The sequence below is a fragment of the Streptomyces sp. NPDC048590 genome (assembly GCF_043199535.1).
GTDB lineage: Bacteria > Actinomycetota > Actinomycetes > Streptomycetales > Streptomycetaceae > Streptomyces.
On the sequence record NZ_JBICWC010000010.1, the window covers coordinates 57,317 to 113,779 of the forward strand.

The window sequence follows — 56,463 nt, forward strand, 5'->3', positions numbered from 1 at the left end:
CGGCGTACTCGGCGGGAGAGTGCGAGATTCCGGTGGGGTTCCGTACGAACAGCATGGCGGTCGGCACGGACGCGGACAGGATGCCCGCGTCGTGTCCCGCGCCCGTGCCGAGCACGGGCACCGTGCGCCCGCGGCCGTCCGGGCCCCCGGCGTCCAGTGTCCGGCGGATCTCGTCCCGCAGCGCGTGCTGGAAGTCCACCACCGGTGTGAACGACTCCCGTACGACGTCGAGATCGACACCGGCACGCTCGGCGTGTTCCCGGGCGGCCTTCTCCACCCCGTTCACCACGGCGTCGAGAGTGGCCTGGTCGGCGGCGCGCGAGTCCAGCCAGCCCCGCACCAGGGAGGGGATGGCGTTGACGCCGTTCGGCTCCACGGCGATCTTGCCGAAGGTGGCGAGGCCGCCGGCGAGCTCCGCCTCGCGCCGGGCAGCGAGCACCGTCTCGGCGTAGGGCAGCATCGGGTCCCGCCGGTCGGCGAGCCGGGTGGTGCCCGCGTGGTTGGCCTCTCCGCGGAAGTCGAACCGCCAGCGGCCGTGCGGCCAGATGGCCGAGGCGACGCCCACCGCGTCCCCGCTCACGTCGAGTGCGCGGCCCTGCTCCACGTGGAGCTCGACGAACGCGCCGATCCGGGCCAGGCGTTCGGGGTCGGGCCCGATGGCGTCGGGGTCGTGTCCGGCCGCCTCCATGGCCTGGGGCAGCGAGACGCCGTCGCCGTCGCGGAGCCGGTGCGCGTCCTCGACGCTCAGCTGCCCGGCGGCGAGCCGGGACCCGACACAGGCGAGCCCGAAGCGGGCACCCTCCTCGTCCCCGAAGTTGACGACGGCGAAGGGCTTGGTGAACACCGCTCCCCTGCGGCGGAGTTCGTCCAGCGCGGCGAAGGACGAGACCACGCCGAGCGGGCCGTCGAAGGCGCCGCCGTCGGGTACGGAGTCGAGGTGCGACCCGGTGACCACGGCGTCCCCCGCGAGGGGGTCGCCGAGCCAGGCCCACTGGTTGCCGTTGCGGTCCGTCTCGGTGACGAGGCCGCGCGCCTCGGCCTGGGCCCGGAACCACAGGCGGCACTCGGCGTCCGCCCCGGTCCAGGCGAAACGTCGGTAGCCGCCGGAGGCGTCGCTGCGGCCGATGGGCAGCAGCGAACGCCACATGGCGTGGAAGGTGGCGCTCACGCGGTGCCTTCCTCCCGCATCGGGATGCGCACGCCGCGCTCCTGGGCCACCGACTCCGCGATGTCGTAGCCCGCGTCCACGTGCCGGATCACGCCCATGCCGGGGTCGTTGGTGAGGACGCGGCGGATCTTCTCGCCGGCCAGCGCCGTGCCGTCGGCGACCGAGACCTGCCCGGCGTGGAGCGAGCGGCCCATTCCGACGCCGCCCCCGTGGTGGATGGAGACCCAGGAGGCGCCCGAGGCGACGTTCACCATGGCGTTCAGCAGCGGCCAGTCGGCGATGGCGTCGGATCCGTCGAGCATGGCCTCCGTCTCACGGTAGGGGGAGGCCACCGAACCGCAGTCCAGGTGGTCGCGGCCGATCGCGAGCGGCGCGGCGAGGGTGCCGTTGCCGACCATGTCGTTGAACATGTCGCCCGCCTTGTCCCGCTCGCCCTGGCCGAGCCAGCAGATCCGGGCGGGGAGACCCTGGAAGTGGACGCGCTCCCCGGCCATCCTGATCCAGCGGTGCAGGGACTCGTTCTCCGGGAAGAGCTCCAGCAGTGCCTTGTCCGTCTTGTGGATGTCCGAGGCCTCCCCGGACAGCGCGGCCCACCTGAAGGGCCCCTTGCCCTCGCAGAACAGCGGCCTGATGTACGCGGGTACGAATCCGGGGAAGTCGAACGCGCGCCCGTATCCGGCGAGTTGTGCCTCGCCGCGGATGGAGTTGCCGTAGTCGAAGACCTCGGCCCCCGCGTCCATGAAGCCGACCATCGCCTCGACGTGGGCGGCCATCGACTCCCGGGCGCGCCGGGTGAAGTCGGCGGGCTTCTCGGCCGCGTAGGAGGCCATGTCGTCGAAGTCGACGCCGACCGGCAGATAGGCGAGCGGGTCGTGCGCGCTGGTCTGGTCGGTGACGATGTCGACGGGAGCGCCCTCGGCGAGCATCCGGGGCAGCAGTTCCGCCGCGTTGCCGAGCAGGCCGATGGAGAGCGGGCGCCGGGCGTCGCGGGCCTCGACCGCCAGCTGGAGCGCGTGCTCCAGGGAGTCGGCCCGCACGTCCAGGTACTTGTGCTCGATGCGGCGGTCGATGGCACGCGGGTCGACGTCGATACAGATCGCGACGCCGTCGTTCATGGTGACCGCGAGCGGCTGGGCGCCGCCCATGCCGCCGAGGCCGGCGGTGAGGGTGATGGTCCCCGCCAGGGTGCCGCCGAACCGCTTGGCGGCGACGGCGGCGAAGGTCTCGTACGTGCCCTGGAGGATGCCCTGGGTGCCGATGTAGATCCAGGACCCGGCGGTCATCTGGCCGTACATGGTCAGGCCGAGGGCCTCGAGACGGCGGAACTCCTCCCAGTTGGCCCAGTCGCCGACCAGGTTGGAGTTGGCGATCAGGACGCGCGGCGCCCACTCGTGGGTCTGCATCACACCGACGGGCCGCCCGGACTGGACGAGCATCGTCTCGTCCTGCTTGAGCGTCCGCAGCGTGCGGACCATGGCGTCGAAGGAGCGCCAGTCGCGGGCGGCCTTGCCGGTGCCGCCGTAGACGACGAGCTTGTCGGGGTGTTCGGCGACCTCGGGGTCGAGGTTGTTCTGCAGCATGCGCAGGGCGGCTTCCTGCTGCCAGCCCAGGGTGCTCAGCTGCGTGCCGCGCGGTGCCCGTACGGGCCGGGGTCCTGACATGGGGATGCCTCCTCGCGAATGTGACTCAACTATTCACATCCTGGCCATCTGAATAGATCTAGTCAACAGGTGAGGTTCGCGTCTCTCCGGGAAGGCCACAAGGCACCACATCCCCGGGGAGGCCACATGTCCGCACCGCAACCGGCGACCTCGTCCGGCGAGCCCGCCCTCAAACGGGCCATCGGACCCAAGCTCCTCATCCTGTTCGTCATCGGCGACATCCTCGGCACCGGCATCTACGCCACGACCGGCAAGGTCGCGGGCAAGGTGGGCGGCGCCCTCTGGCTGCCGTTCCTCATCGGGTTCCTGGTCGCGATCCTCACGGCGGCCTCGTACGTCGAACTCGTCGGCAAGTACCCGAAGGCCGCCGGGGCTGCGCTCTACACCCAGAAGGCGTTCAAGGTCCCGTTCCTGACCTTCGTCGTCGCCTTCATGGTCATGTGCTCCGGACTGTCCTCCGCCAGCGCGGCGGCCCGCGCCTTCGGCGGCGACTACCTCGGCGAGTTCACGCACGCCCTGCCGCCCACCCTGGTGGCGATCCTGTTCATCCTCGCCCTCGCCGCGATCAATCTGCGGGGCGTCGCGGAGTCGGTGAAGGCCAACGTCGTCCTGACCCTCGTCGAGCTCAGCGGACTGGTGGTGATCCTCTCCATCGGCGCGTACGCCGTGCTGTCCGGGGACGGCGAACCCTCCCGGCTCACCGAGCTGGAGACGGGCGGCACGGGCTACGCGCTGCTCACCGGCGTGCTCGGGGCGACGGCGCTCGGCTTCTTCGCCTTCGTCGGCTTCGAGGACTCGGTGAACATGGCGGAGGAGACCCACGATCCGGCCCGCACCTTCCCGCGCGCCATCTTCGTCGGCGTCGCGGTGACCGGCACCATCTACGTCCTGGTCGCCCTGGTCTCCTCCCTGCTGGTGGACTCCCGGACCCTGGAGGGGTCGAGCGGCCCGCTGCTGGAGGTGGTGAAGGCGGGCGGCGTCGACTTCCCGCCCAAGCTCTTCGCGCTGATCGCCCTCTTCGCGGTCACCAACTCCGCCCTGATCAACATCATGATGGCCTCGCGCCTCTGCTACGGCATGGCCAACGAGCGGATCCTGCCCCGCGCGATGGGAAGCGTCCTCGCCAAGCGGCGCACCCCGTGGGTGGGGATCGTCTTCGTGACCGTCCTCGCCGTCGGACTCGTCTCGACCGGGGAGATCGAGGGCCTCGGCGACACCACCTCGTTCCTGCTCCTGTGCGTGTTCGCCGTCGTCAACATCGCCGTACTGGTGCTGCGCAAGGACCGGGTGGAGCACCGCCACTTCCGGGCGCCGACGGCGCTCCCCGTACTGGGGGCGATCACCTCCCTGATCCTGGCCAGCCCCCTGGCCGACCGGGCGGCGGACGTGTACATCCGCGCCGGGATCCTCCTGCTGATCGGAATCGGCCTCTGGGTGGTCAACAAGGTGGTGATGACCGCCCGCGAAGAGGCCTGACGACGGATATCCGCGGTCGGATTCCGGTCGGATTCCGCACCGCGACGAACAGCCGGTCGGACGAGTTCCGACCGGCTGTCGCGCGTCCACCTGGGCTCCTTTACACCGCCGTTCGCATGTACCAATGGAAAATGCCAGAACTCCCACAGGGCGCACACACGTTGCGTAGCCTCTCCATCACACCCGTACACCACGTCGGGAGGGGAGTTCGCGTTGCCCGGAATCGACGAGTGCCTGATCGAAGTCATGAGACTGCCCGGTGCCCGTGGTGCCGCGGTCGTCGACTGGACCAGTGGTCTGGCGCTCGGCACGATCGGTGAGTCGCCCAACGGCGACCACGAGGCCACGGCCGCCGAGACGGCCGAGGTGGCCAGGATGGCCGCGGAGCAACCGGTGTTCGCTCAGGCCGCCCTGTCCGCCGGGCCGCCGGCACCCGCGGTCGAGGACGTCATCGTCACCACGGCACCCGGCTATCACATCCTCCGTTTCGTCGAGACGGCCTTCGACAGCAGCGTCTTCCTCCACCTGTGGCTGGACCGCGCCGAGGGCAACCTCGCCCTGGCCCGCATACGGCTCGGCGAGATCGTCGACCGGCTGGTCCTGGCATGAGTCCTACCGCCACCGCCGGCCCCGGCACCTCCGAACTGTCCGCACCCTCCCCGATGCTGCAGCGGCTCGCGGCGGAGCGCGCAACCGGCGCACTGATGCGCGACCGCGGGACCCTGTATCTCGCCGACGGCCAGGTCGTCCACGCGGAGAGCCCGGCGACACCCGGAATCGACGTCCTGCTCACCACCGGCGGAGCCCTGCGTTCCGAAGGCTGGTGGGACGCGGTCGCCCAGGCGGGCGCGGGGCAGCGGGTCGGCCGCTACCTGGTGGACAGCGGGCGGATCCCCGGCGGGGCGCTCGAACTCTGCCACCTGGGCGCGCTGTACGACGCGGCCTTCTTCGCCCTGGCCCCCACCAACAGCCCGGCCCGCTTCCGTTACGGCGTCTCCCACTGGATCGGCCCGGTCCGCCCCGTGCCCGTGCACGCCGTGCAGCGCGAGACGCTCCGGCGCCGGGAACTGCTGGACCGCATCTGGCCGGACGCGCTCACCGACAGCGCCCCCCTCGCCCTCACCGCACACCACGTGGACGCGTCCGTCCCACCACGCCAGCGCCGAGTCCTGGCCCTGGTGGACGGCGAGCGCACGGCCACCGACATCGCCCGGGAACTGGGCCGGTCGGCTTTCCACATCCTGGTCGATCTGCGCCGGCTCGCGGCCGCCGGACTGGTCGAGGCCGTCCGTCCGGCCCTGCCCGCATCCGCCGCCGAGCCCGGCCGCCCCACGCTGCCCGAGGTGACGACAGACCCCGACGTCGCCCTGCTGCGCCGCCTCAGAGACGCATTGGAGGCCCTGTGATACGCGCGCTCAGACAGCGTGCCGGGAGGAGACAGCTGATGGTGCCCGAGGCCGAAGTGAAGGATGTCCTCGACGAGCTCCAGCGGTTACGCGCCCGGGTCCCGCTCCTGACGGGCGGGCTGGCCGCCAGCACCGACGGCCTGATCGTCGCCCATGACACCCCGGGGATCGAGGCGGAGGGAGTAGCCGCACTGACCGCAGCCGCTCTCGGGGTCTCGATCCGGATGGCCGACGCCACCGGCCGCGGCGGGTTCCGAGAGCTCCTGATCCGCGGCACCAGCGGCTACATCGCCACATACGCGGCGGGCTCCTCCGCCGTGCTGACGCTGCTGGCAGACGACCGCATCAACGTGGGGCGGCTCCATCTGGAGGGCCGCAGGGCGGGCGCGCGGATCGGCGAAGTGGTGGACGCGGCACAGGAGCGCGCCGACGCCCCCGTACCGCCCCCGCGTCCGGCGCAGCGGACCCTGCCGCGCCGCACCACCACGCCCGACCCCACATGACACCCGGACACGCTCACACGCAGACACGCACACCGAGTCGACGGACCGGCCGCCCGGCCGGCCATTGAAAGGAAACGGACATCATGGCCAACACCGAAACGGCACTGAAGGAAGCGATGGCGTCGATCGAGGGGGCCACCGGCGTCGCTCTCGTCGACCACACCAGCGGCATGGCGCTGGGCACCCTGGGCGGCGGCAAGGACTTCAATCTCGACGTGGCCGCCGCGGGGAACACCGACGTGGTCCGGGCCAAGCTGCGGACCATGGAGCACCTCGGGATCAAGGACGAGATCGAGGACATCCTGATCACCCTGGGCACCCAGTACCACCTGATCCGGCTGCTCAAGGCGCGCGGAGGCAACGGCCTCTTCCTCTACCTGGTGCTGGACGGCAGCCGGGCCAACCTGGCGATGGCCCGGCACCAGCTGCGGCAGATCGAGTCGACGCTGGAGGTCTGAACCGGTCCTCTCACCGGCGGTGACGCCGCGCCCCACCGGGTGCGGCGTCCCCCGCCATGGGTCCTGTCGTCCGGTAGCCCTCGACCTGCCGGCCCGCGGGCCGTCCGCGCTCCACCCGGTCGGCGCGCACCCAGTACAGGACGTCCTCGCTCCGCTCGCGCCGCCCGATCCTGGCGGCCTTCAGCCACAGGCCCGCACCCGCACCGGCCAGCAGCAGCCCACCCGCGCCCGGCAGTACGTACGCACCGGCGACCGCGGCCAGGAACGCGCCCAGCAGCCACCAGCGGTGGGTGCGCCGCCAGTTCCGCACGGTCACGTCCCGGTCCTGGAGGAAGTCGCCCCGCCCCGCCCGCGTCGCTCCCCGGGCGAGCTCCGCGTAGCGCCCGTTCCGGGTGAACGCCACGAGGGCCAGGGCGATCAGGAAGAGCGCGGCGCCGGCCGTCAGCCCGATCCGCCGCCCGGCGAGTCCGGGGACGAACGCCCCGACGGCCGCCGCGAGCAGGCCCGGCCACCACAGCGGCGCGGCCCCGGCCCGTACGATCACGGCCACCCTCGCCAACGACTGCGCTCCCCGTCCCACGTCCGCACCTCATTCCCGCGGCTCCCTGCGAGCCTTCCGGTGGCGGAGGTTAACGGGCGCGGATGAGCGGTGTCTGAGAACGGCAGGGGCCCTCCCGGCGGGACGGCTTCAGTCGAGGAACAGCCCCCGCGCGGCGGCCCTCGTGTCGAACTCCTCCAGCCGGGCCTGCGCCTCGGGCAGCCCGTCGCACATGGCCTCCAGGAGCGCCCGGCCCAGCAGCATCGGGGCACAGGCGGTGTCGAAGGCGAGCCCGGTCCCCACGGCCGCCGGGATCAGCAGATCGCTGTGGGCGGCGACCGGGGCGAACGCCGAGTCGGCGACGGTCACCGTGGTCAGCCCCTGCTCCCGGGCGTACGCGAGGGCGTCGACCACCTCCCGCGGGTGCCTCGGCAGCGCGAAGCAGATCAGCGCGCTCGCGCCCGCGCGCCTGGCGGCGTCGACGCGGTCGTACAGCATGCTCCCGCCGTCGTCGAGGACCCGTACATCGGGGTGGACCTTCGCGGCGAAGTACCCGAACCCACGGGCCTGCGAGGAAGCGGCCCGCAGACCGAGCACCGGCAGCGGCCTGGACGCGGCGAGCAGCCGCCCCGCCCGCTCCACCGGGGCCGGGTCGGCGAGCAGCTCGGACAGCTGCCGCAGATTCTCGATCTCGGCCAGCACCGCCTGCTGGTACTCGTTGAGGGTCTCCTCGGTGTCCTCCTCGGCCGCTTCCCCGTTCGGGGCGACCTCCCTGAGGTGTCTGCGCAGGGCGGGGTACCCGTCGAAGCCGAGCGCGACGGCGAAGCGGGTGACGGAGGGCTGGCTGACCCCGGCCAGCTCGGCCAGCTCCACGCTGGACAGGAAGGGCGCGTCGGCGGCCCTGCGCACCATGGAGTGCGCGATGCGCCGCTGGGTGGGAGTGAGCCGCTGCCCCTCGAAGAGCCGCTGCAACCGGGCGGCCGGGCTGCTCCCGCTCATGGTGTCCCCTCCAGATCTCCACCGCACCGCTCCGGCGCCGGGGAATCCATTCAGCCAGCAAGCGGTCTGAATGTCCATATACAGTCGCGGGTCCGGACCCGCCCACGCATCCCCGTCCGTCCGGCCGCTCGCATTGCGGGACCGGCCCGCCCTGCGGAACCTGGGGTCATGATCCCAGCCAACACCAGAGGGCCCGGCGGCACCGTCGTCCGCTACGGGGACTCCGACGCCGCCCGTGTGCTGAGCGTCTACGCCGATCTGCGCTGCCCGTTCTGCAAACGCATGGAACTGGGCCTGGGGGCCGTGATGGAGCGGGCCGCGGACGAGGGGAGCTTCGCGATCGACCACCATTTCGGCACCTTCATCGACGCCTCGGCCGGGGGCAGCGGTTCCCTGGAAGCGCTGGCCGTGCTGGGAGCCGCGGCGGACGAGGGCCAGAAGCCCTTCCTGCACCTCCTGCGGGCGCTGTACGCCGATCAGCCCAGCGAGGAGGTGGACGCCTTCTCGGACCGCGCCAACCTGCTGAGGCTGGCCGACGAGGTCGAGGCGCTGCACACCGACGCCTTCCGGCAGAAGGTCTCGGAGCGCACCTATCTGCCGTGGGCGGCGCAGGTGTCGGCCGCCTTCGAGGAGAGCGGCGTCCGTTCCACCCCGACGGTCCTGCTGGACGGTGCGCCGGTCACCGTCATCAACCCCATGGGGTACGCGGTCACGCCCGAGGCCTTCCTCGCCGAGGTCGGCTCCCGGTGAGCGACCGCACCCGCCCCGCCGCTCCCATGACCGGTCCGGCGGGGCGTCAGAACACCACCCGTGCCGCGGTCAGTGCGTCCCGTGCGGCGGGTTCGCCCTCGATCTCCAGGCTGCCGCGAACCGGCCTCCCGGAGAGGTGGCGGGCGAAGTCCAGCGCGCCGGCGTGAAGGGTGGCGGCCGGGTCCCCTATGCCCAGCAGGTGCCGGCCTCCCAGCGGGCCGTGCAGGTCGATCTCCACGGCGGGGCCCGTCCAGGTCAGCGCCAGGTCGAGGACCACCTGTTCGACGATCTCCCGGTCGTGCCCGTCGAGTACCGGGGCGGTGCCGGTGGCGTCGGCCAGGTCGACCCGGTGCATCCAGGTGTCACGCGCGACGAGGACATTGCCGAGGTAGTCCAGGGAGTCGTCGGGCAGGGCCTTCGCCTCCGGATAGAGGATGCTCGGCCGGATCCTGCGCCGGGCGGCGCCCGGCACCCGGCGCAGCGCGATGAGGGCCTGGGGCGCGTAATGGGCGAGAGCGCCGATCAGCTCGCGGCCCGGTACGGCGCGCCGGTCCTCGATCTGCATCTCGTTGTGTCCGTCCAGCCTGCCGAGGTGCGGATGGGAGCGCGCCGCCCGCCGGATGCGGCGTACGGCGACCCAGGGCCGCGGCAGTTCCTCGTACTGGCCGACGGTGTGCGCCAGCATGTTGCGTACCGTCCAGCCCGTGCAGGGCGTGGGGCGCTGCCAGTCCGCGTCCGGGAGCTCTCGGAAGGTGGAGAGCGTGGCCCTCAGCTCCGCCTCGTTGACCAGCCGGGCCCGTACGCCGGAGGTACGGGGTATGGCACGGGCGGACGGTGTGATGGTGGCCATGAGCGCGCCTCCCTCTCCCGGCATCCACGCTACGCCGACGGGCGGCCACCCGCTCCCGGCCGTCCGGCCACGGAACCGGGGGGTTAGCACCACTGTCCCCGGCCGCCGGGATTCGTACGGTGGTCGCATGGACGCCCGTGACCCGGAGCTCAGGCGAGAGCTCGACGCCACCCTGCAGGCCCGCCGTGAGCTGGGGCCCGACTACGACTCCGCCCTGATCGACTCGTTCCTGGAGCGTGTCGAGGAACGGCTGGCCGTCCCGCACGAGCAGCGGACGCGGCGGGCCGCGGCCGAGCGGCGGACGGCGGAGGCGCGGGGCGAGACGCGGCCGTCGGGTCCGGGCTTCGGGGAGCGGTTCGGTTTCGGCGCCGTCTCCCTGGTCCTGGCGATCCCGCTGTCCGCGATCGGCGTCGCGAACGCGGGGATCGAGGGACTGGTCGTGGCCTGGCTGGGCATCGTCGGCGTGAACGCCGTGCACGCCGCGCGCGGATGGCCGCGGGGCCGTGAGAAGCGGCGCCGCACCGCCTCCGACTGGGAGGTCTGAGGGCGCTCCAGCGGCAACGGTGCGGGGCGCACGAGTAGTCGCGGGGACCGCCGCACCCCCGTTGCCGGGGGGCGGGACGACGGCGGTCCCCGCGAGGGACGCGGTCCCGGGTCAGGGCCGGGTGTCGCGTCCGGGCGACGGTGGAGGTCCGGGAGCCGCTCCGTAGTCCGTGTCGCCGTCTCGGGTGCCGGCGGGTTTCCCTGCCGACACCCATCACTCTGCCGGAGCCGTGTTAAGCCGGTGCTGCGGCGACGTGTCGCGCTCGTACCTTTTTCGCGACGCGCGGAAGCGCGCGGGCCGGACCGGTTCCTGAAGGACCGGCCGGACGGCATGGGCGACTCGCCCGGCTCGGCCTCCGGCCCCACCCGGCCGAGTCGTCCAAGCCGTCCGCGCCATCAGTCCCAGTCCCGCAGCTGCTGGAGCAGCCCGGCGTCACCCTCCGTCCGCACCGCGTCGGCCGGGAGGCGCATGTACATCAGCAGGGCGATCTCGCTCGCCGTGCCGTGGACGGCGGCGGTGGGCTTGCCGTCGGCGGCCTCCGCCGGGGTGAGGCGGGTGAAGCGGGAGCCGGCGGCGTCCAGCGTCTGGCGCCAGGAACGGCCCTCGGCCGTGTGGTAGTCCATGGTGGAGGGCTCCCCCGGCCACGGAGTCGTGACGGTGCAGACGGTGGCGAGGAACTCCTCGGCGGCGTCGAGCGCCTCGGTCGTCGGCAACTCCTGCGCGGCTCCGGAGGCCAGCTGGGCGTCGTAGGCGTGAATCATCGACTCCGGGAGGCGGCGGCGGGCCGCGGCGGCCACCGTGTGCGGCGAGGCCGACGGCTCCCACCAGGCCCAGCACGCCCGGTCCGGGCCGGCCTCGCGCAGGGCGGCCAGCAGCTGCTCCGTCGAGCGGGCCAGCCAGGCCACCAGGGCCTCGCGCTCCCTGGGCGCCGCCAGCCCGTCCTTGCCCGGCCGCTCGTCGCCCGGCGCGGTGTTCCGCACGATGTGTGCCCAGAAGCGGTCCCCCTCGCTGAGGTGGTTCGCGAGGTCGTACAGCTTCCACCCCGGGCAGGACGGGACGTCGGCGTCGAGGCTCGGGGCGGCGGTGACCGCCGCGCGGAACGCGGCGGACCGCTCGTCGATCATCCGCAGCAGGGTGGGGAAGTCGAGATTCTCAGTCACGCGGGATCTTGTATCACCGGGCCGGATGCTCACGCACCCGATTAAGCCGCGGCCCTGGTGCCCTGCCCCGAGTCCTTGATCCGACGGCACCGGCTCGGCCGGCCCGGCACGGGACGTCCCACGCGTCGGTCGACGGCGGATCAAGGACTCGGAAGCGGCTACAGCTTCGGGGCGGCGTCCTTCGCCAGGAAGGCCAGCAGGTCCTGCCTGCTCACGACGCCCTTCGGCTTGCCCTCGACCAGGACGATCGCCGCGTCGGCGCCCTCCGGACCGCTGAGCACCGCCATCAGGTCCTCGACCGGCTCCCCCGAGCCGACCTGCGGCAGCGGGGCCGACATGTGCTTCTCCAGGGAGTCCGAGAGTGTCGCCCGCTGGGTGAACAGGGCGTCCAGGAGCTGCCGCTCCACCACGGAACCGATGACCTCGGCGGCCATGACGTCCGGGTGGCCCGCGCCCGGCTTCACGATCGGCATCTGCGAGACGCCGTACTCCCGGAGGACGTCGATGGCCTCACCGACCGTCTCCTCGGGGTGCATGTGGACGAGTGAGGGCAGCGGGCCGTCCTTGAAGTCGAGCACCGCGCCGACCCGGGCCGACGGGCCGCTGTCCTCCAGGAAGCCGTAGTCGGCCATCCACTCGTCGTTGAAGATCTTGCTCATGTATCCGCGGCCGCTGTCGGGCAGCAGGACGACCACCACGTCGTCGGGGCCGAGGCGGGAGGCGACCTCCAGGGCCGCGACGACCGCCATGCCGCAGGAGCCGCCGACGAGCAGGCCCTCCTCCTTGGCGAGACGTCGGGTCATCTGGAAGGAGTCCTTGTCGGAGACCGCGACGATCTCGTCCGTGACCGTGCGGTCGTAGGCGCTCGGCCAGAAGTCCTCGCCGACCCCCTCCACGAGGTAGGGACGCCCCGAGCCCCCGGAGTAGACGGAGCCCTCCGGGTCGGCGCCGACGACCCGCACCCGGTTCTCGCTGATCTCCTTGAGATAGCGGCCGGTTCCGGTGATCGTGCCGCCCGTGCCGACGCCCGCGACGAAGTGGGTGATCCGCCCCTCCGTCTGCTCCCAGAGCTCGGGGCCCGTGGTCTCGTAGTGGGAGCGCGGGTTGTTGGGGTTGGAGTACTGGTCCGGCTTCCAGGCCCCCGGGGTCTCACGGACCAGGCGGTCGGAGACGTTGTAGTACGAGTCCGGGTGCTCCGGGTCGACGGCCGTGGGGCAGACGACGACCTCCGCGCCGTACGCCCGCAGGACGTTGATCTTGTCCGTGGACACCTTGTCCGGGCACACGAAGACGCACTTGTAGCCCTTCTGCTGGGCGACGATCGCGAGACCCACACCGGTGTTGCCGCTGGTGGGCTCGACGATCGTGCCGCCGGGCTTCAGCTCGCCGCTCTGTTCGGCCGCCTCGATCATGCGCAGCGCGATGCGGTCCTTCACCGAACCGCCGGGGTTGAAGTACTCGACCTTGGCCAGGACCGTCGCCTGGATGCCTGCCGACACATTGCGCAGCCTGACCAGCGGGGTGTTGCCGACAAGACCGATCATCGAATCGTGGAATCGCACCGTGTACTCCGGGATCTCCGTAATGGTCCGCCAAGAGTATGCGTACGGGCAGGAGATCGGACGAAGCGATTGAGCTACTCCCTCCACGGGGCAGGTAGTGCTGTGAACGGCTGTACGGCACGGAGGAGGTGGACCGGACTGTGTCGAGGGCGAGGGTGGCACGGCGGATCGCAGCGGGTGCGGCCTATGGCGGCGGCAGCGTCGGACTGATCGGCGCCGCGACGGTGGGCCTGGTACTGGCCGAGGTGCAGCTGGCGAAGCGGCTGGTGGGCGGGGGCAAGGCCCCCGTCCCGCCGAGCGCGGACGGACGGTACGGGGTGGCCTTCGCCGGCCCCGCGGACCCGTTGCGCTTCGTCCTGCTGGGCGACTCGACGGCCGCCGGCCAGGGAGTGCGCAGGGCCGGACAGACGCCCGGGGCGCTGCTGGCGTCCGGGCTGGCGGCGGTGGCGGAACGCCCGGTGGATTTCAGGAACGTGGCATTGCCGGGGGCCCGGTCGGACGACCTGGAACGCCAGGTGTCCCTGGTGCTGGCGGACCCGTCCGGTACGCCGGACCTCTGCGCGATCATGATCGGCGCCAACGACGTGACGCACCGGATGCCGGCGACCCAGTCGGTGCGCTGCCTGAGCACGGCCGTACGCAGACTCCGTACGGCGGGGGCCGAGGTCGTCGTGGGCACCTGTCCGGACCTGGGCACGATCGAGCCCGTCTACCAGCCCCTGCGGTGGCTGGCCCGACGGGTGAGCCGGCAGCTGGCCGCCGCGCAGACGATCGGCGCGGTGGAGCAGGGCGGGCGGACGGTCTCGCTGGGCGACCTGCTCGGACCGGAGTTCGAGGCGAACCCCCGGGAGCTCTTCGGCCCCGACAACTACCACCCCTCGGCGGAGGGTTACGCGACCGCCGCGATGGCGATGCTGCCGACCCTGTGCGCCTCCCTGGGCCTGTGGCCGGAGTCCGACCATCTGGACGGCTCCCGCCGCGAGGGCATGCTGCCGGTCGCCAAGGCCGCGTCCCGCGCAGCGCGGGAGGCGGGTACAGAGGTGACGGGCGCGCGCGCCCCCTGGGCCCTGCTCAAGCACCGCAGGCGCAGGCGTCTTCCCGCCCACACGGAGCCGGTGCCGCACGACGACACGGGGACGGATTCCGGCCAGGGGCGGGTGCAGGGGCACGGCTCGGGCGCGACCTGGCGGCGCGCCTGAGGGCGGTCCACCAGCACGGAGCGGGGACCGTTCTCCGGAAGGAGGGGAACAAGGCGGGCGACTGAGCGGTTGCTTAGAAAAGAGGTCCGCATCACATCACCTGTTGGGTGACCTCAGCTATACGTCCGGGTAACTTCCAAGGCAGCCCAGCCTTTCCTGCCTTCCAGCCCTCATGGAGCCGCGTGATGCCCGAAGCCGTGATCGTCTCTGCTGCCCGTTCGCCGATCGGCCGGGCCTTCAAGGGGTCCCTCAAGGACCTGCGCGCGGACGACCTGACCGCGACCATCATCCAGACCGCGCTGGCCAAGGTCCCCGAGCTCGACCCGCGGGACATCGACGACCTGATGCTCGGCTGCGGCCTTCCCGGCGGCGAGCAGGGCAACAACCTGGGCCGCATCATCGCCGTACAGATGGGGATGGACCACCTTCCCGGCTGCACGGTCACCCGCTACTGCTCGTCCTCGCTGCAGACCAGCCGCATGGCACTGCACGCCATCAAGGCCGGCGAGGGCGACGTGTTCATCTCGGCCGGCGTCGAGACGGTGTCCCGCTTCGTGAAGGGCAACTCCGACAGCCTGCCCGACACCCACAACCCGCTCTTCGCCGAGGCGGAGGCCCGTACGGCCGCGCGCGCCGAGCAGGAGGGCACGAGCTGGACCGACCCGCGCGAGGAGGGCCTCGTCCCGGACGCGTACATCGCGATGGGGCAGACCGCCGAGAACCTGGCCCGGATCAAGGGCGTCACCCGCCAGGACATGGACGAGTTCGGCGTCCGCTCGCAGAACCTCGCCGAGGAAGCCATCAAGAACGGCTTCTGGGAGCGCGAGATCACCCCCGTGACCACGCCGGACGGCACGGTCGTCTCGAAGGACGACGGCCCCCGCGCGGGCGTCACCCTGGAGGGCGTACAGGGCCTGAAGCCCGTGTTCCGCCCCGACGGACTCGTCACCGCCGCCAACTGCTGCCCGCTCAACGACGGCGCCGCCGCCCTCGTGATCATGTCGGACACCAAGGCGCGCGAGCTGGGCCTGACCCCGCTGGCCCGCATCGTGTCGACCGGCGTCTCGGGCCTCTCCCCCGAGATCATGGGATACGGCCCGGTCGAGGCCAGCAAGCAGGCGCTCAAGCGCGCCGGCCTGACCATCGACGACATCGACCTGGCCGAGATCAACGAGGCCTTCGCCGCCCAGGTCATCCCCTCCTACCGGGACCTCGGCCTGCCGCTGGACAAGGTCAACGTGAACGGCGGCGCCATCGCCGTCGGCCACCCCTTCGGCATGACCGGCGCCCGCATCACCGGCACGCTGATCAACAGCCTGCAGTTCCACGACAAGCAGTTCGGCCTGGAGACCATGTGCGTCGGCGGCGGCCAGGGCATGGCCATGGTCATCGAGCGGCTGAGCTGAGCCGTAGCGGAGGGTAGAGCCGTCCGACGCAGGAGGGCGGGTCTGCCCGCAGCGGAGGCGAAGCTCAGCGCGACCACGAGCGGTGTGCGGCTGAGCTGAGCCGCAGCGGAGGGTTGGGGTCGCCCGACGCAGGAGGGCGGCACCAGCCCGCAGCGGAGGCGAAGCTCAGCGCGACCACGAGCGGTGTGCGGCTGAGCTGAGCCGTAGCGGAGGGTTGGGGTCGCCCGACGCAGGAGGGCGGGTCCGCCCGCAGCGGAGGCGAAGCTCAGCGCGACCACGAGCGGTGTGCGGCTGAGCTGAGCCGCTGCTCAGTCGGCTTCCGAACCGGCCTGAGCTCTGATCGTGACCGAATCTCCCCCAGGATGTGATCTGCGTCCCGGGGGAGATTCGTTTTTGCAGGTCACACCGGAAACAGGACCGAACACCGGGCACAAAGACCTGTCCATTTCGTGACGTAATGCACTGACAGCAGGCATCAGTACAGGACAAGCTGATGTAGGAAGTCGGGGGTGTCGATTGAAACCGGGAGTATGTCAGTGAGCGCCATGCCGTTTGCCCTGTTGCTGACCACCGCCGCTGCCACGGCCGTCGGCGCCGCCGCTCTGCACGCTGCTCACGGGCTGCGCAAGCAGGTCACCGCCCTGCGCACGGAGCTGGCCGAGGGGCGTCGACTGAACGCGTTGGTCCCCCCGCAGCAGAACCGGAGCGCCGTCACACCCGCCGAGGAGATACGCGCGGCCGTCGCCGAGGCGCTGGCCGAGGAGCGGGAGCGCGAGCTCGCCGAGGCGCGGGCCTTCTGGGCGGCACAGGAAGCACGCGACGCCGCCGATGCTCCGTCCCTGCTGGGCGGCCTCGGCGAGGACGTCCCGTTCTTCATGCCCAGGCAGAGCGACTTCGCCGGTCTCGAGGCGATGGACCTGGAAGCCGGTGACGCCCTGGACGAGCTCGTGGAGCTGGCCGGGCTCGGCGACCGGCCGGAGGCCGAGGTCGCGGAGTTCGCCGAGTACGCGGAGGACTCCCCCGAGCTGGCGGCGGCCCGTCGCCGCCACCCCTCGCACCCGGACTTCGTCCCCGTGCAGACGCCCGTCGTCACCGACCACGAGCGCACCGTGAACCGGCTGGAGCGGCTCGCCGACACGGCCACGGAGCTGACCGACGTCCGCCCCGGGCCGCTCGGCACGCTCGACGTGTACGTCTTCGCCGACGGCACCACTCTCTGCATGACCCCCGGCCACCGGGAGACGGCGGAGCGGCTCGCCGACTCCCTGCGCTCCGGAGAGCAGCCGGTGCTGCTGGGCGGCTCAGGGGTCTCCGGCGCCTACGCGCTGACCTTCGCCTGCGGCAAGGAGAACGTCTACATCCTGGCCGACCGCGTCATCGCCTCGTTCTGACCCGCGGCACCAAGGCCCCGCGGCCTTAACGCCCCGCGGGCTCGAAGGCCCGCGCAGCCGCCTCCTCGACATACCGCACGGCCTCGTCCAGCTCCCGGGACGAGGCCGTTTCCAGTGCCACCGCCAGATCCCGGCCCGCGACCGCGACCTGGTCGCCCACGGCGAACATTCCGGCGTCGGGCATCACCCTCGGCGGCAGGTCCGGCGCCTCGGCCCGCTGGGCCATGGCGGACAGTTCCCTGGCAGCGGCGAGCGCCTCGGCGGCCACACCCTGCTGGAGCCGGCTCTGCGGGGTGCTCCGCAGCCGGTCGGCGAATCGGTCCACGGCGGTGATCAAGCCAGTCGTATCGAGCACGCCGCGACCCTACGCGCCCCCGCACGACGGTTGCCAAACGAGCCGGCGCTCCGGCACCGTGTCGGGAAGGACCAGAAACGCGCACTGCGTCGGAGGCGCCGATGACTCAAGTCTTCTCCGAAGAAACCCATCGCAACCTGCTCTCCCGGATCCCTCATTGCACCGGTCGCGAGATCGCCGACTGGCTCCGCACCGTCGACGAAGGCCCCTCACTCGTCCGCTTCGAGGAGAAGGTGAGCTGGCTGCGGGGCGAGCACGACCTCACCTACGGCCATGCCAAGGCGATCATCCACGAGCACGACCTGAGGCGGGCCGCGAGAAAGCTCGGCTGAGCTCCACGCCCTCCCCGAACGACGGAACGGCCCGCAGGCGGTGCCTGCGGGCCGTTCCGTCGTAGGGCTACGAGGTCAGTCGTCGCCGTTGAGGATGGAGAGCAGACGCAGCATCTCCAGGTAGATCCACACCAGGGTCAGCGTGAGGCCGAAGGCCGCCAGCCAGGACTCCTCGCGCGGCGCACCGTAGGCGATGCCGTCCTCGACCTGCTTGAAGTCCAGGGCCAGGAAGCACGCACCGAGGATGATGCCGATGACGCCGAAGAGGATGCCGAGGCCACCGCTGCGGAAGCCGAGGCCGTCACCGCCCCCGAAGACGCTGAACAGCAGGTTGACCATCATCAGGAGCACGAAGCCCATGGCCGCGGCCATCACGAAGCCGTAGAAGCGGCGGGTGACGCGGATCCAGCGCATCTTGTACGCGATGAGGACACCGGCGAAGACACACATGGTGCCCATGACCGCCTGCATCACCGTGCCGGGGCTGATGTAGGTGCTGACCGCGCTGGAGATCACTCCGAGGAAGACACCCTCGAAGGCCGCGTAGGCCAGGATCAGCGCGGGCGAGGCCTTGCGCTTGAAGGACTGGATGATCGCGAAGACGAACGCCACCAGGGCGGCGCCGATGGCGATGCCGTAGGACTTGCCGAGATTGGCCTCGTCGACCGGCAGCAGGGCCCAGGAGAGCGCGGCGGTGAGCACCACGGTGCCCAGCGTCATCGCCGTACGCGTGACGACGTCGTCGATCGTCATCGCGCCGGAGCGCGCGGGCGCCTGCGGAGCGCCGTACTGGGTGTCCTGCTGGGCGTAGGGGTTCGTGGCGTACGGGTTGGCGGCGGTGCCCTGCGCGTACGGGTTGGCACCCGCTGCGGGGGCCCCGGCCTGCGGCGCCGCGTTGAAGCCCGCGTAGCCGTTGTCGCGGCTGAACCCCCGTCGCGAGAAGACCGGGTTGCTGCTCCTCATTTCACTCCTCCATGGCCACCGTGCGTGGCCTTGCGTCAAGAGTAATGGGTAGGCAAAAGAATCACCCTAGTGCCAGAGGAGGATCTTTGAGGGATCTCGCCCGGGCAGCTTCCTCCTGCCCCCGCGCGACCAGCCGGAATCAGGAAATCCGGCACACGGACCTGCCCCGGACGGGGCGCGGCCGATCAGGTCGCCCTCCGGTGCGGTCCGGGCGCGGACGGGGCGGGCGCGGAATCAGCGGCTCCCGCGCGGTACGCGGCACGGGCGGACGGTGTGTGCCGCACCGCGAGCCACCGGGCGCCCGCCGAGGCCCGTGATGCCCGCGAAGGGCCCCGGCCTCGTTCGGCCGGGGCCCTTCGCCGCCTTACGCATCGCGATGTACGCCGTGAGGCGAGGGATGGGAATCCGCGCGGTGCACCCGGCACCTGGACGAGGGATCCGCGAGATCGGCCGCCCCTCCGGCTCGGCCCCGACGCCCCGGTGGTGAGTGCCCGGAGCCGGACTCGAACCGGCACGCCCCCGAGGAGGCAGCGAGGTTTAAGCTCGCCGTGTCTGCATTCCACCACCCGGGCGTGGGCGCGCGGCTCCGCGTCTGGCACAAGACCCTATCGGGGGGCATCCCTCGAACAGCGGAACATTCGCTCGATGTTGTCTTATTTTATTGATCTCGTGATGGTCCGTCAGACATTCGCCGCCGCATCAGCACACGCCCGTACCGGGCGGCGGGCACGAACCCGGCAAACGGGAATGACGGAAACTCGCCGCACCCGTACGGCCCCGTACGCCACGGGGTGCGCCACCGTCCGCCAGGGGCCGCGCCACCTCACCCGCCTGCAAGGTCGTTGACGCACCGGAGAACCGGCCGCCGGCCGAGTGCATCCGGGTCCGCCAGGACCGCTCCGGTGACGTGGAAGACCGCGCTCTCGCCGGGCAGCAGGGTCACCAGCATGTCGTCCACCTCGGCCGCGGGATCGAGGCGGTCGGGGAAGAGCGCGAGGTCACGGAGCAAGGTCCCCGCCGTCACCGTGACCCGGTACCCGATGCCGGATGCGTCACCCTGCGCGACGGTCACCTCGTACCGCGAGGGCTCCAGCGCGACCTCGGTGTCCTCCGCGTAGAACTCGATCCGCCGCAGATCGCCCAGCTCCGCCACCAGCACCTCGCGGGCGGGGTCGTCCGGCACGGCGACCGACGGGGGCAGCGGCACCCGGGTGACGTCGCGGGGGCCGGTGCCGACCACCACGCTCCCCTCTGCCAGGACTTCGCCCTCCAGGGTCCGCCTGGTCAGCCGGAGCGTGCCCTCCCAGAGGCCCGGGGAGTCGTTGACCAGGTGCAGTACCCCGTCGCGTACGGCCATCAGCCGGTCCGCGTACACCGAGCGCAGCGCGTACCAGAGGGGCTTGCGGCGGCCGTCGCCGTCCACGGCCGCCCAGGACACCACGGGCCAGCAGTCGTTCAGCTGCCACACGATCGCGCCCATGCAGTAGGGCGTGTGCGAGCGGAAGTGCCGGATGCCGAAGGCGACCGCGCGGGCCTGGTTCAGCTGGGTGAGCCAGTGCCAGTCGTCGAAGGACCCGGGCTGCGGGAGGTGGTCGCCGAGCCCCCGCAGCAGCTTCGCGTCGCCGTCCTCGGCCTTCTGGTGGTGGGCGAGCAGGGGGCTGCCCGTCTCCAGGGGGCCGCTCACCGCCCGGCGCAGGGTGGCGTGGGCGGGCGGGCCCTGGAAGCCGAACTCCGCGACGAAGCGGTGGGCGGTGTCGGCGTAGTGGCGGTAGTCGACCCGGTTCCACACGTCCCAGAGGTGCACCGTGCCACGCTCGGGGTCCTGCGGGGGAAGCTCCGGGGAGCCGGAGTAGGGGGAGCCCGGCCAGTAGGGGCGGGAGGGGTCGATCTCCGCGCAGAGGGCGGGCAGCAGCTCGTGGTAGTAGCCGGCGCCCCAGGAACGGCCGTCCAGTTTCTCCTGCCAGCCCCAGTCCGCGTGGCCCTCGAGGTTCTCGTTGTTGCCGCACCACAGGACCAGCGAGGGGTGCGGGGAGAGCCGGACGAGGTTCTCGCGGACCTCGGCCGCCACCTCGTCGTACAGCGGCTGCTCCTCCGGGTAGGCGGCGCAGGCGAACGGGAAGTCCTGCCAGACCAGCAGCCCCTTCTCGTCGCAGAGTTCGTAGAAGTCGTCGCTCTCGTAGAGCCCGCCGCCCCAGACCCGGATCAGGTTGACGTTCGCGGCGACTGCCTGGTCGAGGCGGTCGGAGATCCGCTGCCGCGTCAGGCGGGAGGGGAAGCAGTCGTCGGGGATCCAGTTCACCCCGCGCACGAAGACCGGCTCGTCGTTGACGACGACCCGGAACGCCTCGCGCTCCAGGCCGACGCCGCGGAAGCCCGTCCTGCCGGTCCACGCCTCCTCGCCGAGCCGGACGGTGACGTCGTACAGCGGCTGTTCCCCGTGGCTGTGCGGCCACCAGCGCGCGGCACCCGGCACGGCGAGGGTGGTCTCGGCGTGGTCCTCCCCCTCCGGGACGGTGAGGAGGGCCCGCGCCCCGGCCACCTCCACGGACGCCTCCAGCGGGCCGCCCCCGCCGCCCTCCACCGAGAGGCTGAGCGAGAGCCGTGGCACCCCGTCGGAGTCGAGGTCCCCGAGCACCTTCACCCCGGCGATGCGCGGTCCGGTCCAGGACTCCAGTGCGACCGGCCGCCAGATGCCGGAGGTGACCAGGGTCGGCCCCCAGTCCCAGCCGAAGTTGCAGGCCATCTTGCGGATGAAGGCGTACGGCTCGGTGTAGGCGCCGGGCCGGTCGCCGAGCTTGTCGCGCAGCGCCTCGGCATAGGTGTACGGCGCGGTGAAGCGGACGGCGAGGGTGTTGGACCCCTCGCGCAGCAGGTGCCGGACGGGGAAGCGGTAGCCGCGGTGCTGGTTGGCGGTGGAGCCCGCCTCGGTGCCGTTCAGCAGGACGGTGGCGACGGTGTCGAGGCCGTCGAAGCACAGGTCGGTGAACTCGTGTCCGTCAGGCGCCCACTCGAAGGTGGTGCGGTACGTCCAGTCCGTGCGGCCGATCCAGCCGAGGCGCTCCTCGTTGTCGTCCAGGTACGGGTCGTCGATCAGCCCGGCGGCCAGCAGGTCGGTGTGGACGCAGCCGGGGACGGCCGCCGGGAGGCCGGCCCGCGGGAGTCCTACTGGTACGGGCCCTTCGGCGGTGAGCGTCCAGCCGTCGTGCAGGGGCAGGTGGCGAGAGGTCACGCGGGGGTCCTTCCGCAGTCGGGGAGTCCGGCACAGGCGACGAAGTGGTCCGGCTCGGTCTCGTGGAGGCCGGTCCCGGGGGCGCCGTCACGGTGGTAGGCGCACTCGTCCACCGGCTCGGCGGCCGTCCAGGGCTGGTTCAGCCGGGGGACCGCGGCCAGCAGGGTGCGGGTGTAGGGGTGGAGGGGGTTGCCGAAGACCTTCTGGGTGTCGCCCCGTTCGACCACACGGCCGTCGCGCAGGACGACCGTCCTCTCCGCGAGGTAGGTGCCGAGGGAGAGGTCGTGGGTGATGTAGAGGACCCCGAGCCCGCGTTCCTTGAGTCCGGCGAGGAGGTTGAGCACATCGATGCGGGTGGACGCGTCGAGCATGCTGGTGATCTCGTCGGCGACCAGGAAGCGTAGGTCGAGGAGGAGCGCGCGGGCGATGAGCAGCCGCTGGAGCTGGCCGCCGCTGAGCTGGTGCGGGTAGCGGCCGAGCACCTGTCCGGGGTCCAGGCGTACGTCCCGTACCGCCTTCTCCACACGGTCGTCCCACTCCTTGTCGGGGACGCCGGGGTGGTAGGCGCGGCGTACGAGGGCGAAGACCCGGTCGGCCTTGAAGACGGGGTTGTAGCAGCTGAACGGGTCCTGGAACACGCCCTGCACCCGGCGGTAGAAGTCCTTGCCCGGCCGCACCTGTTCGCCGTCGAGGGTGAGGCTGCCGGAGGTGACGCCGGTGAGGCCGAGGACCATCCGGCCGATGGTGGACTTGCCGCTCCCGGACTCGCCTATGAGCGAGACCAGTTCGCCGGGTGCGGCGTCGAAGGACACCCGGTCCACGGCGGTGACGGATCCGCCGCCGAAGGCGCCGGCCCGGAAGGTCTTGGTGACACGGTCGAGCGTCAGCATCAGGCCGCCTTCCAGCATGCGACGGTGTGGCGGGGGGTGATCTCGACGACCGGGGGCTCCTCTTCGCACCGGCTGTCGGCGATCGGACAGCGTGCGCGGAAGCGGCAGCCGGCCGGGGGGTCGAGCAGGGAGGGCGGGGAGCCCTCGATGCCGCTGAGCGGCTTGTCCTTCCAGCGGGCGCCGACCTGGGGCAGCGAGCCGATCAGCATCTTCGTGTACGGGTGGCGGGGCCCGGTGGTCAGCGCCTTCGTGGGGGCCTTCTCGGCGAGCCTGCCCGCGTACATCACCATGATCGAGTCGGCGATGTGCGAGGTCAGGCCGAGGTCGTGGGTCACGAAGATCATGCTGTTGACGAGCCCCTTGTCGCGCAGCCCGGTGAGGGCGCCCACGACGGCCTGCTGGTTGGAGACGTCCAGCGCCGAGGTGACCTCGTCGGCGACGAGTACGGAGGGGTCGAGCAGGGTGGAGATCACCATCACGGCGCGCTGCTTCATCCCGCCGGACAGCTCGATGGGGTAGCGGTCCAGGACCCCCGGCTCCAGGCCCACCAGGGCGAGCCGACGGTGGAGTTCACCGGTGTCGACGGTGACCCCGCGTGAGGCGAGGAGCTCGCGGATCATCCGGCCGATGCGCCGGGTCGGGTTGAGGGCGCTCATCGAGTACTGCGGGACGAGCGAGATCCTGTGGAAGCGGTAGGCGTTCATCGCCCGGTCGTCGGAGAGCGGGAGTTCGTCGCCGTCCAGCGTCACCGAACCGCCCACGTGCCTCATCCGGCCGTCCAGCCGGATGAGCGACTTGCCCAGGGTGGTCTTGCCGCAGCCGGACTCGCCGGCCAGGCCGAGGATCTCGCCGTCCGCCAGGCCGAAGCCGACGCCGTCCAGCGCACGGACCTCGCCGCGCAGTGTGCGGTAGTGGACCCGCAGGTCGTTGACGGTCAGCGTCATGGGGTCAGGACTCCCTCAGCTTGGGGTTGAAGACCTCGTCGAGGCCGACGTTGGCGACGTAGAGCGCGCCGACGATCGCGGTGATCCCGGCACCGGGCGGGAGGAACCACCACCACATGCCGAGTTGGAGCGCGCTCCACTGCTGGGCGCTCTGCAGCATCAGCCCCAGCGAGACGCCCTCGGTCGGGCCGAGCCCGATGAAGTCCAGCGAGGAGGCGATGAGGATCGACCCGCCGAAGAGCAGGATGAACGTCATGAAGAGGTAGGAGCTCATGTTGGGCGCGATCTCGCGGAAGACGATCCGCCAGGTACCGCTCCCGCTGAGCCGTGCGAGGTCGACGAACTCCCGGGTGCGCAGCGAGAACGTCTGCGCCCGGATGGCGCGGGCGGCCCAGGGCCAGGAGGTCAGTCCGATGAACAGCCCCTGCACGGCGACGCTCCGCACCCCCATGTAGGCGTTGATGATCAGCAGGACCGCGAGGGCGGGGATGACCAGGACGACGTTGGTGAGCATGTTCAGCACCTCGTCGACGACTCCGCCCCGGTACCCGGCGAGGAAGCCGACGAGCATGGCGATGACGGCGGCGATGGCGCCCCCGACAACCCCCACCAGGAAGGTGGCGCGCAGCCCGTGCACGAACTGCGCGTACACGTCCTGGCCGAAGGTGGTGGTGCCCATCCAGTAGGTGCCGTCGGGCGCGGAGGCCTGCGGGCCCACGTATTCGTTGGGGTTGCCGTTCTCCAGCAGCATCGGGCCGAAGACGCCCACGGCGAGCAGGACGGCGACCACGCTCACACCGATGATCAGCTTGGGGTTGCGCACCGCGTAGTGCAGCGACTCCTTGCCGGGCTTGGCGACGGGAATCTCGGCCGAGGGGGCTTCGGGAGCCGGGTCGGGCAGTGTGCTCATGACGTTCCTCCTGCCATGCCCGTACGGGTGCGGGGGTCGACGACGACGTACACGATGTCGATGAGGAAGTTGGCGACGAGTACGCCGATGACGATGAACAGGAACGCTCCCTGGAGCAGGAAGAAGTCCTGGTTCTGGATCGCCGCCAGGATGAGTGAGCCGAGCCCCGGGTAGGCGAAGACGATCTCCGTGACCAGGGCTCCGGCGACGAGTACGCCCAGCTGGAGGGCGAGACCCGTCACCTGGGGCAGCACGGCGTTGCGGAAGGCGTAGCGGCGGATCAGCCGCTGGGGTGCGCCGAGGGCCGAGAGGTAGGAGGAGTAGTCGGACTCCAGCTCGTAGATGATCATGTTGCGCATGCCGATGGCCCAGCCGCCCAGCGCGACGAGGAACAGCGAGAGGAACGGCAGCACCCAGTGGTGCAGCGCGTCCAGCGCGAAGCCGGCGTTCATACCGGGCTGGGTGTCGAGGCTGTAGCCCCCGGATATGGGGAACCAGCCGGCCTTGGCGCCGAGCGCCCAGGCGAGGATCACCGCGATCCACATGTAGGGCATCGCGGTCAGCAGGTATCCGGCCGGGAGCACGGTGTTGTCGAGGACCTTGCGGCGGGCGGACAGCGCGCCGATCCAGTTGCCGGCGAACCAGCTCAGCAGGATGGCGGGGATCATCAGGCCGAGGGTGTACGGCAGGGCGTCCAGCAGGACGTCGCCGACGGGCGTGGGGAAGACGAAGACGGAGATCCCGAAGTCGCCCTGGAGCAGCGCGCCCCAGAAGTGGAGGTACTGCTGCCACAGCGGCTCGTCGAAGCCGAAGAGGTTGTTGTAGTACGTGCGCATCGCCTCGGCGGCCTCCGGCTGGGAGACGCGGGCGCGGGCGACCATGGCGGAGACCGGGTCGCCCGGCATGAAGCGCGGGATCATCCAGTTGACGGTGACCGCGACGACGAACGTCAGCGCGTAGATGAGCAGTTTGCGGGCGAAGTAGCGGCGCAAGAGGGCTCCCCTGGTGGAGAGCCCCGCCGTGCGCGCGCGGTCAGGTGGGCGCGCACGGCGGGGCGGTCATGGAGTCGGTGACGTCACCTGGCGGGCTTCAGCTGGGTGAGCGTCTCGAAACCGCCCATCTCCAGCCAGTTGCGCCAGAGGGCGGGTGCGGACTTGGGGGCTCCGGCGGCGTCCGACGGCCAGTTCTTCCAGGTCCCGGTGGTGGACTGCGACCAGAGGCCGTTGTACCAGAGCGGGATGATCGGCATCTCGGTCAGCTGGATGTCCTGGATCTTCGAGATCGCCGCCTTCATGCCGGCCGTGTCGTCGGTCTTCACCCCGCCGAGCTCCTGGACCAGCTTCCAGGCATCCTCGTTCTCGTACCGCCCGAAGTTGACGGTGTTCTGCTGCTTCTGGACCGGCATCTGGAAGATGTAGTCGTAGTACGTCCAGGGGGTGTTGGACAGCTGGCGCTCGTTGTTGATGACGAGGTCGAAGTCGCCCTTGCCTCGCTGCTCGTTGAGCGCGTTCTGGTCGGGGAACTCGGTGCTGACCTTGATGCCCGCGTCCTTGGCCCCGGCGGCGATGACCTTCGCCGCCTCCATCCAGTCGGTCCAGCCGGAGGGCACCGCCAGCTTCAGGCTGAGGGCCGAGCCGTCCTTGTTCTCGACGAAGCCGTCGCCGTCCCTGTCCTGGTAACCGGCGTCGGCGAGCTCCTTCTTCGCCGCGGCGGCGTCGTGGGTGAAGCCCTTCTCGGCGATCAGCGCCTTGTCGTCGAACTGCTCCCACTGCGGAAGCAGTCCGGTCGGAGAGGCGGGCTTGACCAGGTCCCCGTAGACCCCCTTGACGATCTTCCCGGTGTCCACGGAGGCGGCGAGCGCCCTGCGGAAGGCCGCGTCGTCCATCGGCTTCTTCGTGGTGTTGGGCACCAGCCAGGCGGTGTTGGCCGAGAGCATGTAGGGGGCCTTGTCGTAGTACGACACGACCTTCTTGCTCTTCACGAGGGAGGAGGCCCCCGGCAGGAAGTTGTTGCTGAGGTCCAGCTGGCCCTGGCCCAGCTGGCCGATGACCACCTCGTTGCTCGGGTTGGAGACGTCGACGATGTAGCGCGGGGCCGGCGTCATGCCGAGCGCCTTCGTGCCCCACCAGTCGTCGCGCCGCTCCCACACCACACGGTCCTGGGACTTGCTCTTCAGCTTGTACGCCCCGGTGCCGACCGGCTTGTCGTTGACACCGTTGAGGATGTCCTCGTCGCTGCGCGAGCCCCACACGTGCTCGGGGACGACCGGCTGGCCGTAGAGGGTGTAGTCCCACTCCTGGTAGCGGGCCTCCTTGAAGGTGAAGCGCACGGTGGTGTCGTCCACGGCCTTCGCGTCGGAGAGCCAGCTCCACAGCGAGTGGAAGGAGGAGGCCTCGATCTTGCCGAGCCCGTAGGAGTACGCCACGTCCTTCGCGGTGAGCGGCTTGCCGTCGGCCCAGGTGATCCCCTGGCGCAGCTTCACCTCGTACGTCTTGTCGCCGGTCCAGCCGCCCGACTCGGCAAGCCAGGGCGTCAGCTTGCCCTCGTTCGGGTCGAAGTGGAACAGCGTCTCGTAGACGAGCCCCTTGGTGCCCGTCGCGTGGTCCCAGTTGCGCAGCGGGTTGTAGTTGGCCGGCGGGCCCCACTGGGTGCCGGTGGTGTAGAGCGTCTCGTTGCGCGGCAGCGAGCCGCCCTTGCCGACCGGACCGCCCGTGCCGCCCGCGCCCGTGCCGCCGCCCCCCGTGCAGGCGGTGGCGGCGAGCGTGAACACGGCGAGCGCGGTGGTGACACGCAGCCGGGTACGCGTACCCATAACCCCTCCTTCTCCCCCGCCGTCCCTGCGAGCGGAGTTACTGAACCGGGTAAGTGCGGCGAAGGTATGGGCCCCCCTGGGCGCTGTCAAGGGTGCGGGAGCGCTCCCAATCGAGTTTCTCCAAGGCACAGTTGAAGAGGTCTGGACCGCCCGGGGGAAGGCGGAGGTCAGGGTCCTGTGGTTAGGATGCGCGATGAAGAGGAACCGGTTAAGCGAGGTCGTATGCCCAAACAGCGCCCCACCATCGCCGACATCGCGCGCCGCGCGGGGGTGTCGAAGGTCGCGGTGTCGTACGCCCTGAACGACCGGCCGGGCGTCTCGTCCGCGACCCGCGCCTCGATCAAGGCCATCGCACAGGAGATCGGCTGGCGCCCCAACAGCGCGGCCCGCGCCCTGACCCGTGCCCGGGCCGACACGGTGGGACTCGCGCTGTCCCGGCCGGCCAGGATGCTCGGCACCGAGCCGTTCTTCATGGAGCTGATCAGCGGCATCGAGACCGAGCTGTCCGCCAGCGGCCGCGCCCTGCTCCTCCAGGTCGTCGCCGACCCCGCGGAGGAGCTGGAGGTGTACCGGCGCTGGTGGGGCGAGGGCCGGGTGGACGGGGTGTTCCTCGCCGATGTCCGCTCCCCCGACCCGCGTATCGAGGGCGTCGCCGAGCTCGGGCTGCCGGCGGTCGTCATCGGTCATCCCTCGGCCGCCGGATCGCTCACCCCCGTCTGGTCGGACGACTCGGCGGCGCTGCGCGACACCCTGACCTATCTGAGCGCCCTCGGCCATCGCTCGGTGGCCCGGGTCGCCGGGCTGCCCGATCTCGTCCACACCCGGCTCCGGGACCGCGCGCAGCGTGAGATCAGCGCGGAACTCGGCCTGGACGAGCCCGTGGTGGTGCACACCGACTACTCCGGCGACGAGGGCGCGCACGCCACCCGGCGGCTGATCACCTCTCCCGCCCGGCCCACGGCCGTCCTCTACGACAACGACATCATGGCCGTGGCGGGCCTCTCCGTGGCCCAGGAGATGGGGCTGGACGTACCGGGCGACCTCTCGCTCGTCGCCTGGGACGACTCCCAGCTCTCCCGCGTCGTCCGGCCCCCGCTGACGGCGCTGAGCAGGGACATCCCCGCGTACGGCTCCCACGCGGCCCGTACCCTGATCGCGAGGGTGACCGACGGGGCGGCCCCCGGGTTCGAGGACGCCGCGGCGCGTCTGGTGCCCCGCGGTTCCACAGCCCCGCCCCGCGCGAGGCAGCTCACCGGGACTCAGGGTCCGTCTCCTACCTCAGGACTACGGACGCGCCCCGCGGATGCGACTCAAGAGGGCCCCGGAAACGGTCACGGGGGGTGACGTCCGGGCGCCGCGCGGGGGTGACGATGGGGAGGTCCCCGAACGCACCGCCCGAACCAGGAGCACCCCTGTGACCACCACCACCGCCCACCGCACCACCGCGGTCGCCGCCCGTGCGACGGAGCTGTCGAAGGTCTACGGCCAGGGGGAGACCCAGGTGGTCGCGCTGGACCGGGTGTCCGTGGACTTCCCGCAGGGCGAGTTCACCGCGATCATGGGCCCGTCCGGCTCGGGCAAGTCGACCCTGATGCACTGCGTCGCCGGTCTCGACAGCTTCAGCAGCGGTTCCGTACGGATCGGGGAGACCGAGCTGGGGTCGCTGAAGGACAAGCAGCTGACCCAGCTCCGCCGGGACAAGATCGGCTTCATCTTCCAGGCGTTCAACCTGCTGCCGACACTGACCGCGCTGGAGAACATCACCCTGCCGATGGACATCGCCGGCCGGAAGCCCGACAGGGCCTGGCTCCAGAAGGTCATCGACATGGTCGGCCTCTCCGAGCGGCTCAAGCACCGTCCCACCGAGCTCTCCGGCGGCCAGCAGCAGCGTGTGGCCGTCGCCCGCGCCCTGGCCTCGCAGCCGGAGATCATCTTCGGTGACGAGCCGACCGGGAACCTCGACTCCCGCTCCGGCGCCGAGGTCCTCGGCTTCCTGCGCAACTCCGTGCGCGAACTCGGCCAGACCGTGGTGATGGTGACCCACGATCCGGTCGCCGCCTCCTACGCGGACCGGGTGGTCTTCCTCGCGGACGGCGCCGTCGTCGACCAGATGCCGAACCCGACCGCCGACGGTGTCCTCGACCGGATGAAGGCGTTCGACGCCAAGGGCCGCACCAGCTGAGCGGGCGGCCACACCGCCCCCGCCCCGCCCTCGTTCCTCCGCTTCCATCCCCAGGACACACAGACATGTTCCGTACCGCCCTGCGCAATGTGCTCGCGCACAAGGCCAGGCTGCTGATGACCGTGCTCGCCGTCACGCTCGGCGTCGCCTTCGTCTCCGGCACCCTGGTCTTCACCGACACCCTCGGCAACGCCTTCCGCAAGCAGTCCGCGAAGAGCTACGACGACGTCGCCGTCGCCGTCTCGACCAGCGCCGGCGACCAGGACGGCAAGGCCCCCGGCATCGACGACGCCACCCTGGACAGGATCCGCGCGCTGGAAGGCGTCGCCTCCGCCACCGGCCGGGTCTCCGGCTTCGCCGGTGTCGCCGACCCGGACGGCAAGCTGATCGGCAACGGCTGGTCCAACACCGGCGCCAACTACGCCCCCGGCAAGGGCGGTCAGGACGCCCGGTACGCCTTCACCGACGGCTCCGGTCCGGACCGCGGCGGCGAGATCTCCCTCGACCGTGACACCGCCTCCAAGGGCGGGTACCACGTCGGCGATCCGGTGCGGGTCGCCACCAACGGGCCGGTGAAGGAGTACAAGCTCTCCGGCGTCTTCACCACCGAGGACGGCGCGGTCAACGCCGGCGGCAGCCTCGTGCTGTTCGACACCCCGACCGCGCAGGGGCTCTACCTGAAGCCCGGCGTCTTCAAGGACGTCACCGTGACCGCCGCGCCCGGCGCCTCCGACGGGAAGCTGCTGGACGAGATCGAGCCGCTGCTCCCCGAGGGCGCGACCGCCCAGACCGGCCGGGCCCTGGCGGACGAACAGGCGGAGCAGATCGAGAACGAGCTCACCAACCTCAACACCATGCTGCTGGCCTTCGCGGGGATCGCGCTGTTCGTCGGCGTCTTCCTCATCGCCAACACCTTCACGATGCTGGTCGCCCAGCGGACCCGTGAACTGGCCCTGATGCGGGCCATCGGCGCGTCCCGCCGCCAGGTCAAGCGGTCGGTGCTGATCGAAGCGGGCGTCGTCGGCGCGCTGGCCTCCGTCATCGGCTTCGGCCTGGGTGTCGCGCTGGCCACCGGACTGCGCTCCGCGATGGGGGTGATCGGCGGCAAGATCCCCGCGGGTCCGCTCGTCGTCTCGCCGGTCGCGATCGGATCGGCCCTGGCCGTCGGTGTCCTGATCACCGTGGTCGCCGCATGGCTGCCCGCCCGCAGGGCCGCGAAGATCGCCCCGGTGGCCGCCATGAGCAGCGTGCACGCCACGGCGAGCACCAGGTCCCTGGTCGTCAGGAACTCGATCGGCGGCGTGATCGCCCTGATCGGAGCGGCGGGGATCGTCGGCGGTGCGGCCACCGGCGGCACGGACGGCCGCTACCTCGTCGCGGCCGGCGCGTTCTTCGCCCTGATCGGCGTGATCGTGCTGATCCCGCTGCTGTCCCGGCCGGCCGTCGCCCTCGTATGGCCCGCCCTGAGGAAGCTGTTCGGTGTCTCCGGGAAGCTGGCCTCGCAGAACGCCGTCCGCAATCCGCGGCGCACCGGAGCCACCGCCTCCGCGCTGGCCATCGGGCTGACCCTGGTCACCGGCATCTCGGTGCTGGGCGTGACCCTCGGCCAGGCCGTCGACAGGATGACCACGGACAACATCAAGGCCGACTACATGGTCTCGATGGCCGGCGGCGGGTCGCTCGACCCGTCCGCGCTCACCGCCCTGGAGAAGGCCGACGGCGTCAGCGCCGTCTCCCCGCAGCAGGCGGCCTGGTTCGAGGTGGACGGGAAGTACCACTCGGCCTCCGGCGTCACCCCCGGCGACGTGGAGAAGGTCTTCTCGCTGAAGACCGTCTCCGGCTCGCTCGGCTCCCTGAAGGACGGCAGTGTCGCGGTCGGCTCGAAGACCGCGAAGTCGAACGGCTGGAAGACCGGCGACACCCTCCCGGTGACGTTCGACGACCGGAAGAAGGGCGAGCTGAAGGTCGGTGCCGTCTACGAGGAGAACGAGTTCCTCTCGCCCTTCCTCGTCCCGAAGGCCCTGGCGGACGCGCACAGCACCACCGCCCGACCCGACATCCGCGAGGTCTGGATCAAGACGGACGGCGGCGCGAGCAAGGCCGGTGAGCAGGCGATCGTGGACGCGCTCGGGGACAACCCGGCGATGAGCGTCATGGACCGGCAGGACATCCGTGACATGTTCGGCGGCTTCGTGAACACCGCGCTGAACATCATGTACGGACTGCTCGCCATGGCCCTGCTGATCGCGGTCCTCGGAGTGGTCAACACCCTGGCGATGTCGGTGTTCGAGCGGCAGCAGGAGATCGGCATGCTCCGCGCGATCGGTCTCGACCGGCGCCGGGTCAAGCGGATGATCCGCCTGGAGGCCGTCGTCATCTCGGTCTTCGGCGCGGTGATCGGGGTCGGCCTCGGGGTCTTCCTCGGCTGGGCGATCGGCCGGACCCTCGCCGAGAGCATCCCCGGCTACGCCCTGGTCGTCCCGTGGGACCGGCTCGCCGTCTTCCTCGCCCTCGCCGCGCTGGTGGGTGTCCTGGCCTCGCTCTGGCCGGCCCGCAGCGGAGCGAAGCTGAACATGCTGACGGCGATCAAGACCGAGTAACACCGTCCTGACGCGAAAGGGGGCGGCACCCGCACACACGGGTGCCGCCCCCTTCGCACGAGCCGGGTCAGTCCTTCCGCGAGGCCGTCCAGTCGCGGGCCCGAAGCGGCATGCCGCTGGGCCCTCCCTCCCGCGGGCGCACCGCGAGGATCTGGTTGACCCCGATCTTGTTGTGCTCGAAGGAGAGGGCGGAGGCCGCCATGTAGAGCCGCCAGACGCGCGCCCGTCCGGGCGAGGTGGCCCGCACGGCCTCCTTCCAGTGGTCCTCCAGGTTGGCCACCCAACGGCGCAGGGTCAGCGCGTAGTGCTCGCGGATCGCCTCGACGTCGCGGGCCTCGAATCCGGCCTCCTCCAGAACGGCCACGGTGCGGCCGACCGGGGCGAGTTCGCCGTCGGGGAAGACATAGGCGTCGATGAACTCGTCGATGCGGTAGGCCGACTCGTCCTTCTCCGGGCGGCGCGCGATCTGGTGGTTGAGGAGACGCCCGCCGGGCTTCAGGAGCGCGTACAGGTCGTCGGCGTACTCACGGAAACGTTCCGTGCCGACGTGCTCGGCCATGCCGATGGAGGAGATCGCGTCGTAGGGGCCGTCCTTGACGTCCCGGTAGTCCTGGACGCGGATCTCGATCCGGTCGGTGAGGCCCTCCTCGGCGATGCGCTTGCGGGCGAAGGCGGCCTGCTCGGTGGAGAGGGTCACCCCGGTGACTCTCGCTCCGTACTCGCGGGCGGCGTGGACGGCCATGGCACCCCATCCGCAGCCGACGTCGAGGAGGCGGTCCCCCTCCTCCAGGGCGAGCTTGCGGCAGACCAGGTCGAGCTTGTCGCGCTGGGCCTCCTCCAGCGTGGCGCCCTCCTGCCAGTAGGCGCAGGAGTAGACCATGGAGGGGCCGAGGACCAGGGCGTAGAAGTCGTTGCCCACGTCGTAGTGGTGGCTGATCGCCTCCTTGTCACGGCGCCTGGTGTGCAGCGGGCCGGTGCGGCGGCGTACTTCCTCGGCCGGCGGAGGCGGGGGCGGCCAGGGGCCGGCGAGTTCGAGCAGGCCGCGGGCGAAGGCGCGGACCTTGGGGTCACGGACGGGGTGGACGGTGTCCTTGGCATCGGCCCCGCGCTCCCAGAGCAGCGAGGCCACGGCGTCCAGTGCCGCGTAGAGATCGCCGTCCACGTCGATCTCACCGGCCACCCAGGCGCGGGCCAGGCCCAGTTCGCCCGGCTTCCAGAGCAGCCGGCGCAGGGCGCGGCGGTGGCGGAGGACGAGGGTGGGGGCACCCGGCGGACCGGATTCACTGCCGTCCCAGGCCCGGATCCGGACCGGCAGGGGTTCTCCGAGCAACTCTTCGGCAAGAGCGGTCAGCCGCGATGCGGCGTCGGCCATGGTGCACACCTCCGTGGTGGTGTTTCCGAACGTGCCTGAATCTCGCATATGCGCACCCGCACCGGAGCCACGACACCTCGGGCCCACGGCGAGGTACACGGGTGTCAACGCCGCGTGACGCCGGTACCATCCCGCCCCCGGGCAACGGAACGGCAAAATACTTTCACTGGCCACGTATCTTCGGGCGAGCACGGCCGGACGCGCCCGCGAAGGGCCGGGGCACGCCGAAGGGGTCGTCCGCACCACGGATGGCGGACGACCCCTTCGGTGACGTACGAGCGCTAGGAGGCCTTGGCCTTCTCGCCGTCGGCCTTGGCCGCGACCGGAGCCGGGCTCGGCTTGGCAGCCTCGTAGAACTCCTCGCGCGGAGTCTCCATGGCGCCGAGCGAGACGACCTCGCGCTTGAGGAACATCGCCAGCGTCCAGTCGGCGAAGATCCGGATCTTGCGGTTCCAGGTCGGCATGGCCATGCCGTGGTAGCCGCGGTGCATGTACCAGGCGAGACGGCCCTTGAGCTTGATCTTCACCTTGCCCATGACGATCATCGCGACGCCCTTGTGCAGGCCGAGTCCGGCGACCGCACCCTTGTTGGCGTGGCTGTACTCCTTCTGCGGGAAGCCCCGCATGCCGGAGATGACGTTGTCACCGAGGATCTTCGCCTGCCGCAGCGCGTGCTGGGCGTTCGGCGGGCACCAGGCGTTCGGGTTGCCGGCGCGGCGGCCGACCATGTCCGGCACCTGGGCGTTGTCGCCCGCGGCCCAGATGTAGTCGGTGCCCTGCACCTGGAGCTTCTCCGAGGTGTCCACGTGACCACGCGGGCCGAGCGGCAGGCCGAAGCGGGCCAGCGCCGGGTTCGGCTTCACGCCGGCCGTCCACACGATCGTGCTGGAGTCGACCTCGAGGCCGTTCTTCAGCACCACGTGACCGTCGACGCAGGAGTCCATGGAGGTCGAGAGGTAGACCTCGACACCACGGCTCTCCAGGTGCTCCTTGCCGTAGGCGCCCAGCTTCGGGCCGACCTCGGGAAGGATCTTGTCGGCGGCGTCGACCAGGATGAAGCGCATGTCCTCGCGCTTGACGCTGGTGTAGTACTTCGCCGCGTCGCGGGCCATGTCCTCGACCTCGCCGATGGTCTCCGCGCCGGCGAAGCCGCCGCCCACGAAGACGAACGTCAGCGCCTTGCGGCGGACGTCCTCATCGGTCGTCGAGTCAGCCTTGTCGAGCTGCTCGAGGACGTGGTTGCGCAGACCGATGGACTCCTCGATGCCCTTCATGCCGATGCCCTGCTCGGCGAGGCCGGGGATCGGGAAGGTGCGGGAGACCGCGCCCATCGCGATGACCAGGTAGTCGAAGGGCAGCTCGTAGGCCTCGCCGACGAGCGGCGCGACCGTGGCGACCTTGCGGTCCTGATCGATGGTCGTGACACGGCCGGTGAGAACCTCAGCCTTGGGCAGCACGCGTCGCAGCGGGACGACGACATGCCGAGGCGAGATGCTGCCGGCAGCAGCTTCGGGGAGGAAGGGCTGGTACGTCATGTACGAGCGCGGGTCGACGACCGTGACGGTCGCCTCTCCATACCGCATCTTCTTCAGAATGCGACGAGCTGCGTACAGGCCTACGTACCCACCGCCTACAACGAGGATCCTGGGACGCTCCGTGGTGCTCATGCCATCGAGTATCCACCCCCCTCGGGGGGCATGCTCGTGAGCCCCTTCACAAGGTATGCGCGACCCTCTGCTACACTTCGCCGCCCACGTGACCCAGGTCATGGGCAGGACGGGGAACCACAGCCCGTCGGCGAACGTTGTTCACCACCTGTGAGCTGGCCCTTGAGTCGCCGCCACAGACGAACCGGCCCTCCGGGACACGCTTCCGCCACACCGCCGAAACACCCCCGCATCACCCCTCCCGCGCCCCCCGGACCGCCCGCACGGCCCCCTGGGCGAAGAACTTCGCCCACTGGGGCCGAATTCCTTGTGAAGAAGTTCACGAAGCTTGTCGCGGCGGCTCGCCGAAGCCCTCCCCGTACGGCCCCGGGGAGGGCTTCGATCAGCTCAGAAGTGCAGGCCACAGTGCGTCTGAGCGGGATCTCACGACCCCGCCCGGACCTCTGTGATCAGGCCGCCGACCAGGCGATCCCGTCAAGGATGTCGTGCTCGCTCACGACGACCTCCCGGGCGCCGCACCGCTCCATCACCGCGAGCAGCACGAGCGCCCCCGCGGCGATCACGTCGACCCGCCCGGGGTGCATGGCCCCGATCGCCGCCCGCTCCTCGTGCGTCGAGGCCAGCAGCTTGCCGGTGATGTCCCTGACCCGCTCCAGGGACACACGGGAGTGGTGGATGGCCGCGGAGTCGTACTCCTCCAGCCCCAGGGCGATGGCGGCGACGGTGGTGACCGTGCCCGCCAGCCCGACCAGGGTCGCGGCCGAGGAGAGCGGCACGGTCTCCTCCGCCAGGTCCAGTGCGGCTGCGACGTCCGCGCGGATCGCGTCGGCCCTTTCAGGGGTCGGCGGGTCCACGACGACTCCGTCCACCACGAGGTGACGCTCCGTCATGCGCACACAGCCGATGTCCACGGACCGCGCCGCCCGCACCGAGTCGTCACCGACGACGAACTCCGTGGAGCCGCCGCCGATGTCCACCACCAGGTACGGCTTCTCCAGGTGTTCGGCGCCCAGCAGTTCCTTGGTGGCGCCGTCGAAGGAGAGCTGAGCCTCCCGGTCGCCGGTGACCACCTCGGGCTCGACACCCAGGATGTCCAGGACACCGCGGACGAACTCGTCGCTGTTCTCCGCGTCCCGGGAGGCGGAGGTGGCGACGAAGCGGATCCGCTCGGCCCCGAGCTCCTTGATGACGGCCGCGTACTCCCGGCAGGCGTCGAAGGTGCGCTCGAGCGCCTCTGGGGCCAGCCGTCCGGTGCGGTCGACACCCTGGCCGAGGCGGACGATCCGCATGCGGCGGTCGAGTTCGGCGAAGTCCCCCGTGGCGGGGTCCACGTCGGCGACGAGCAGACGGATCGAGTTGGTACCGCAGTCGACGGCGGCAACGCGGGTCATGGGGCTCCTGTGGTCGTACGGGTACCGCGGGCGGGTGTCAGGACTCGTCGGGGGCGGCGTCGCCGCCGCACGGCGTGACGCAGGGGCCCTTCGCCCACCACTCGGGAAGCATCGCGATCGCCTCGTCGCCCAGCGGGTTCACCCCGGGACCGGCGACCAGCGAGTGGCCGACGAGGACGTGGAGGCACTTCACGCGGTCGGGCATGCCCCCCGCGCTCGGGAAGCCCTCCAGGACCTCGATCGCGTCACGGCGCGCGAGGTAGTCCTCGTGCGCGGCACGGTAGGCGGCGGCCAGCTCCGGATCCGTCGTGAGCCGCTCGGTCATCTCCTTCATGACCCCGTTGGCCTCCAGCGTGCCGATCGCGGACGCGGCACGCGGGCAGGTCAGGTAGTACGTCGTGGGGAACGGCGTGCCGTCCTCCAGGCGGGGCTGGGTCTCGACCACGTCCGGGTTGCCGCAGGGGCAGCGGTGCGCGATGGCGCGCAGACCACGCGGCGGACGGCCGAGCTGGAGCTCGAACGCGGCGATGTCCGCGGCGGTGGGCGTGGTGGGTTCTGTCTGCGGAGGGGGCGTGTCCATGCCTGCCTTGAATGTCATCGGTCGGACTGTATGAATCGGTACGGGGATCGGGCCCGGCGCGCGCACCGCGTCATTCGCGGTCCGCGCTGTCGACGCCGTCCCAGAGGTTCGAGTGCCACGGCCGGCCCGTCGCCCCCGGATCGCCCCGCCGCTCCTCGGCGGCGTCCGGGTCGACCACGGTGTAGCCGGTCTCGCCGGGCAGCACGTAGTGGAGGTGCTGGCGCGCCAGACGCCGGATGTACGCGTCGTCCTTGAGCCGCGCCTTCTCGTCGCGCAGTTCCTCGGTCCGCTGCCGGGCCTCCTGCGAGAGCCTCTCCTGCTCGGCGATCTGGTCGCGTTGGGAGATGTACTGCCGCATCGGATACGCGAGCGCGACCACCAGGGAGCAGACGATCAGCGCGAGGAACGCGGCCCGGCCGGTGAGCCGGGAACGCCGCGCCTGACGGCGGTTCTGGGACCGGTAGACACGGGCCGCGGTCTGCTCACCGAGCAGTCGCAGCCTGGTCGCGGTGGAGAACCGGTCGCGGTCCTTCCCGGCCATGTCTCACGCTCCCGTCACGCACGTCCGTCCCCGCACACGGTACGGGACCGGATGCGGGGACGGACGGAGGCTGGTGCCCCGGACTCGGGCTGTCAGCCCTCGAAGCGGAACCGCGGGAACGCCGAACGGCCGGCGTACACGGCGGCGTCGTCGAGGATCTCCTCGATACGCAGCAGCTGGTTGTACTTGGCGACGCGGTCCGAGCGGGCCGGGGCGCCGGTCTTGATCTGACCGCAGTTCACGGCGACGGCGAGGTCGGCGATGGTGACGTCCTCGGTCTCACCGGAGCGGTGCGACATCATGCACTTGAAGCCGTTGCGCTGCGCCAGCTCGACGGCGTCCAGGGTCTCGGTCAGCGAACCGATCTGGTTGACCTTGACGAGCAGGGCGTTGGCCGAGCCCTCCTCGATGCCGCGGGCGAGGCGCTCCGGGTTGGTCACGAAGAGGTCGTCGCCGACGATCTGGACCTTGGAGCCCAGCTTGTCGGTGATGACCTTCCAGCCGGCCCAGTCGTCCTCGTACAGCGGGTCCTCGATGGAGACCAGCGGGTACGCGGAGACGAGCTCCTCGTAGTACTCGGTCATCTCGGCGGCCGAGCGGGACTTGCCCTCGAACTCGTAGACGCCGTCCTTGTAGAACTCGGACGCGGCGACGTCGAGCGCGAGCGCGATGTCGCGGCCCGGGACGTAACCGGCCTCCTTGACGGCCTCGATGATGAGGTCGAGGGCGGCGCGGTTGGACTCGAGGTTGGGGGCGAAACCGCCCTCGTCACCGAGACCGGTGGACAGACCCTTGGTCTTCAGGACCTTCTTCAGGGTGTGGTAGATCTCCGCGCCCCAGCGAAGGGCCTCGGAGAAGGACTCGGCGCCGATCGGCGCGATCATGAACTCCTGGATGTCCACGTTGGAGTCGGCGTGCGAGCCGCCGTTCAGGATGTTCATCATCGGAACGGGCAGCAGGTGCGCGTTCGGGCCGCCGAGGTAGCGGAAGAGCGGGAGGTCCGAGGCCTCGGACGCGGCGTGCGCCACGGCGAGCGAGACACCGAGGATGGCGTTGGCGCCGAGGGAGCCCTTGTTCTCGGTGGCGTCCAGGTCGAACATCGCCTGGTCGATGAGGCGCTGCTCGGTGGCGTCGTAGCCGACGAGCTCCGGGCCGATCTGCTCGATGACGGCGAGGACGGCCTTCTCGACGCCCTTGCCCTGGTAACGGTTGGGGTCGCCGTCGCGAAGCTCAATGGCCTCGAACGCACCGGTGGAGGCGCCGGACGGAACAGCAGCACGTCCCGTGCTGCCGTCGTCGAGGCCAACCTCGACCTCGACCGTGGGGTTGCCCCGGGAGTCGAGGATTTCCCTGGCTACGACGACGTCGATGGACGGCACGAGGCATCTCCTTCTGGGATCTGACACTGATTGGGCAGGGTCACTGTGGCCTTGCGTCACGAGCCTAACCGGCCCGGCCCGCTCCGTCGGCCGTCCGCCCGTCCCCTGGGACGAAAAAGGACCCGAGGGCCTGCATTACGGGCAAATCTCCAGAATTTTACTGGACAGTAACCACAACAGTTGAACGCTCACCCCGTCGGGTGAGCACATTCCGGCACATCGCGGGTGCCGGAACGGCCCGGCCCGGCGTGCGGGGGGTCTGCACGCCGGGCCGGGCCCTCCGGGGCAGGAGGAAGACCCCGGACCGCTTCCGACTACTTCAGGTGGAGCTGCTGCCCCGGGAAGATCAGGTCGGCCTTCTCGACGATGTCGTCGTTCAGCTTGAAGAGCTTCTTCCAGCCGCCCTTGACCTTCTTCGCGTCGGCGATCTTGCTGAGGGTGTCGCCGGCCTTCACCTTGTACTCGCCGTCACCCTTCGCGACCTTCTGGCCGGTGGGGGTGGTGACGGTCTTCTCGGGAGCCGTGCGCTTCTCGCTGCGCGTGGTGGGCTGCTCGGCCTTGCGCTCCGGCGCGGCCTTCGGGGCCGTGTCGCCGTTCTTGGCGGAGCCGGTGTCGACGCCCGGGTCCACACCGTCGTTCGTGAGGCCGCCGGCCCCGGCGCAGGACCAGGCACCCGGGCCCTGGATGTCGAGCAGCTTCTCGGCGGCGGCGATCTGCTGGTCCTTGGTGGCCAGGTCGGCGCGCGCGGCGTACTGCGTACCACCGGCCGCGGCCCAGCTGGACTGCGAGAACTGCAGGCCGCCGTAGTAGCCGTTGCCGGTGTTGATGGACCAGTTGCCACCGGACTCGCACTGGGCGACGGCGTCCCAGGTCTCGACGGAGGCGGCGGAGGCGTTGGTCGCGCCCATGAGCGGCACGGCGACGGCCGCGCCGGTGACTCCGGCCAGGGTCGCGATCCGGACGGCCTTGGACGGGCGACGGTGCTTGCCCGTGCTGGAAAGCAGCATGGTTCTCCTCACCGACGCCTACGAGGTGAGCTGTCGGGTTCGGGCCTGTGAGTTGCCCGGCCATCCGCTCCCGCGGACGGCTCCACCCCTAGCCGTTCCCCTCCGTCTCGCGACGTCCGGGTCCGGCACCTACCTGGGTCCCCCGCTCCTGCCTACGGCGCTTTACGCGTCGGTACCCCTCGGCCGACGGCAGGATTCGGCGTGACGGTCGAAGGTGCCCGCGGTGCGAGCGGCTCCGACCGTAATCACACGCAACCCCCACATTCAAAGATGGACATAACGACCAATCAGCCCGTAACGGTGCACCCTGAAGGATCGTTTTCGCAGGTCGGAGCCAATGTGGACGGACCGGGCGCCCGACGCGCACCGACCGACACAAAGAGACCCATGTCTCACTTACGCATAAGTGGACATAGGTCTCTTAAGTGCCCCCGATTTCGGGGTGTTTCAGCGCTTTGGATCAGTTGGCCGGGGTCTCCGCCGAAGCGTCCTGGGCGGTGTCCCCGAGGCCCAGGTCCAGGCTCTGGCCGGGGAGGATCAGGTCGGGGTCGGAGCCGAGCTCGTCCTTGTTGGCCTCGTAGAGCGCCGGCCACCCGCCGGGGAGCTCCTGCGCGTCGGCGATGGCCCACAGGTTGTCGCCCGCGCGGACGGTGTACGTGCCCTCCGCGCCCTCGCGCGCGCCGGATTCGCCGCGCGAGGCGTGGCGGCCGGAGTCGCGTCCGGTGCCGGCCGTGGATTCCGCGGACTCCTCGGGGGCCGGGGTGCCCCGGTGCTTGCCGCCCTTCGACGCCTGGGAGCCTTCGGGCGACGGGGTGGCAGAGGGGGAGGCGGACGGAGAGGCCCCGGACTCGCCGGCCTTCTCGTCCTCGTCCTTCTTCTCGTCCTCGCCCTTCGCGTCGCCGGACGCCTTCCCGTCCCCGGCGTCCTTCTCGGCCGTGGCGTCGTCGCCCTCCGCGGTGTCCGCGGGGTCGTCGGCCTCGGCGGACGGGTCGTCGGAGGGCGTGGCGCTGCTGGAGGCGTCGTCGGACTCCTCGTCGCCCGGGTCCACGCCGGGCAGCGTCGCGTCCAGGGTGAGCCCGGAGATCACGGCGCAGCTGGCCCAGGCCTGCGGGCCCTTGTCGTCCAGCACCTTCTCCGCGACGGCGATCTGCTGCGAGCGGCTGGCGAGGTCGGCCCTGGCGGCGTACTCCGTGCCGCCGTAGGCCGACCACGTCTCCTGGGAGAGCTGCAGGCCGCCGTAGTAGCCGTTGCCGAGGTCGGCGCTCCACATGCCGCCGCTCTCGCACTCGGCCACGTTGTCCCAAGTGGTCGCTTCGGCCGCCTGGGCGCCGCCCGCGCCGAGCAGGGGAATGGCGATGGCCGATCCCGTGACGCCTGCGGCGACGACGATGGCGGGTGCCTGGCGAGGGCGACGGTGTCTGCCGGTCGCGGAGCCCATGGGATTGCCTTCCGTGTGACTGACATGTGACGGGTGGGTCGAGGGGTGAACCTAGCCCTACTCGAACGTGTGTCACAAGTCGATGCAGCGGAGATCACGTGAAAGTCACAGAGTTGACAATCTGTCACTTTCGCCGCCGGGGCGTCCTGTTCCGAACTCCACGGGAAGGGTGCGCAGTCCACGCATGATGAGCCCGCCCCGCCACCTCAGATCGGCCGGATCCGTGGCGAGCCGCAGGTCGGGGAGGCGCCGCAGCAGCGTCGCGAGTGCCACCTGCCCCTCCAGCCGGGCCAGCGGGGCGCCCAGGCAGTAGTGGATGCCGTGCCCGTATCCGAGGTGCTGATTGTCACTCCGCGCGAGATCCAGGGTGTCCGCATGCTGGAATCGCTCCGGGTCGCGGTCCGCCGCCGCCAGGACCACGAGCACGGGGTCACCGGCGGCGATCTCCTGCCCGGCGAGCGTCACGGGCTGAGTGGCGTAGCGCCACGTCGCGAGTTCCACCGGTCCGTCGTAGCGCAGGAGTTCCTCGATTCCAGTGGCGAGCAGGTCCGTCTCACCCGCGGCCAGGGAACGCTCCAGGCGCTCGCGCTGGCCGGGATTGCGCAGCAGGGCGTAGGTGCCGTTGCCGATCAAGTTCACCGTGGTCTCGAAGCCGGCGAACAGGAGGATGAAGGCCATCGCCGCGGCCTCGTTCTCCGTCAGGTGCTCACCGTGGTCGCTCGCGCGGATCAGCCCGGAGATCAGGTCGTCGCCCGGGGCCTCCCGCTTGCGGTGGATCAGCTCGGCGAGATAGCCGCGCATCTTCTTGACCGACCTGGCCACCCCGCCCCGGGGGCCGCCGCCGTGCCGGATCATCATGCCTGCCCAGTCACGGAAGTCGTCCTGGTCCTCGCGTGGTACGCCGAGCAGGTCGCAGATCGCGTAGATGGGCAGCGGGAAGGCGAAGTCGTGGATGAGGTCGGCCCTGCCGTCCTCGGCGAAGGTGTCGATGAGCCGGTCCGTCAGCTCCTGGATGCGCGGGGCGAACTCGGCGACCCGGCGCGGGGTGAACGCCTTGGACACGAGCCTGCGCAGCCGGGTGTGGTCGGGCGGGTCGATGTTCAGGAGGTGCGTCATCAACTCCGCCTTGCGCTCCCCCGGGATACCCGTCCTGCCCTTGGCGCTCGCCGTCCCGGCGTGGTGAGCCGGGTTCTTCGAAAGCCGAGGGTCGGCGAGGGCTTCCCGGGCGTCCAAGTACCGGGTCACCAGCCAGGCCTCGACACCGCTGGGCAGCTGTGTACGGTGCACGGGACTGTGCTCGCGCAGCCAGGCGTAGGCGGGGTACGGGTCGGTGGCGAACTCCCAGGTGAAGAGCTCGGGCGACGGGCCGGGGGTTTCGGGACTGTCCTTCACCCCTCGACGCTATCCGGCCCGGCGGCGTGTCCCCGCGCCGCCCGGATTCACCCCTCCACGCCTTCCCGCCCGGCCGTGAGGCCCTCGGCCGCACGGATCGCGTCCCGGTAGGCGCGGGCGGCGGCCCTCAGGGCGGCCTCCGGGTCGATGCCGTCCTCCTCCGCGCGTACGGCGAGGGCCAGCAGCCGGTATCCGGTCCCGTCGGCCGCTGCGCCCTCGGGGAGCGGGACGTCGAGGCCGGCCGCGCGGGCCCTGCTGCCGAGCTTGGCCGCGAGCGCGAGACCGGGCTGCCCGAGGGGGACCCCGTCGGTGACCGATTCCCGCTGCTTCTCGATCGCCTTCGTGCGCAGCCAGTGCGCGCGCACGTCATCGGCGGTCTCCGCGGTCTCGTCGCCGAACACGTGCGGGTGCCGGTGGATCAGCTTCTCGACGATGGTGGCCGCGACGTCGTCGATGCCGAACGGCTCCTCCTGGTCCTCCTGCGCGATGCGCGCGTGGAAGACGACCTGGAGCAGTACGTCCCCGAGTTCCTCGCGCAGTTCCTCGCGGTCGCCGTCCTCGATCGCCTCGACGAGCTCGTACGCCTCCTCGATGGCGTACTTGGCGAGGCCCTCGTGGGTCTTCTGCGACGTCCAGGGGCAGGCGAGCCGGATCCGGTCCATGACCTGCACCAGGTCCAGGAGCCGGGCGCCGGGCAGGTCGTACGAACCGGGCAGCAGCTCCAGGTCGGGCATCCGCACCCGGCCCGAACCCCCCAGCCGGGCCAGCCCGTCGGTGAGCCGCTGATCGCCCTCGCCGCCCACCAGTACCACGACGGTCCGGCCGCCCTCGCAGCTGTCGACCAGCTCCTCGGCGAGTGGAGCGGTGTGCTCCACGGCGATCCCGGCCTCCCGCAGGTAGGGGAGCTGAGGCTGGTCGCGCTCGGCGCACAGCACGCGGTCGGCGGCGCGCAGCGTCTGCCAGGCGGGCCAGGACAGCAGACCGGGGGCGACCCGGTGGCTGGAGGTGAGCAGGACGATGCGGCCGGGGTCTTCAGCGTTCACACCCCGAACCTACTCCTGTGGGCGAGGGGTCAGGCTCCGGCCTGGGGGTCCTGGCCCTGGAAGGTGGTGACCTGGGTGATCCACGGGGCCTTGTACGTGCTGAGCTGGACCTTCTGGTCGTCCCAGCTGCCGTAGCGCGGGTTGACGTCGATGTGCAGGGCCTTCGACGCCTCGGTGAGCGCCTTGCCCACCACCTGCTGGCCCTCCGGGGTCTGCAGGTCCGCGCCGAGCGCCTCGGCGAGCTTGGGGAGCTGGACCTCCTTGCGCAGGTCGTCCTCGATCTGGCCGGGCGCGACCCAGCGCTGTTCCAGCATGACCGTCCGCAGGCCCTGGTCGCCGCCGGACTGCGCGGCGGCGGCGGAGTGGATCTGCTGGACCTCCTTGCGGCTCACGGTCACCCCCGCGTCCTTCGCCGCGCGGTCGAGGACCCGTCCGAAGATCAGGCTGTGCAGCTTGGCCCTGTTCAGCTGTCCGGACTTCTTCACCAGTTCCTCGGACTGCTCGGATGCCTGCTGGGCGTCGCGGACGTCCGACGCCTGCTGCTGGACGGTGGCGACGTCGATCCGCTCGCCGCCGACGACGGCCGCGGCACCGGGGTGGGCCTCGCTGCCGCAGGCTGTCAGGAGGGGCGCCGCGGCGAGCGTTGCGGCGGTGAGGGCGAGCGCGGTGCGACGTCGGCGGTGCAAAGGAGCCTCCCGGGGAGAGTTTGTGCATCAGTGCACAAAGCCTTGCGGTGATCGATGTTAGGCAGTGGACGTGGTTCGGGCCACTGCTTCGACCAACGATTTCCGGACCGGCCGGTGTGGGGTCGGGGGCGAAATCCCTTCGGTCGTGCGCGTTCCCGCCGATTCCGTCTCACACGGAGCGGCGTACGTCCTGGTGGTGGGTCAGTTGGCGGCGTAGTTCGGTGGGGAGGGCGTGGTGGGGGCCCCAGGCGCGTTCGGTGTCGTGGAGCAGGGCCTGGAGCTGGGCCCGGCCCGCGGTGTGGTCGCCCACGGCGAGCAGGAGGTGGCCGATGCGGTGCCGGATGTCGAACGCCCGGCCCGGGCTTGTGCGGTCGTTCTGGTAGGAGGGGAGGACGGCGCGGTACTCGGCGAGTGCCGATGCCGCCTCGCCGAGCTGTTCCAGGCACTGCGCGGCGTCGTAACGGAACTGCAGGGCCTGCGGGTCGGCCGGTCCGGCTTCGGCCGTGCGGTCCTCGGCCAGGCGACGGAGCTCCGGGAGGGCCCTGCGGTACTGGCCGTCGTCCATCAGGGTGGCCGCGTACTGCTTGCGCAGGATGCGTACCACCGGGGAGTGTTCGCCGTGCTCCGCCGCCGCGGCGGGCAGGATGCCCCCGAGGATGTCGACGGCCTGGGTGATGCGGCCCTCGCCCAGCAGCCGCTTGACCTCGTCGACCGCGCGCGCCACATCGGGGCGGGCGGGGGGTGTCCGGGGCGGGTCGGGCACCCGCGGGGTGGGTACGGCCGCCGGCGCGGGGACGGCCGCCCGGTCCGGCCAGGGTGCCTGGGGGCGTAGGAAGGGGCGGGTCGGGTCGAGCGGCCCGGACGGTGATCCGCCGGCGGGCAGCAGGGGGCGCAGCGACTCGTAGACCTCTTGGGCGGAGCCGGGGCGGTGCTGGGGGTCCTTGGAGAGCAGCCGCAGCACGAGCGCTTCGAGCGCCTCGGGGACCTCGGGCCTGAGGTGGCGTACCGGGAGGGGCGGCTCGTAGAGGTGGCGGTGCAGGACGCCCAGGGCGGTGGAGCCGGCGAACGGCACGTTGCCGCTGAGGAGTTCGTGGAGAAGCACACCGAGGGCGTACAGGTCGGTGTACGGGCCGACCGCGCCGCCCATCGCCTGTTCGGGGGCCATGTAGGCCGGGGACCCGATCGGCGATCCGGTGTGGGTGAGGCGTGTGGTGTCCGTGTCCATGACGGAGGCGATGCCCAGGTCGAGCACGGTGAGGGTGCCGTCGGGTTTGACCATGGCGTTCCGGGGCTTGAGGTCCCGGTGGACGATCGGCACGGCGTGCACCGCGGAGAGCACCGAGCACAGCTGGGCGGCGACGGCCACGGCCCAGGGCCACGGGTAGGGGTCGTGCTCGGCCAGGTGGTCGGCGAGGTCGGCGCCCTCGACGTACTGCATGACGAGGTAGAGGTCCTCGCCGTCGCTGCCCGCGTCGTGGACGGTGACGAGACCGGGGTGGTCGACCTGTGCGGTGACCCTGCACTCCCGGACGAACCTGCGGCGCAGGTCGTCGGCCGCGTCGCTGCCCGAGGGGCCGGCGACCCGGTCCGGGCGGAGCAGCTTCACCGCGACCCTGCGGTCCAGGCGCTGGTCGTAGGCGGTCCAGACCTGTCCCATGCCGCCCTGGCCGAGAATGTTCGACAGTTCGTAACGCCCGGCGATGACGCGCCCGTTCACCGGTTGTCACCCTCCTTGCGGAGGTAGTCGCTCAGTTCGTCGAGCTCCGCCCGCACCTGGTCGAGGCGCCCGGGCGGGGTGGCCCTGGGTGGTTCGGGGTGCGGTACGGGGGCCGGGTCCTGCCTGGGGGCGGGCGGGTAGCCGTACGACGGCTGGGGCCCGGCGGGCATGGTCGGGTGCTGGGCGTGTGCGCCGGCCGTCGGCGCTCCGGGGCGGCCGCCCGCGTACGGGTTCGGGTACGCGACGGGGGTGGGTCCGGGTTGCGGGCCGAAGTGCCGTATCTCCATGTACAGGTAGTAGGTGACCGTCCCGGCGAGGAGGACCAGCATCCAGGCGAGGACGGTGATCGCCTGGCCGTCCGTCATCTCCTCCCCCTCCTCGGTCGGGAGGAGACCGATGTAGACGACGAACCCGATGCTCAGCGCGAGCACGAGGCCGAACATCCACCAGTCGCGTGGCTTGCGGGTGACGATCGCGAGCCTCAGCATGGCCGCCCAGCTCAGGAAGGTGCAGCTGAACAGGGTGAGCGCCACGAAGACCACGCGCAGCGTGACGAGCGTGGCCGAGGACGGGCGACGCTTCGGCTGCTGCTGCGGCGGATAGCCGTAGCCGTGCATGTGCTGCTCCCGGAAGGCGTGGGTCGGACGTGTGCAGTGAGCGTATACACCGACAAGGACAACCGGTCCGGGGTTGCGCACAACCGTTGTGCTTCACGTCACTTCGGGGCGACCGTCCCGTCGGTGAGTCCGTCGTACATCCCCTGCACCAGCTGTCCGCCCAGCCGTCCGGCGGTGCGCAGGGCGTCCTCGAACGCGGCCAGGGCACTGAACCTCTCGCCGTAGCAGCGCTGTTCGGGCAGCGGGAGGCGTGGGACCTGGAGGCGTCGGGCATCGAGCCGTGTCGCTGTGGAGGCGTAGCTGCTGGCCTGCCGGTTGTTGGCGGTGCCCCGGAGGAACCCGGCCAGGAACCAGGGGTCCAGGGCGGCCGGGTCGGGCCGCAGCAGCTGGAGGTTGCGCCCGAGCACCGCTCCGGCGGTGGCGTCGTCGACGACCCGGGCGACCGAACCGCCGCCGAGTACGGGCACGACGACGTCGCCCGGTTCCAGGACGATCGGTTCGGCGTCTGCGGTCGCGGTCGGTGTGCCGCTCGGCGCGGTGCCCGCGAGGACGTCGTGCTCGGTGAGGACCCGGCCGGAGAGGTGGCCGGTTCCGGTGCCCGTGCGCAGGTGCAGTGCGCCCGCGCGGGCCAGTTCTCCGACGGTGGTGAGGGTCAGCCTGGTCGGTTCGCCGGGTTCCGGGGCGGGTGGGGTGAGCCGTGAGGTCAGTTCGATGGTGGCCGCGACCCGTTCCCTCACGCGGACGAGTTCACCGGCGCCCCCGCCGGTAGCCGGTGGCGGCAGATGGCGGGCGGGTGCCAGGTCCACGTCGTCGTCGAGGAGTTCGATGACGGGGACGGCCCGGCTGGTGCCGGGGTGCTCCTCGACGGGCAGGTGGCGCCCCGGCATGTCGAAGGCGCTCCACGCGTCGAGCGCCGCGGTGCGGACCGCCGGCCAGTCCAGGCGGTCGCGGCCGGTCTGGGTGCCGGGGGTCTCGGGTCCCGCGGTGTCGACGAGGAGCAGTTCGGGCGCCGGGGGGTGCGCGGGGTCGGGCCTGCGGAGGATCCAGATGTGGAGCGGAATGCCGTACGGCGGTGCCGCGCCCGCCGGCAGCGCGATGACCGCGCGCAGGGCGCCGCGCCGCAGCAGGTCGGCGCGGACCCTTCGGCCGGAGCGGCGGGAGGCCGCCGCCGGGGGCATCAGCACGACCGCGGTGCCTCCCTCGCGGAGGTGGGCGAGGGCGTGCTGGACCCAGGCGAGCTCGGACTCGGTGCGGGCGGGGAAGCCGTACTCCCAGCGGGGGTCGTAGGCCAGTTCGTCGTGCCCCCAGTTGCGTTCGTTGAACGGCGGGTGGCAGAGCACGGCGTCCACCCTGAGCTGCGGGAAGGCGTCCCCGCGCAGGGTGTCTCCGGTGCTGACTGCGAGCGCGGGGGCCTCGGCGCCGTCACCGGTGGTGTGCAGGGCGAGCCGGAGCGAGGCGAGCGCCGCGAGGTCGGGGTCGGCCTCCTGCGCGTGGAGCGCCGCGGGCCGGCCGACGGCGCACAGCAGGGCTCCCGTGCCGGCCGCCGGGTCGAGGTAGGTGCGGGAGGGCCGTCGGCCGTTCCCCCGGGCGGTGTCGCCGGCCGGTGCCGAGAGGTCGGCCATCAGCTCGGCGAGGCCGGGCGGGGTGAGTGTGTACTGCCTTGGGTTGGCGTCCAGTTGCCGGCCGAAGAGGAAGGCGAACGCCTGGCCTGCCCCTGCCTCCGCCGCCAGTTCGGCGGCAGCCCGCAACAAGGGCACGGACGGCAGGAGTTCGGACGTGGTGGGCGTGGGCACGGCGCGGTCGGTACCGAAGCGGGCCGTGAGGACGTGTTCCAGGGCGGCGGGCAGCACACCCGCCATCCGGGCGTCCGAGACGGCGGCGATCTCCAGCCAGGCGGTGGGCCTGTCCCGGAGGAGCAGGAGGGCGCACCCGGCGTGGATCAGCGCCGTCACGGCGCCGTCGGGGTGTCCCGCCAGTTGCTGCCAGACCCGCTCACGCAGCGGTACCTCGGCGAGTTTTCCCTGGTCGCGAAGCCACTGTTCGACCTCCGGGAGCGCGAAGGAGGGGCTGGCCTCGGTGCCCCCGACCGGCTTCGGGAAGTCGGCGTGCCGCCGCCTCCAGTTGCTGACGGCCGCGCGGCCCACACCGGCGAGCCTGGCGATACCGGCCGCGGTCACCTCTGTCGAGTCTTCCGGCACTGGCCTGTCTCCCGTTCCGCGCGCGTCGGTGTCGCCTGCTGTGTGGGGTGAGCATACCGACTCCCGCGCGCCCCATCGGTTCACACAGGAATGCATGTTGACTCGGTTCACAGCTAATGGTCTTATTGACCCGACGCACACCGACCCCTGGGGTCGTCCCGCTCACCGTCGTTCTTCCGCCTGAAGGGCACAGCCATGTCCCAGTCCCAGTACACCCAGCCGCACCAGCCCCAGCAGCCGTACACCCCGGCGCAGACGCCCGGCACGCGACCGGCCCGCAACGGCCTCGGTATCGCAGCGCTCGTCCTCGGCATCATCGGCACGGTCTCCGGCCTGGTCCCGCTGCTCTTCTGGCTCGCGGGCGTCCTCGGCCTGATCGCCCTGATCCTGGGACTCGCCGGGCGGGGCCGCACCAAGCGCGGGGAGGCCACGAACAAGGGAGTGACGACGTTCGGAGCGGTCCTCGGGCTGGTCGCGCTGATCCTGTCCGTGGTCGGGGCGGTGCTCACCTTCAAGGCCGTGGACGACGTGGTGTCCGAGCTCGACAAGGCCGTCGTGGACACCACCGCCTCCGCGAAGCCCGCCGCCGGCGGTGGCGCGGCCGACGAGGCAGAGCCCGAGGCCGGGGGCGAGAGCCTGGAGGGCGGCGACTCCGCGGTGTACGACGACGGGCTGGAGATCACGGTCGGCGCCCCGGCCTCCTACGAGCCCGGTGAGTTCGCGATCGGCCACACCAGGGGCAACAGCGCCTGGACGGTGTCGGTCGTCATCGAGAACAAGGGCAAGGAGAAGTTCGACACCACGCTGGTCACCGTCGACGCGCGGGCGGGCAAGGACGGCGTGAAGGCCGAGCAGATCTTCGACGACAAGACCGGCGAGGGCCTCTCCGGCACGGTGCTGCCGGGCAAGAAGGCCACCGCGACGTACGCCTTCGACGCCCCGGCCGACGCGGGACACCTGACGGTGGAGGTCGCCCCCGGCTTCGAGTGGGACGCGAGCCAGTGGGAGCTCAAGCTCTGACGCCCCCGCCGCCCGCAGCCGGGCCGGCCGTCCCCCGGGCGGGGGCGGCCGGCCCGGTTGCGGGCGTTCGGGCTCCGGGCGGGACCCGGTGCGTTCAGACCTAGCTGCCGGCTCAGACGTAGCTGCCGACGATGAGCACCGCCGTCGGCACGAGCGTCATGAGGACACCCGCGGTCCAGTAGGCGAGGGGACCGAGAGGGGCCCTGCGCCGCAGTGGAGCGTTGGCGAGCCACCAGAGCCACCCGAACACCGCGACCACCGGCACGATGATCACCAGCCACAGCGCCATGCCGTCGTTCTCCGTCGGCTCCCGCTGCGTCCATCCCGCGGCCGCGAGCGGACCGTTCACGAGGAAGAACCAGATCAGCCAGACCGGGACGACCCCGGGAACGCCGAGCGCCAGGTTCACCCCGAGGGCGGTGAGGCACCAGCCCCCTCCGCCGCGCCCCGCGTCCGCGGCCCCTCTCCCCCCGACGGCGCTCATCGGGCGGGTGCGTCCGTCGGATTGCCGCCGGCGAGCAGCTTCTGCCGCGGGCACCCGCTCAGCACCTTCTTCATGGCGTCCAGCTCGGCGGACGTCACCCACAGCCCGTACTTCTTCTTCACCGAGACCTGCCCGGCGACGTAGTCGCACCGGTAGTCCTTGTTGGGCGGCAGCCAGGTCGCGGTGTCCCCGTCGCCCTTGCGGCGGTTGGTGGACGAGTCGGCCGCGACCAGATTCAGCGGATCGTTCGCGAACGCACGCCTCTTGCCGTCGCTCCACTGCTGCGCGCCCTTCTGCCAGGCGTCGGACAGGGCGACGAGGTGGTCTATGTCCACCTTGCTGTGGCCGCGTTCGAACATGATGCGGGTGCCGGTGTAGGGGTCGGGATCCAGTACGCCGCTGAGGACCTTGCAGCCGTCGGAGTCCCGGGAGACGTCGTCGAGCTGCTCGGCCAGCACGTCGTCCCGGGTCCCGCAGCCGTTCCGGTCGGTGTCGGCCCAGGCGGACCCGAACTCGTCCCGGTCGTAACCGGTCTTCGGGGCCCGCCCCTTCACCGTGAGCCCCTCGGCCGCCTCCAGCGCGCTGCCCGCGGGCGCCGGGGCCGCGGCGCCGGAGGAGGACTGCCCTGGATCGGGCAGGTCGTCGAGGCCCTCGCACCCGGTCAGCGCCAGGGCTCCGGCGAGGGACACGGTCGCGAGAATGGTGAAGCGGTGTCGGGGACGTGCGGTATGAGGAGGCGTCACAGCCGACCAGGTTAGGCGCCCGCCTCCGCCACGTCACCGGGGCGGTGCTCCGGCGGACGCCGGACGGAGGGCGCGGACGCACTCCGGCCCGCCGCCCGCCGGGTCACCACCCGTCACACCTTGCCGATACCCAGGGTCGTCTCGGACGGCAGCAGGCCCGAACCGATGACCTCCAGCCAGACCGCGCCGAGCGACTCCACCAGCCGCTCCCGGTCCGCCTCACCCAGCACCGCCCAGGGGCCCGCGGCGCTCTCGTCGGTGCGGCGCTCCACCTCCGCGCGCAGCGCCCGGCCGGCGACCGTCGCCGTCCCGTCGGCCTCCACCAGGCCGCGGTCCGCCAGCCGGCCGCGGGCGGCCTCCCACTCCTCACCGGTCCAGCCACGGCTCTCGAACACCTCGGGCCTCGCGGCGCCGACGGCGGCGAAGGAGACCAGGGACTCGACGGGGTCGAGCCCCGCCTCCACGAGTGCGGCGACATGGCCGTCCCCCCGGTGCTCCCGCAGGACCGTCGCCCCATGCCAGAGCGCCAGGTGCGGGGCGTCCGGCCATGCGAGGGCCGCGTTCGCCGCGGCGAGCGGGCGTCCGGTCACGTCAGCGGCCTCCGCCACCCGCCGCGCGAGCACCGAGGCCTCCGCGAGCCCCTCCCCTCCCACGCCGTCACCGAGCAGGGCTCGGTACGCCCGGTCGACCGCCCTCGTCCTGGCCTCCAGCACCGCGTCCGGCGCGGCGACGGTCCAGACGGCCGGGACGTACCTGTCGATCATCGCGGGGCTGAAGCTGTGGAACGTGGAAGCCACCCGGCCGGCGCCCGCCTCCCCCAGCGGAGCCGCCCGCCAGGCGAAGTAGCTCGGCCAGCGCTCGTCGGTCCCGTATCCGAGCGCGGCGGCCTCCTCGAAGCTCTCCGGCGCGAAGTAGACGAGGGCGTGCAGCGGCTCCAGCAGATGCCACATCCTGCGTACGAACCCCAGCTCGTCGGACATACCGGCCTCCAGCGGGTCAGGTCATCTTGTCAGTGACTAGATTCCCAGAGTGCGCCTCACCGTCGAACTTGTCAATGACTAGATTCGGCGTACGGTACGTCCCATGACCAGTGAGCGCACCTATCACCACGGCGACCTGCGGCGCGCCGTCCTCGGCGCCGCCCTCGACGCCATCGAGCAGGCGGGACCGGACGCCCTCTCCCTGCGCGACCTGGCCCGAAGGGCGGGCGTCTCGCACGCCGCGCCGGCCCACCACTTCAAGGACCGGACGGGCCTGCTCACCGCCGTCGCCGCCGAGGGCTTCGGCCTCTTCGCCGACGCACTGGCGCAGGCTCCTGACCTACAGGAGCGGGGCGTCGCCTATGTACGCTTCGCGGCCGGTCACCCCGCCCACTTCCAGGTGATGTTCCGCCCCGAACTCCTCCGCGGCGACGACCCCGGGCTGCTCGCCGCGAAGGAGCGCGCGACGGACGAACTGCGCGCCGGGGTCGGCGGGCTGCCCGGGGCGGCCCGGGGCGAGGACGCACGCCTCGCGGGCATCGCCGCCTGGTCCCTCGCCCACGGCTTCGCGACCCTGCTGCTCAGCGGCAACCTGGAGGACCCGGTCGGCGGCCGCGACCCCGGGGAGGTGTTCCGGGGACTGGCCGGGCTCCTCTTCGGACAGCAGGACTCCGGGCCTGCCGCCACGGACCCGCAGGCGGGCACCCCGCCCACGGGCCAGGACCGGCGCACGGGCGTTGACCGGCCTACGAGCCCAGAATCGTCGTGAGGAACTCGCCGGTCCACGCGAGGAGTTCGCGGCCCACGACCGGCTTCCCGCCGATCCGCCCCGCCGTCGGGCGGGGCACCAGGATCTGCTGGGCGGACTGCTTGATGACCGTCTTCGGGTGGAGGCGCTTGAGCCGCAGCTCCTGCGACTCCCGCAACTCCACCGGCGCGAAGCGGATGTTCGGCCCCTGCAGCACGATCTCGCCCACCCCGCAGGCCCGGGCCAGCATCCGCAGCCCCGCCACCAGGAGAAGGTTCTCCACCGGCTCGGGCAGCTTGCCGTAGCGGTCGGTGAGCTCCTCGCGCACCGCCCTGATGTCCTCCTCGGAGTTGGCGGCGGCGATCGCCCGGTAGGCCTGGAGGCGCAGCCGCTCGCCCGGGGCGTAGTCGTGCGGGACGTGGGCGTCGACCGGAAGCTCGATCTTGACCTCCAGCGGAGGCTCCTCCTCGACCCCGCCGTCCACTGCGGCCCGGTAGTCCGCGACCGCCTCGCCGACCATCCGGATGTACAGGTCGAAGCCGACACCCGCGATGTGACCGGACTGCTCGCCGCCGAGCAGGTTCCCGGCGCCGCGGATCTCCAGGTCCTTCATCGCCACGTACATGCCCGCACCCATCTCGGTGTGCTGGGCGATCGTCGCGAGGCGCTCGTGCGCGGTCTCGGTCAGCGGCTTCTCCGGCGGGTAGAGGAAGTAGGAGTACCCGCGGTCCCGGCCACGGCCGACCCGGCCGCGCAGCTGGTGGAGCTGGGAGAGGCCGAAGTTGTCGCCGCGCTCCACGATCAGGGTGTTGGCGTTCGAGATGTCGATGCCGGACTCGACGATCGTCGTCGAGACCAGGACGTCGAACCGCTTCTCCCAGAAGTCGACGACGACCTGCTCCAGCTGGCTCTCGCCCATCTGCCCGTGCGCCGTGGCGATCCGCGCCTCGGGCACGATCTCGCGCAGCCTGGCCGCCGCCCGGTCGATCGACTCGACCCTGTTGTGGATGTAGAACACCTGGCCCTCACGCAGGAGTTCACGCCGCACGGCCGCACCGATCTGCTTCTCCTCGTACGGCCCGACGAAGGTGAGGACGGGGTGCCGCTCCTCCGGGGGCGTCGTGATCGTCGACATCTCGCGGATGCCCGTGACGGCCATCTCGAGCGTACGGGGGATGGGGGTCGCCGACATCGTGAGCACGTCCACGTTGGCCCGCAGCTTCTTCAGCTGCTCCTTGTGCTCGACACCGAAGCGCTGTTCCTCGTCGACGATGACCAGGCCCAGGTCCTTGAACTTCGTCTCCGACGAGAAGAGCCGGTGTGTGCCGATGACCAGATCGACGGAGCCGTCCTTGAGCCCCTCCAGCGTCGCCTTCGACTCGGTGTCGGACTGGAAACGGCTCAACGCCCGCACGTTGACCGGGAACTGGGCGTACCGCTCGGTGAAGGTCCCGTAGTGCTGCTGGACCAGGAGCGTCGTGGGGACGAGGACGGCGACCTGCTTGCCGTCCTGGACCGCCTTGAAGGCGGCGCGCACGGCGATCTCCGTCTTGCCGTAACCGACGTCGCCGCAGATCAGACGGTCCATCGGGACCGACTTCTCCATGTCCTCCTTGACCTCGGCGATCGTGGACAGCTGGTCGGGGGTCTCGGCGTACGGGAAGGCGTCCTCCAGTTCGCGCTGCCAGGGGGTGTCCGGGCCGAAGGCGTGACCGGGGGCGGCCATCCGCGCCGAGTACAGCTTGATCAGGTCGGCGGCGATCTCCTTGACCGCCTTCTTCGCGCGCTGCTTCGTCTTCGTCCAGTCCGCGCCGCCGAGCCGGTGCAGGGTGGGCGCCTCACCACCGACGTACTTGGTGACCTGCTCGAGCTGGTCGGTCGGGATGTACAGCCGGTCCCCGGGCTGGCCGCGCTTGGCGGGGGCGTACTCGACCAGGAGGTACTCGCGGGTCGCGCCCTGGACCGCGCGCTGCACCATCTCGATGTAGCGGCCCACCCCGTGCTGCTCGTGGACGATGTAGTCGCCGGCCTGCAGGGTCAGCGGGTCGATGGACTTGCGGCGGCGGGCCGGCATCCGCCCCAGGTCCTTGCTGGCGGTGCGCTGACCGGTCAGGTCCGTCTCGGTCAGCACGGCCAGCTTCAGGGCCGGGTCGACGAAGCCGTTGTCGATCGCGCCGCACGAGACATGGACGAGCGAGGGGGTGATCTCGGTCAGGTCCTGGTCGAGGCGGGCGGCGATGCCCTCGCCGCCGAGCACCTCCACGGTGCGGGAGGCTGGCCCCTGGCCCTCGGTGACGTACACCGTCCGCCAGCCGTCGGCCAGCCAGCCCTTGGTGTCGGCGAGCGCCCTCGCGGTGTCCCCGCGGTACGTCTCGGGCGCGCGCATCCCGAGCTTCAGGGTGTCGTCGTCGATGTGCTCGTCGTCGGCCGCGGCGGCGAAGGGCGCCACCGACCACCACATCATGCCCAGCTCACGGGCCCGGTCCCGGACGTCGGCGATACCCCACAGGGAGGCCGCGCCCACGTCGATCGGGGCCTCGCCGCCACCAGCGGTGGCCGCCCAGGACGCCTGGAGGAACTCCTGGCTGGTCGCGACGAGGTCCGCCGCTCTGGTGCGCACCCGCTCGGGGTCGCAGACCACCGCCATCGAGCCCTTCGGCAGGACGTCGAGCAGCAGTTCCATCTCGTCGACGAGGACGGGGGCCAGGGACTCCATGCCCTCGACCGCGATGCCCTCCGCGATCTTCCCGAGCAGCTCGCCCAGCTCGGGATGGGCCTCGGCCAGGGCCGCCGCGCGGCCCCTGACGTCCTCGGTGAGCAGCAGCTCACGGCAGGGCGGGGCCCACAGCCCGTGGTCGGCCACCTCCAGGGACCGCTGGTCCGCGATCTTGAAGTAGCGGATCTCCTCGACGTCGTCGCCCCAGAACTCCACCCGGATCGGGTGTTCCTCGGTCGGCGGGAAGACGTCGAGGATGCCACCGCGCACGGCGAACTCGCCGCGCTTCTCGACCAGTTCGACCCGGGCGTACGCCGCCGCCGCGAGGGCGTCGACGACCTCGCCCAGATCGGCGTTCTGCCCGCTGCTCAGCGCGACCGGTTCCAGGTCGCCGAGTCCCTTGACCTGGGGCTGGAGCACGGACCGTACGGGGGCGACGACCACCTTGACCGGTCC

49 protein-coding genes, 1 tRNA gene and 1 riboswitch (2 of these 51 only partly in view) are annotated in these 56,463 nt (G+C 71.4%); of the genes, 16 read left to right on the forward strand and 34 right to left on the reverse strand.

Features of this window, described 5'->3' with window-relative positions:
- A protein-coding gene (locus tag ACGFNN_RS27010; RefSeq protein WP_393560114.1) for an allantoate amidohydrolase crosses the window boundary here: on the reverse strand, positions 1-1,147 show its 5' portion. The gene continues 68 nt to the left of window position 1, outside the view; the window shows 1,147 of its 1,215 coding nt (coding positions 1-1,147); the start codon lies at positions 1,145-1,147; the stop codon falls past the left edge of the window.
- A 17-nt stretch (positions 1,148-1,164) separates the two neighbouring features.
- Positions 1,165-2,829, reverse strand: a complete 1,665-nt coding sequence (hutU, locus tag ACGFNN_RS27015) for a urocanate hydratase (RefSeq protein WP_393559687.1) — start codon at positions 2,827-2,829, stop codon at positions 1,165-1,167.
- 126 nt (positions 2,830-2,955) lie between these two features.
- Here hutU and ACGFNN_RS27020 point away from each other — a divergent pair, with 126 nt between their 5' ends.
- The 5 genes from ACGFNN_RS27020 to ACGFNN_RS27040 all read left to right on the forward strand — a co-directional run bounded on the left by ACGFNN_RS27020 (position 2,956) and on the right by ACGFNN_RS27040 (position 6,672).
- Positions 2,956-4,305 (forward strand): APC family permease, encoded by a 1,350-nt coding sequence (locus ACGFNN_RS27020; RefSeq protein WP_393559688.1) that lies wholly within the window; start codon positions 2,956-2,958, stop codon positions 4,303-4,305.
- Positions 4,306-4,518: 213 nt separating this feature from the next.
- The gene (locus ACGFNN_RS27025) at positions 4,519-4,914 is read left to right on the forward strand and encodes a hypothetical protein (protein ID WP_362540679.1); all 396 of its coding nucleotides are present in this window, start codon (positions 4,519-4,521) and stop codon (positions 4,912-4,914) included.
- Positions 4,911-5,711: a winged helix-turn-helix domain-containing protein gene (locus tag ACGFNN_RS27030; RefSeq protein ID WP_393559690.1), complete on the forward strand. Its 801-nt coding sequence runs from the start codon at positions 4,911-4,913 to the stop codon at positions 5,709-5,711. Before ACGFNN_RS27025 ends, ACGFNN_RS27030 begins: the two co-directional genes overlap by 4 nt.
- 38 nt (positions 5,712-5,749) lie before the next feature.
- Positions 5,750-6,214, forward strand: coding sequence for a roadblock/LC7 domain-containing protein (locus ACGFNN_RS27035; protein WP_385027759.1), 465 nt, complete (start codon positions 5,750-5,752; stop codon positions 6,212-6,214).
- A gap of 83 nt (positions 6,215-6,297) precedes the next feature.
- Positions 6,298-6,672 carry a hypothetical protein gene (locus tag ACGFNN_RS27040; protein ID WP_393559692.1) on the forward strand — a complete coding sequence of 125 codons (375 nt, stop codon included), beginning with the start codon at positions 6,298-6,300 and terminating at the stop codon, positions 6,670-6,672.
- Positions 6,673-6,682: 10 nt separating this feature from the next.
- On the opposite strand, the gene ACGFNN_RS27045 is transcribed toward ACGFNN_RS27040, so the two are convergent.
- Positions 6,683-7,252, reverse strand: coding sequence for a hypothetical protein (locus ACGFNN_RS27045; protein ID WP_393559694.1), 570 nt, complete (start codon positions 7,250-7,252; stop codon positions 6,683-6,685).
- Positions 7,253-7,360: 108 nt separating this feature from the next.
- The gene (locus ACGFNN_RS27050; protein ID WP_393559695.1) at positions 7,361-8,209 is read right to left on the reverse strand and encodes a MurR/RpiR family transcriptional regulator; all 849 of its coding nucleotides are present in this window, start codon (positions 8,207-8,209) and stop codon (positions 7,361-7,363) included.
- 168 nt (positions 8,210-8,377) lie between these two features.
- Between ACGFNN_RS27050 and ACGFNN_RS27055 the strand changes: the two genes are divergently transcribed.
- On the forward strand, positions 8,378-8,959 hold the full coding sequence (locus ACGFNN_RS27055; RefSeq protein WP_393559697.1) for a thioredoxin domain-containing protein: 582 nt from the start codon (positions 8,378-8,380) through the stop codon (positions 8,957-8,959).
- A gap of 46 nt (positions 8,960-9,005) precedes the next feature.
- On the opposite strand, the gene ACGFNN_RS27060 is transcribed toward ACGFNN_RS27055, so the two are convergent.
- Entirely contained in the window at positions 9,006-9,809 is an 804-nt protein-coding gene (locus ACGFNN_RS27060; protein ID WP_393559699.1) for a maleylpyruvate isomerase family mycothiol-dependent enzyme, read from the reverse strand.
- A gap of 127 nt (positions 9,810-9,936) precedes the next feature.
- On the opposite strand from ACGFNN_RS27060, the gene ACGFNN_RS27065 reads away from it, so the two are divergent.
- Complete coding sequence (locus tag ACGFNN_RS27065; protein WP_393559700.1) at positions 9,937-10,353, forward strand: hypothetical protein; 417 nt, start codon at positions 9,937-9,939, stop codon at positions 10,351-10,353.
- A 395-nt stretch (positions 10,354-10,748) separates the two neighbouring features.
- On the opposite strand, the gene ACGFNN_RS27070 is transcribed toward ACGFNN_RS27065, so the two are convergent.
- Positions 10,749-11,513: a maleylpyruvate isomerase family mycothiol-dependent enzyme gene (locus tag ACGFNN_RS27070; RefSeq protein WP_393559702.1), complete on the reverse strand. Its 765-nt coding sequence runs from the start codon at positions 11,511-11,513 to the stop codon at positions 10,749-10,751.
- Positions 11,514-11,671: 158 nt separating this feature from the next.
- Positions 11,672-13,075, reverse strand: a complete 1,404-nt coding sequence (locus ACGFNN_RS27075) for a cystathionine beta-synthase (RefSeq protein WP_393559704.1) — start codon at positions 13,073-13,075, stop codon at positions 11,672-11,674.
- Positions 13,076-13,230: 155 nt separating this feature from the next.
- On the opposite strand from ACGFNN_RS27075, the gene ACGFNN_RS27080 reads away from it, so the two are divergent.
- The 3 genes from ACGFNN_RS27080 (at position 13,231) to ACGFNN_RS27090 (ending at position 17,071) form a co-directional block, all read left to right on the forward strand.
- Complete coding sequence (locus tag ACGFNN_RS27080; protein ID WP_393560116.1) at positions 13,231-14,274, forward strand: SGNH/GDSL hydrolase family protein; 1,044 nt, start codon at positions 13,231-13,233, stop codon at positions 14,272-14,274.
- Between the two features lie 185 nt (positions 14,275-14,459).
- Positions 14,460-15,680 (forward strand): acetyl-CoA C-acetyltransferase, encoded by a 1,221-nt coding sequence (locus tag ACGFNN_RS27085; protein ID WP_362666072.1) that lies wholly within the window; start codon positions 14,460-14,462, stop codon positions 15,678-15,680.
- A 530-nt stretch (positions 15,681-16,210) separates the two neighbouring features.
- Entirely contained in the window at positions 16,211-17,071 is an 861-nt protein-coding gene (locus ACGFNN_RS27090; RefSeq protein ID WP_393559706.1) for a hypothetical protein, read from the forward strand.
- Positions 17,072-17,096: 25 nt separating this feature from the next.
- Here the strand turns inward: ACGFNN_RS27090 and ACGFNN_RS27095 are convergent, their stop codons facing one another.
- Positions 17,097-17,426, reverse strand: coding sequence for a hypothetical protein (locus tag ACGFNN_RS27095; protein ID WP_393559708.1), 330 nt, complete (start codon positions 17,424-17,426; stop codon positions 17,097-17,099).
- A 101-nt stretch (positions 17,427-17,527) separates the two neighbouring features.
- Between ACGFNN_RS27095 and ACGFNN_RS27100 the strand changes: the two genes are divergently transcribed.
- Entirely contained in the window at positions 17,528-17,758 is a 231-nt protein-coding gene (locus ACGFNN_RS27100; protein WP_393559710.1) for a DUF4287 domain-containing protein, read from the forward strand.
- A gap of 75 nt (positions 17,759-17,833) precedes the next feature.
- On the opposite strand, the gene ACGFNN_RS27105 is transcribed toward ACGFNN_RS27100, so the two are convergent.
- The 8 genes from ACGFNN_RS27105 to ACGFNN_RS27140 all read right to left on the reverse strand — a co-directional run bounded on the left by ACGFNN_RS27105 (position 17,834) and on the right by ACGFNN_RS27140 (position 27,506).
- Positions 17,834-18,721 carry a Bax inhibitor-1/YccA family protein gene (locus ACGFNN_RS27105; protein WP_362540638.1) on the reverse strand — a complete coding sequence of 296 codons (888 nt, stop codon included), beginning with the start codon at positions 18,719-18,721 and terminating at the stop codon, positions 17,834-17,836.
- Positions 18,722-19,209: 488 nt separating this feature from the next.
- A tRNA-Leu gene (locus tag ACGFNN_RS27110) sits at positions 19,210-19,293 on the reverse strand.
- 251 nt (positions 19,294-19,544) lie between these two features.
- Positions 19,545-21,950: a glycoside hydrolase family 2 protein gene (locus ACGFNN_RS27115; protein ID WP_393559712.1), complete on the reverse strand. Its 2,406-nt coding sequence runs from the start codon at positions 21,948-21,950 to the stop codon at positions 19,545-19,547.
- Positions 21,947-22,840, reverse strand: coding sequence for an ATP-binding cassette domain-containing protein (locus tag ACGFNN_RS27120; RefSeq protein WP_393559714.1), 894 nt, complete (start codon positions 22,838-22,840; stop codon positions 21,947-21,949). Before ACGFNN_RS27120 ends, ACGFNN_RS27115 begins: the two co-directional genes overlap by 4 nt.
- Complete coding sequence (locus ACGFNN_RS27125) at positions 22,840-23,784, reverse strand: ABC transporter ATP-binding protein (protein WP_393559716.1); 945 nt, start codon at positions 23,782-23,784, stop codon at positions 22,840-22,842. The genes ACGFNN_RS27120 and ACGFNN_RS27125 overlap by 1 nt, the downstream gene beginning before the upstream one ends.
- 4 nt (positions 23,785-23,788) lie before the next feature.
- The gene (locus ACGFNN_RS27130) at positions 23,789-24,694 is read right to left on the reverse strand and encodes an ABC transporter permease (RefSeq protein WP_393559718.1); all 906 of its coding nucleotides are present in this window, start codon (positions 24,692-24,694) and stop codon (positions 23,789-23,791) included.
- Positions 24,691-25,686: an ABC transporter permease gene (locus ACGFNN_RS27135; RefSeq protein ID WP_393559720.1), complete on the reverse strand. Its 996-nt coding sequence runs from the start codon at positions 25,684-25,686 to the stop codon at positions 24,691-24,693. Before ACGFNN_RS27135 ends, ACGFNN_RS27130 begins: the two co-directional genes overlap by 4 nt.
- Before the next feature lie 83 nt (positions 25,687-25,769).
- Entirely contained in the window at positions 25,770-27,506 is a 1,737-nt protein-coding gene (locus ACGFNN_RS27140) for an ABC transporter substrate-binding protein (RefSeq protein ID WP_393559722.1), read from the reverse strand.
- 222 nt (positions 27,507-27,728) lie between these two features.
- On the opposite strand from ACGFNN_RS27140, the gene ACGFNN_RS27145 reads away from it, so the two are divergent.
- From ACGFNN_RS27145 to ACGFNN_RS27155, 3 genes are all read left to right on the forward strand, one after another.
- A complete protein-coding gene (locus ACGFNN_RS27145; protein WP_393559724.1) occupies positions 27,729-28,850 on the forward strand; it encodes a LacI family DNA-binding transcriptional regulator in 1,122 nt (373 codons plus the stop codon).
- A gap of 70 nt (positions 28,851-28,920) precedes the next feature.
- A complete protein-coding gene (locus ACGFNN_RS27150) occupies positions 28,921-29,688 on the forward strand; it encodes an ABC transporter ATP-binding protein (RefSeq protein ID WP_393559726.1) in 768 nt (255 codons plus the stop codon).
- A gap of 65 nt (positions 29,689-29,753) precedes the next feature.
- Positions 29,754-32,288: an ABC transporter permease gene (locus tag ACGFNN_RS27155; protein ID WP_393559728.1), complete on the forward strand. Its 2,535-nt coding sequence runs from the start codon at positions 29,754-29,756 to the stop codon at positions 32,286-32,288.
- A 67-nt stretch (positions 32,289-32,355) separates the two neighbouring features.
- Here the strand turns inward: ACGFNN_RS27155 and ACGFNN_RS27160 are convergent, their stop codons facing one another.
- The 14 genes from ACGFNN_RS27160 to ACGFNN_RS27225 all read right to left on the reverse strand — a co-directional run bounded on the left by ACGFNN_RS27160 (position 32,356) and on the right by ACGFNN_RS27225 (position 49,316).
- Positions 32,356-33,660 carry a class I SAM-dependent methyltransferase gene (locus tag ACGFNN_RS27160; protein WP_393559730.1) on the reverse strand — a complete coding sequence of 435 codons (1,305 nt, stop codon included), beginning with the start codon at positions 33,658-33,660 and terminating at the stop codon, positions 32,356-32,358.
- Positions 33,661-33,941: 281 nt separating this feature from the next.
- On the reverse strand, positions 33,942-35,327 hold the full coding sequence (locus ACGFNN_RS27165) for an NAD(P)/FAD-dependent oxidoreductase (RefSeq protein ID WP_362540603.1): 1,386 nt from the start codon (positions 35,325-35,327) through the stop codon (positions 33,942-33,944).
- A gap of 449 nt (positions 35,328-35,776) precedes the next feature.
- Positions 35,777-36,718 carry an exopolyphosphatase gene (locus ACGFNN_RS27170; protein ID WP_393559732.1) on the reverse strand — a complete coding sequence of 314 codons (942 nt, stop codon included), beginning with the start codon at positions 36,716-36,718 and terminating at the stop codon, positions 35,777-35,779.
- A 37-nt stretch (positions 36,719-36,755) separates the two neighbouring features.
- Positions 36,756-37,298: a DUF501 domain-containing protein gene (locus ACGFNN_RS27175; protein WP_362666107.1), complete on the reverse strand. Its 543-nt coding sequence runs from the start codon at positions 37,296-37,298 to the stop codon at positions 36,756-36,758.
- A gap of 70 nt (positions 37,299-37,368) precedes the next feature.
- Positions 37,369-37,839, reverse strand: coding sequence for a septum formation initiator family protein (locus tag ACGFNN_RS27180; RefSeq protein WP_362540597.1), 471 nt, complete (start codon positions 37,837-37,839; stop codon positions 37,369-37,371).
- Between the two features lie 92 nt (positions 37,840-37,931).
- Complete coding sequence (eno, locus tag ACGFNN_RS27185) at positions 37,932-39,218, reverse strand: phosphopyruvate hydratase (RefSeq protein ID WP_356880541.1); 1,287 nt, start codon at positions 39,216-39,218, stop codon at positions 37,932-37,934.
- A 314-nt stretch (positions 39,219-39,532) separates the two neighbouring features.
- Positions 39,533-40,225 carry a transglycosylase family protein gene (locus ACGFNN_RS27190; RefSeq protein ID WP_365522401.1) on the reverse strand — a complete coding sequence of 231 codons (693 nt, stop codon included), beginning with the start codon at positions 40,223-40,225 and terminating at the stop codon, positions 39,533-39,535.
- A riboswitch (cyclic di-AMP (ydaO/yuaA leader) is annotated at positions 40,226-40,395 on the reverse strand.
- A 290-nt stretch (positions 40,396-40,685) separates the two neighbouring features.
- Entirely contained in the window at positions 40,686-41,663 is a 978-nt protein-coding gene (locus tag ACGFNN_RS27195; RefSeq protein WP_393559735.1) for a transglycosylase family protein, read from the reverse strand.
- A gap of 105 nt (positions 41,664-41,768) precedes the next feature.
- Positions 41,769-43,055, reverse strand: a complete 1,287-nt coding sequence (locus ACGFNN_RS27200) for a cytochrome P450 (protein WP_393559737.1) — start codon at positions 43,053-43,055, stop codon at positions 41,769-41,771.
- A gap of 47 nt (positions 43,056-43,102) precedes the next feature.
- Entirely contained in the window at positions 43,103-44,098 is a 996-nt protein-coding gene (locus ACGFNN_RS27205; RefSeq protein ID WP_393559738.1) for a nucleoside triphosphate pyrophosphohydrolase, read from the reverse strand.
- Positions 44,099-44,127: 29 nt separating this feature from the next.
- On the reverse strand, positions 44,128-44,784 hold the full coding sequence (locus tag ACGFNN_RS27210; RefSeq protein WP_393559740.1) for a SurA N-terminal domain-containing protein: 657 nt from the start codon (positions 44,782-44,784) through the stop codon (positions 44,128-44,130).
- Between the two features lie 169 nt (positions 44,785-44,953).
- The gene (locus tag ACGFNN_RS27215; protein ID WP_362540578.1) at positions 44,954-46,501 is read right to left on the reverse strand and encodes a protein kinase; all 1,548 of its coding nucleotides are present in this window, start codon (positions 46,499-46,501) and stop codon (positions 44,954-44,956) included.
- Positions 46,498-47,118, reverse strand: a complete 621-nt coding sequence (locus ACGFNN_RS27220; RefSeq protein WP_393559743.1) for a hypothetical protein — start codon at positions 47,116-47,118, stop codon at positions 46,498-46,500. The genes ACGFNN_RS27215 and ACGFNN_RS27220 overlap by 4 nt, the downstream gene beginning before the upstream one ends.
- 98 nt (positions 47,119-47,216) lie before the next feature.
- Complete coding sequence (locus ACGFNN_RS27225; RefSeq protein WP_393559745.1) at positions 47,217-49,316, reverse strand: N-6 DNA methylase; 2,100 nt, start codon at positions 49,314-49,316, stop codon at positions 47,217-47,219.
- Positions 49,317-49,511: 195 nt separating this feature from the next.
- Here ACGFNN_RS27225 and ACGFNN_RS27230 point away from each other — a divergent pair, with 195 nt between their 5' ends.
- Positions 49,512-50,336: a DUF4352 domain-containing protein gene (locus tag ACGFNN_RS27230; protein ID WP_393559746.1), complete on the forward strand. Its 825-nt coding sequence runs from the start codon at positions 49,512-49,514 to the stop codon at positions 50,334-50,336.
- Positions 50,337-50,448: 112 nt separating this feature from the next.
- Here the strand turns inward: ACGFNN_RS27230 and ACGFNN_RS27235 are convergent, their stop codons facing one another.
- The 3 genes from ACGFNN_RS27235 to ACGFNN_RS27245 all read right to left on the reverse strand — a co-directional run bounded on the left by ACGFNN_RS27235 (position 50,449) and on the right by ACGFNN_RS27245 (position 52,543).
- Positions 50,449-50,820: a hypothetical protein gene (locus ACGFNN_RS27235; protein WP_393559747.1), complete on the reverse strand. Its 372-nt coding sequence runs from the start codon at positions 50,818-50,820 to the stop codon at positions 50,449-50,451.
- The gene (locus ACGFNN_RS27240; protein WP_393559748.1) at positions 50,817-51,509 is read right to left on the reverse strand and encodes an HNH endonuclease family protein; all 693 of its coding nucleotides are present in this window, start codon (positions 51,507-51,509) and stop codon (positions 50,817-50,819) included. The genes ACGFNN_RS27235 and ACGFNN_RS27240 overlap by 4 nt, the downstream gene beginning before the upstream one ends.
- A gap of 167 nt (positions 51,510-51,676) precedes the next feature.
- A complete protein-coding gene (locus ACGFNN_RS27245) occupies positions 51,677-52,543 on the reverse strand; it encodes a hypothetical protein (protein WP_393559749.1) in 867 nt (288 codons plus the stop codon).
- Between the two features lie 103 nt (positions 52,544-52,646).
- On the opposite strand from ACGFNN_RS27245, the gene ACGFNN_RS27250 reads away from it, so the two are divergent.
- Positions 52,647-53,312 carry a TetR/AcrR family transcriptional regulator gene (locus ACGFNN_RS27250; RefSeq protein ID WP_393559750.1) on the forward strand — a complete coding sequence of 222 codons (666 nt, stop codon included), beginning with the start codon at positions 52,647-52,649 and terminating at the stop codon, positions 53,310-53,312.
- Here the strand turns inward: ACGFNN_RS27250 and mfd are convergent.
- Positions 53,290-56,463, reverse strand: partial view of a transcription-repair coupling factor gene (mfd, locus tag ACGFNN_RS27255; RefSeq protein WP_393559751.1) — the 3' portion only. 366 nt of this gene lie beyond the right edge of the window; the window shows 3,174 of its 3,540 coding nt (coding positions 367-3,540); its start codon lies off the right edge, out of view; it ends in the stop codon at positions 53,290-53,292. The genes ACGFNN_RS27250 and mfd overlap by 23 nt on opposite strands.

What these genes read in the sequence shown, in the direction of transcription:
- ACGFNN_RS27175 (WP_362666107.1), bottom strand. Translation starts at nt 37,298, where the DNA reads ATGGACACGCCCCCTCCGCAGACAGAACCCACCACGCCCACCGCCGCG.
- ACGFNN_RS27195 (WP_393559735.1), bottom strand. Translation starts at nt 41,663, where the DNA reads ATGGGCTCCGCGACCGGCAGACACCGTCGCCCTCGCCAGGCACCCGCC.
- hutU (WP_393559687.1), bottom strand. Translation starts at nt 2,829, where the DNA reads ATGTCAGGACCCCGGCCCGTACGGGCACCGCGCGGCACGCAGCTGAGC.
- ACGFNN_RS27140 (WP_393559722.1), bottom strand. Translation starts at nt 27,506, where the DNA reads ATGGGTACGCGTACCCGGCTGCGTGTCACCACCGCGCTCGCCGTGTTC.
- ACGFNN_RS27105 (WP_362540638.1), bottom strand. Translation starts at nt 18,721, where the DNA reads ATGAGGAGCAGCAACCCGGTCTTCTCGCGACGGGGGTTCAGCCGCGAC.
- ACGFNN_RS27220 (WP_393559743.1), bottom strand. Translation starts at nt 47,118, where the DNA reads ATGCACGGCTACGGCTATCCGCCGCAGCAGCAGCCGAAGCGTCGCCCG.
- ACGFNN_RS27020 (WP_393559688.1), top strand. Translation starts at nt 2,956, where the DNA reads ATGTCCGCACCGCAACCGGCGACCTCGTCCGGCGAGCCCGCCCTCAAA.
- ACGFNN_RS27085 (WP_362666072.1), top strand. Translation starts at nt 14,460, where the DNA reads ATGCCCGAAGCCGTGATCGTCTCTGCTGCCCGTTCGCCGATCGGCCGG.
- ACGFNN_RS27035 (WP_385027759.1), top strand. Translation starts at nt 5,750, where the DNA reads ATGGTGCCCGAGGCCGAAGTGAAGGATGTCCTCGACGAGCTCCAGCGG.
- ACGFNN_RS27040 (WP_393559692.1), top strand. Translation starts at nt 6,298, where the DNA reads ATGGCCAACACCGAAACGGCACTGAAGGAAGCGATGGCGTCGATCGAG.
- ACGFNN_RS27170 (WP_393559732.1), bottom strand. Translation starts at nt 36,718, where the DNA reads ATGACCCGCGTTGCCGCCGTCGACTGCGGTACCAACTCGATCCGTCTG.
- ACGFNN_RS27060 (WP_393559699.1), bottom strand. Translation starts at nt 9,809, where the DNA reads ATGGCCACCATCACACCGTCCGCCCGTGCCATACCCCGTACCTCCGGC.
- ACGFNN_RS27235 (WP_393559747.1), bottom strand. Translation starts at nt 50,820, where the DNA reads ATGAGCGCCGTCGGGGGGAGAGGGGCCGCGGACGCGGGGCGCGGCGGA.
- ACGFNN_RS27055 (WP_393559697.1), top strand. Translation starts at nt 8,378, where the DNA reads ATGATCCCAGCCAACACCAGAGGGCCCGGCGGCACCGTCGTCCGCTAC.
- ACGFNN_RS27160 (WP_393559730.1), bottom strand. Translation starts at nt 33,660, where the DNA reads ATGGCCGACGCCGCATCGCGGCTGACCGCTCTTGCCGAAGAGTTGCTC.
- ACGFNN_RS27245 (WP_393559749.1), bottom strand. Translation starts at nt 52,543, where the DNA reads ATGTCCGACGAGCTGGGGTTCGTACGCAGGATGTGGCATCTGCTGGAG.
- ACGFNN_RS27190 (WP_365522401.1), bottom strand. Translation starts at nt 40,225, where the DNA reads ATGCTGCTTTCCAGCACGGGCAAGCACCGTCGCCCGTCCAAGGCCGTC.
- ACGFNN_RS27100 (WP_393559710.1), top strand. Translation starts at nt 17,528, where the DNA reads ATGACTCAAGTCTTCTCCGAAGAAACCCATCGCAACCTGCTCTCCCGG.
- ACGFNN_RS27130 (WP_393559718.1), bottom strand. Translation starts at nt 24,694, where the DNA reads ATGAGCACACTGCCCGACCCGGCTCCCGAAGCCCCCTCGGCCGAGATT.
- ACGFNN_RS27180 (WP_362540597.1), bottom strand. Translation starts at nt 37,839, where the DNA reads ATGGCCGGGAAGGACCGCGACCGGTTCTCCACCGCGACCAGGCTGCGA.
- ACGFNN_RS27165 (WP_362540603.1), bottom strand. Translation starts at nt 35,327, where the DNA reads ATGAGCACCACGGAGCGTCCCAGGATCCTCGTTGTAGGCGGTGGGTAC.
- ACGFNN_RS27090 (WP_393559706.1), top strand. Translation starts at nt 16,211, where the DNA reads ATGTCAGTGAGCGCCATGCCGTTTGCCCTGTTGCTGACCACCGCCGCT.
- ACGFNN_RS27250 (WP_393559750.1), top strand. Translation starts at nt 52,647, where the DNA reads ATGACCAGTGAGCGCACCTATCACCACGGCGACCTGCGGCGCGCCGTC.
- ACGFNN_RS27065 (WP_393559700.1), top strand. Translation starts at nt 9,937, where the DNA reads ATGGACGCCCGTGACCCGGAGCTCAGGCGAGAGCTCGACGCCACCCTG.
- ACGFNN_RS27145 (WP_393559724.1), top strand. Translation starts at nt 27,729, where the DNA reads ATGCCCAAACAGCGCCCCACCATCGCCGACATCGCGCGCCGCGCGGGG.
- ACGFNN_RS27030 (WP_393559690.1), top strand. Translation starts at nt 4,911, where the DNA reads ATGAGTCCTACCGCCACCGCCGGCCCCGGCACCTCCGAACTGTCCGCA.
- ACGFNN_RS27050 (WP_393559695.1), bottom strand. Translation starts at nt 8,209, where the DNA reads ATGAGCGGGAGCAGCCCGGCCGCCCGGTTGCAGCGGCTCTTCGAGGGG.
- ACGFNN_RS27230 (WP_393559746.1), top strand. Translation starts at nt 49,512, where the DNA reads ATGTCCCAGTCCCAGTACACCCAGCCGCACCAGCCCCAGCAGCCGTAC.
- ACGFNN_RS27155 (WP_393559728.1), top strand. Translation starts at nt 29,754, where the DNA reads ATGTTCCGTACCGCCCTGCGCAATGTGCTCGCGCACAAGGCCAGGCTG.
- ACGFNN_RS27120 (WP_393559714.1), bottom strand. Translation starts at nt 22,840, where the DNA reads ATGCTGACGCTCGACCGTGTCACCAAGACCTTCCGGGCCGGCGCCTTC.
- ACGFNN_RS27125 (WP_393559716.1), bottom strand. Translation starts at nt 23,784, where the DNA reads ATGACGCTGACCGTCAACGACCTGCGGGTCCACTACCGCACACTGCGC.